Source organism: Actinomadura soli, from assembly GCF_005889715.1.
Lineage (GTDB): Bacteria > Actinomycetota > Actinomycetes > Streptosporangiales > Streptosporangiaceae > Spirillospora > Spirillospora soli.
The window spans coordinates 1-54,933 of sequence record NZ_VCKW01000018.1; the positions used below are offsets into that span (position 1 = coordinate 1).

Sequence of the window (54,933 nt, forward strand, 5' to 3'; positions counted from 1 at the left end):
ACCCGTCCCCAGGCGACCCGCTGGACCCGTTGCCAGACTGTCGTGGACCCCCTCACCGTCCAGCACCGGCGCGACGGCGTACCTGACACCCTGCGCGCCGAGGGGCAGCGATGAAAGCCACTTTCCAGCAGTTCGCATCGTTCAACGGGTGCATCAGGCTGCTGCTGATCAACCAGCTCGGCATCAATCTCGGCTTCTACATGCTGATGCCGTACCTGGCCAACCACCTGTCGTCCGGGCTGGGCATGGCCGCGTGGACGGTGGGCCTGGTGCTGGGCGTCCGCACCCTCAGCCAGCAGGGCATGTTCCTGGTCGGCGGCACCCTGGCCGACCGGCTCGGCTGCAAGCCGATGATCATCGCCGGCTGCGCGCTGCGCTTCGTTGGTTTCGCGATGCTGGGCCTGGTGGACGACCTGCCCGGCCTGCTCATCGCCTCGATTGCGACCGGGCTGGCCGGGGCGTTCTTCAACCCGGCCGTCCGCGCCTATGTCGCCGACCAGGCGGGCGAACGGCGCGTGGAGGCGTTCGCGATCTTCAACGTCTTCTACCAGGCCGGGATCTTCGTCGGCCCACTGGTCGGCCTGCTGTTGCTGTCGATGGACTTCCGCGCGGTCTGCCTCGTCGCGGCCACGGTGTTCGCGGTTCTGACGATCGTCCAGTCCCTGTGGCTGCCCGCCGCGCCGCCCGATCCGGGACCCGAATCGGGGAAGCGGGCCGGAACGTTCGGCAGTGTCGCGGCGGACTGGCGGCAGGTGGTCGGCAACCGGAGCTTCATGCTGTTCTCGGTGGCGATGATCGGCTCCTACGTCCTGTCGTCGCAGATCTATCTGGCGCTGCCATTGCAGGCCGCACACGTCCTCGGCGACGAGGCGGGACAGGCCGGCAGCACCGCGCTGTTCGCCATCTCCGCGATCGTCGCCGTCATCGGACAGGTCCGCCTGACCGCCTGGGCGAAGAACCGGTGGAGTTCGCACCGGGCTATCGTCCTCGGCCTGGCAATGATGAGCGCGGCGTTCCTGCCCTTGATACTCACCGCGCACCTGCGCCCGGCCGGACCGGTCGGGATCGGCGACGGACTCGCCTGGATGCTGCCGACCCTGGTCTCCACGATCCTGCTGACCGGCGGCACCATCCTGACCTACCCCTTCGAGATGGACACCATCGTCACGCTCGCCCGCGACCGGCTCGTCGCGACCCACTACGGGCTCTACAACACCCTGTCCGGCATCGGCATCACGCTGGGCAACCTCGGCACCGGCGCGGTCTGGGACCTCGGGGAAGCATGGAACCTGCCCGCGCTCCCCTGGATCGCCCTGGCCGCGACCGGAGCCGCCTGCACCACGGCGCTGGCCGCCCTCGCCCCCACCCTCGCACCCCACGGCGAAGCGGACCGCGCCGTCCACCCGCCGGCGTCCACCCCCGCGGTCAAGGAGCAGCAACCCCGATGAGCATCCAACTACCGATCACCTTCGACGACGTCGCACGCGCGGCCAGCGGGCTGGCCGATGTGGCCCACCAGACGCCGGTCTTCACCTCCCGTGCCCTCGACGAGCGCACAGGCGCGACAGTGTGGTGCAAATGCGAGAACCTCCAGCGGGCCGGATCGTTCAAATTCCGCGGCGCCTACAACGCCATCAGCCGCCTCACCCCCGGTCAGCGCCGCAATGGCGTCGTGGCCTTCTCCTCCGGCAACCACGCGCAGGCTGTGGCACTGGCGGCCAGAATGCTCGACACCACTGCGCTGATCGTCATGCCCGAGGACGCCCCAGTGGCCAAGCGCATGGCCACCCTCGCCTACGGCGCGGAGATCGTGACCTTCGACCGCTACACCGACGACCGTTTCGCGATCACCGACGCGCTCGCGGCCGACCGCGGCCTGACCTTGATCCCGCCCTACGATCATCCGGATGTGATCGCCGGGCAGGGCAGCGTCGCGATCGAGTTCCTCGGCCGGGTCGGCGGGCTGGACGCGCTGGTCGTCCCGATCGGCGGCGGTGCGCAACTGGCCGGATGCGCCACCGTGCTGGCCTCCCTCAGCCCCGAAACCCGCGCCATCGGCGTCGAAACAGAGGCGGGCGACAAGAACCGTCGATCACTGCGCGCCGGCACGCGCATTCGCATCCCGGTCCCGCGCACCATCGCCGATGGAGTGACCGGCGAGGTTCCCGGTGAACTCACCTTCGCCATCAACAGCCGCCATGTGGACGAGGTCATCACGGTCACCGACGCGGAGATCCTCGACGCCATGGTGTTCCTGTTCGACCGGATGAAACTCGTCGCCGAACCCACCGGCGCACTCGCCGTCGCCGCACTGCTCTCCGGCCGCCTGCGACTGCCCGGCCGGCGCGTCGGCGTCATCATCTCCGGCGGCAACATCGACACCGGACAGTTCACCAGGCTGCTTTCCTCGTCTCCGGCACACGCGGAAAGCGTTGCTTAACGCGCCCGTATGTCACCACCACGATCTCTGCTCGGCTGAAGCCGATGCTCTGGCAGGCAACGAATTCATGTTCAACACGCCCGATCTCCAAGGCTTGACCCTGGCCCCGTTTCGCGGGGTGCGCTATTGCCCGACCGCGGTATCGGATCTGGGGGCGGTGACCTGCCCGCCCTTGGATCTGCTGGAGATCGGAGCCTCGGCACAACTCCTGACCGCTGAACCACGCAATGCCGCGCGGCTGCTTCTCCCCAACAACGAACTGGCCGCCGCCGACCGCTACCGGCACGCCGCGCTCACGCTGCGGCGCTGGCTGGCCGACCAGACGCTCATCACCGACACTGAACCCACCTTGTACGTCTATTGAGCAACAAATCGCGCAAGGCGTCCTGCAACGAGGGCTCATCGGCGCGCTCGCCCTCCACGACGACAGCACCCGGACCATTTGCCCCCACGAAGACGTCTTCCCCGGCTTAGTTCAAGACCGACTGGCCTTCGTGGAAGCCATACAGGCGAACCTGGAACCCATCCTGCTCCTCTATCAGGGTGGCGGCTGCGCCTCACATATCGTCGACGACATCGCCGACAACAACAGGCCATTGTTCACCGCCAAGACCGTGAACAACGCCGCCCACCGCATATGGCGCCTCACCGACCGGACGCGGCTCTCAGCCATCGCCGACGACCTCACCGGACGGCGAGCGCTCATCGCCGACGGCCACCACCGATACAGGGCCTACCAGGCCCTGCAAGCCCGCCAACCAGCCGAAACAGACGGACCCTGGAACCGCGCCCTCGCACTACTCGTGGACTCGTCACAGCACCCACCCCAACTGAGCGCGATCCACCGCGTCATCGCACATCTCGCCCCACACGATGCGATCAACGCGGCCAAGCCGATACTCCAGATTCGATCACGGCGGCCGGCGGTGTCAGGTGGCGCCGAGGCTTCGCAGGACGAATGTGGTCACGCGGTCGATGGTCTCGTCCAGGTCCCGGGTGCCCTGGCCGAGCGGGTATCGCTCGGCGCCGAGGCAGGCGTGGACGAGGTGGGCGGTGCCGGCGGGGTCGCAGGGAGCGAACTCGCCGGCGTCCACGCCCTCTTGGATGATCTCGGTGAGGAGGCGTCCGAGCGGGCCGACGTGGGCGTGCATCTCCTTGTAGCCGTCCGGGCCGAGCAGGGTGGCGAGCTCTGGTCCGGCGGGCTGGGGGTGGGCGGCGAAGTCGGCGAGCTGCCGCCGGACGTAGACGGTGATCCGTTCGGTCGGCGCGGTCGCGTTCTCCAGGGCGCGGTGCAGTTCCTCGGTGAAGCGGGCCGTCTCGTGCTCGGCGTGCGCGATGAGGAGCGCGCGGACGTCGGCGAAGTAGTTGTAGACGACGCTGCGGTTGACCCCCGACCGTCCGGCGACCTCGGCCATGGACAGCTTGTCCACGCCGTCGGCGGTCATGATCTCCCGGACGGCGACGAGGATGCGCTCCCGCATGGCGGCACGGTGCTGATCGAGGGATCCGGTGATGCGGGGCACGCTGTGCATGCTAGGCGATTCCTTTCGTGCACACCTTTGACCAGGCAAGAGGCCATCCATTCAAAGGAACGTCTTGATACTACGTGACGTAGTACCAAGGTGTCTGTATGGTGGCGTCCGTGCCGACCGAGATCACGACGGACCCCGCAGAACCGGCCCCTGGCGTCGCGGCGGCGTGCGCGGCGCACGGCCTCACCCGCGGCTACCGGAACGCCGGACGCCTCGCCGTGGACGGCGTCTCGTTCAGCGCCCGGCACGGCGAGGTGTTCGGCGTTCTGGGCCGCAACGGCGCCGGAAAGACGACGCTCCTGCGGATGCTGGTCGGACTGCTGCGTCCGGCTGGCGGGACGGTGCGCATCCGTGGCGCCGAGGTGACCGGGCAGGCGGCCCGCGCCGCAGCCCATGTGGCGTACCTGCCGCAGAGCGAATCCGCACTGACGGACATGAGCGTGCGCACCGCGGTGGAGGCCACCGCCCGGCTGCGCGGCCTGTCTCGCGCCCACGCGCGCCGGCAGTCGGGGGCATTGCTCGCCGAACTGGGCCTGGAAGACCTCGCCGACGCCCGGATGGAACGGCTCTCGGGCGGCCAGCGCAGGCTCGCGGGGGTCGCCACCGCACTGGCCGGGCAGCGTCCCCTCCTGGTGCTGGACGAGCCCACCACCGGCCTGGACCTCGACTCCCGCCGCACGGTCTGGCGGGCACTGGACCGGCGGCGAGCCGACGGGACGGCCATCGTGCTGGTCACGCACAACGTCCTGGAGGCCGAGAGCGTCCTGGACCGTGTTCTCGTCCTCCACCAGGGGCGAACCGTCGCCTGTGACACCCCGGCACGGCTCAAGGAACGGTTCGGCGGCCTCGTCCGGCTCCAGCTGTCCTGGCGCCACACCCCGCCACTCACCCCCGCCGACCTCGGCGGAGATGTCCGCGACCACGAGAACCGGTGGTCGGTACGGCTCCCGGTGGAAGACGCGCGACGCACCCTGACAGAGATCCTTTCCGGGCCCGCCTACACGGCGCTCGACGACTTCAGCCTGACCCCGCCGAGCCTGGAGGACGTCCTCCTCTCCTGCGACACCGGCGAGGAGGCCCGATGACGTCCACGTCACGCTCCTTCACACCGGTGACCGCGACCATCGCCACCGTCCACACCGCCCAGCTCGGACGCGCCCGCGCGGGCGGCGGCGCCGTCGTCATCGTCGCGACCCTGCAGTCGCTGGCGATCCTCGCGCTGCTGCGCGGCATCGGCGGAACGGCCGGACAGGAGGCCCGCGCCGCAGTGGTGTCGGGGGCGACCCTGACGGTCGTCGCGTTCATCGCCTGGAACCTGCTCGCCCAGCGCCTCGCGGCCCTCAAGGCGGGCGGCGGACTGGACTACTACGGGACGCTGCCCGTCCGTCCCGCCGCGGTCGTCCTCGGATTCTGCACCTGCTACGCCACCTTCGCCGTCCCCGGCGTCGTCCTGACCGCGGCCGCCGGGATCGCCCTGTTCGGCCTCCCCGTCACCCACCTGTGGGTGCTGGTCCCGGCCGCGCTGTCCTCCGCCGTCGCGTTCGGCGGGCTCGGCGCGCTCAGCGGTCTGGCCCCGACCCGCCCGGAGACCGCCGCGCTCGCCGGCCAGCTCGGCCTGACCGCCGTGATGTTCGTCGGCCTGATCCCGCCCGGGCCGCTCCCGGACTGGCTGGCGGCGGTCCGCGCGGCCATGCCGCTCGCCTACGACATCGACGCCCTCGCGTCCGCGCTCACTCCCCACCCCGACTGGACGGGGATCACGCTGCGCCTCACCGGCTCGGCCGCGTTCGGCGCCTGCTGCCTCGCCGTCGCCGCCCGCTCGTACCGCACCGCCCTGAACCACTGAAACGCCTTGAACCACTGACAGGAGGACCCATGCCGCCCGACGCCACCCTGGCCACGCTGAGCAACAGCCTCACCGACGCCGCGACCGCCCTCTACCTGTTCGCCGCCCTGGCCTTCACGGCGATCTCCGCCTACCGCCGCACCACCGCTCCCGAGCCCGCCGCAGCCGAGCCCGCCCAGGTCCGCGAACGCGTCCTGGTCGGGGTGGGGGCCCGCACCGCAGATGGAGCACAGCCCTGGTCGGAGGGAGTGGAACCGCAGGACGGCGCGCTCGATCAGCACGCCGCCCCGCGCGGCTACTTTCTCCTGGCGACTGGCTACTCTCGGCCCTGCCGGTCCATTACGACGCCTCGACCGAAGTACCGGGGGCGGCGGCTGCACCGTGGCGACGGTGCTCCTCAGCTTTGGCACCCGAACTGGTTGAACCGCGAGGGCGGTCATGTTTGGCGCCCAGTGGCGTTTCCACCGGGCTGCCGGGGTGGGTGAGGGACCGCATTGAGGACGATGGCGGCGGCGTCTTCGGCGGATTGGCGGGCGAGTTGGGGCAGGACGCTGGTGTAGATGTCAGAGGCGATGGCGATCGAAGAGAGCCGCAGCGTCTCCTGCACGACTTTCATGTCGTATCCGGCGGCGAGGAGGAAGGTGGCGGCTCCGTGCCGCAGGTCGTGCAGCCGGACCGGTGGTAGTCCGGCTTCCATGGACAGCTGCTCGAACTGTTCGGTGACGTCGTTGGGGTCGACGGGTTCGCCGGTAGGTGTGGTGAACACGTATCCGGTCTCGGTCCAGGCGTCCCCTGCGGCGAGGCGTTCGGTGTTCTGCCGGGCCTTGTGCGCGCGCAGTTCCTTGATGGTGGCCGAGTCCAGGCTGATGGTGGCTTCACCGGCCGCGGTTTTGGGTTTGTCTTCGAAGGTGTCGGTGCCGATCTGGGTGATCTGCCACCAGATCGCCGCCGTCCCCTGGGTGAGGTCGAGGTCGGCCCATCGCAGCCCGCAGGACTCGCCGCGCCGTAGGCCGCGAAAGGCGATCAGGTGGTACTGGGCGTACAGCCGGTGGCGGCGTGCCCGGTCCAGGAACCGTTTGGTGAGAGCCGGGGTCCAGACCATCACGCGGGACGGGCGCGGGGCCCCGATGTAGGCGTCCTGCTTTGGGCGCCTTGCCGGAGGGCAGCTCGACCAGGGAGGCGACGTTGATGTCGATGAGGCGCTGCTTGACGGCCTTGTTCAACGCCGCCCGCAGCGTGGCACGGACCCGTTGCTTGGTGCCGGGCCGACCACGCGGCGTCCTTTGACTTTGGCGCGCAGCTTGGGGTCGGCGGATTCGCGGGCTTGGGTGATGACCTCGTTGAGCTCGTCGATGGCATCGAAGACGCCATCGACGTGGGAAGTCCCCTCGGGGCCCGGGACGGGCGTGACGGGCGGTGCGATGAACTGGGACCGCCCCGGCGGCCGCATCCCCGCCTGCTCGGCCAGCTCCCCCGCCGGCACTTCGCCGCCGCGATGGAGCCTCGCCATCCCCGTCTGAGGAGCGCCGAACAGGTACCTGGACAGGTAGTCCCCCGGGTGTTGTGAGGGCTCGTGAAAGCGAGAGTGAGTGAAGTGACGGCCAACGACCGTGCGGAACGGAGACTGATGACGTTGAACGGCTCGACGATCGCCATCCAGGCCGCGCACGAGATGCGCACCCCGCTTGCCGCGCTGCGACTGGAGTTGGAAGAAGCGCTGACCCATAGGGACGCTGCCGACCCCTTCATGGCACTGAAGGAAGCATTGCACAGCGCTGAGCGCTTGGAGAACACAATGGTTGCTCTGCTCCGGTTGCTCCAGCGTGATGCTTCCAGCCAAGCATGTGGGGAGCACCGTTGGCCAGAGCACGGGGAATCGGGCCCGACGGGCCCCTGACCGGCAGGGAAAGAACCCGGCGCTGTACCGACTTTCCGCCTTGCGGCCCGGCCGTTTGGCCGATGTGGCCAGCGACTGCAACAGCGTGACGTTGCACAATTCCTGCCGCACCGGCGCTGTTCTCCCGCCGCCTCAACGGCTGAACGACTCGCACGTACACTGGACGGCCAACTGAATCCGGGGCCAGCCGTGCAGTCTGGATGAAAGCGAAGATGAACTCACACACGGCAACCAGGCCAGGCAATCGCTCTGAACAGCCCGCTTTCAGTGCTGTTCCGGGGACGGTCACGGGAACTGTTCTATTCCGCCTGTGTTTCCCGCGGACGACAGTGCTCGGTTCTCATCCACCGCAATCCCGCACCCGTGCCCGGAAACCGGTCTCATTCCAGGCAAACACGTCAGCTCGCTCTCGCCCGACGCCTCCTCGGCCGAAGAAGAAGGCAGATGATCCCCATCACCGTGCAGGCGAATCCGCGCGAACAAAGGCGACCCGCCTTCGCCGCCCCCGACACCTCCGCCGAGCCCAGCGGCGGCAGGACCGACCACACCGACCCCCTCACGGCGCTGACCCAGGAGTTCGCCCCGCTCATCAGGTCGTGGCCGCTTACCACCTTCCGGCACGCCCGCCCTGGGCATGTGGTGGTTCGCGCACCCGTGACTACCGGAGGTATGGCGGTGAGAGTCACACGGCACGGCCGGCGGAGGGTGACCGGAGACTGTTTGAGCTTGACGTCAGTTTCAAGCGTTGCGTCCAGGCCATTGCCGCGTGGCCGGATCCGCTTCGTGTTCGCGATGACCGAACCCGCGGCGACCAGCTCCGACGCCATCAGCAGGAGGACGCCGGACGTCCAGGGACGGATCGCGTGATCGCCGCCGGGCTGATCGGCCTCGCCGCGGAGGAGGTCGCGGAGTGGATCGCCTCGCTGGGCATCGAGGCCGCCGGGCCGCTCAGGTTCGAACGGATCGGCTTCGGCCAGTCGAACCTGACGTTCCTGATCACCGATGCCGAGGGGCGCCGCTGGGTGCTGCGGCGCCCACCGCTCGGTCACCTTCTGGCCTCCGCGCACGATGTCGCCCGGGAGGCGCGCATCCTGTCCGCCCTCCAGGCCACAGACCTGCCGACGCCGAGGGTGTACGGGGTGCGTGACGTCGAGGACGCCCCGCTGGTCCTGATCGAGTTCGTCGACGGCCAGGTCGTCGACCGGCTGCCGGTCGCCGAGGGCCTGAGCCTCGAGCGGCGGCGTGAGATCGGCCTGTCGCTGGCCGGGACGCTGGCGCTGATCCATGCCGTCGACCTCGACGAGACCGGCCTGAGGGGGTTGTCCAGCCACAAGCCGTACGCGCAGCGTCAGCTCAAGCGATGGTCGCTGCAATGGGAGCGATCGAAGACCGGCGAGCTGCCACTGCTGGACGAGCTGACCACGCGGTTGACGGCGGCCGTCCCGGTCCAGCGGGAGCTGACCCTCGTGCACGGTGATTTCCACCTCGGCAATGTGATCATCTCTCGCCGGACGGGTTCGGTGACGGCCGTTCTGGACTGGGAACTGTGCACGCTCGGGGATCCGCTGGCGGACGTGGGCACCCTGCTGGCGTACTGGCCCGCGAACGGGGAGGCGTCCCTGGGCGGCCCGTCTCCGTGCATCCTGCCGGGCTTCCCGACCCGCGACGAGCTGGTCCAGGAGTACCTGGACCGCAGCGGACGGGACCCGGCGGCGCTCGGTTTCTGGCACGCGCTCGGCCTCTGGAAGACCGCGATCATTGGCGCCGGGGTGCTACGGCGTGCGCTCGAGGAGCCCCAGAACCGGGCCCAGGCAGGTTGCCCGAGTCAGGAGGAGATCGCGTCGCTGGTGGTCAGGGCCCACGACGTGGCGGCGGCGGCCGGGATATGACCCGAGGGGACCCGCTGGATCGACCCGGCGAGACGAAAGGAGAACGCCATGAACAACAGGGTCCGACTGGAGATCACGAGGCCTGGACCACGGCTGTCCCCGCCGGCGGAACGGCCGGGCCGATGCTGAAGCCGCGATTCACCGACATCGGCGACTGGGAACGTCTCGGCTCCCGGCGGGTCGCGACCAACGGGATCGAACTGCGGGTCGTGGAGCACGGAGATGGGCCCCTCATCGTCTTGTGCCACGGCTTCCCCGAGCTGGGTTTCTCGTGGCGGCACCAGGTCTTCGCGCTCGCGGGCGAGGGATACCGGACGATGACTCCCGACATGCGGGGGTACGGGGGCAGTTCCCGTCCGCCGCGCATCGAAGACTATGACGTGCCAACGGTCTGTGCGGACCTGGTCGGCCTACTGGACGACGTCGGCGCGGCAGACGCGATCTTCATTGGGCACGACTGGGGAGCCTCCGTCGTCTGGCACCTGGCCCTGGCCTACCCCGAGCGCGTGCGCGCCGTCGCCGGGCTGAGCGTGCCGGCCGTCGCCCGGGCTCCGGCCCCGCCCCTGTCGATCCTGCGCAGGCGTCACGGTGACGACTTCTATATGTGCTGGTTCCAGGAGCCGGGCGTCGCCGATCAGATCCTCGCCCGGAACGCACGCGGCGCCGTCTTCGCGGAGTACACGCGTGCGGCCGACTGGGCGGCGCTTCCAGACGCCCGGTCGGCGCGCCCCTCATGGTTGAGCGAGCCGGAGCTCCAGGTGTACCTCGACGCCTTCCGCATGACGGGCTTCGGCGGCGGCCTGAACTATTACCGGAACATCGACCGCAACTGGGCCAAGACCGAGCACCTGGACGGCCGTACGATCGACCGGCCCTCCTTCTTCCTCACCGGCTCCAAGGACCCGGTCGGGGCGTTCATGACCCCGCAGAAACTGGCCCGGGTGTTGACCGACCTGCGCGAGCACGTCGTCGTTGAGGGCGGCGGTCACTGGATCCAGCAGGAGCGTCCTGAAGAGGTCAACGCGGGGCTGATCCGCTTCCTTGCCTCGCTGCGGACCTGACCAGCCGGGTCGGCCGCGCGGCTGACCCAGATCCGGTTGAGGGCCTTCACCAGCCGCTCGAACGGGCCGGGCTACCCGGCGACGTGGGCCTCGTGCACCATCCCGCTGACCATCGAGGAGAGCGCGTGAGCCGTCACCAGCGGATCGACCCCGGCACCGGCTGCGCCGGTCTCCTGCAGAGGGCGGATCATCGAAGGTCACACCGTGGGAGGCCAAGGCGGTCCATCCGCTGGATCACATCCCCGCCGTGCCCGGAGGACATCAGCCCATGCCGTGCACGCGGCCTCGCGGCGGGCGCACGCGGCCGATGGTCTAGGACGTTCCGGACGTCCAGAGCAGGACCGTCCGGTTGTAGCGGCGGACGTCGATCTCCAGTTCCAGGCCCTCCACCGGCGGAGCGGTGTCGTGCCACATGAGGCCCTGCGACGGCGTGATCCCCTGCGCCGCCAGAACCTCTCGCTGGACCGCGTAGGCGACGTCGTGCGCGGAATAGAGGTGGATCGCGGCACCGGCCCAGTCCACATCAAGGGAGCGGATGTGGGTGTCGACGACGTCGACCACGCAGCGCGCCTTCTCAAGCAGGGCATCGGGGCCGGTCTCGCCGAGCCGTACGACGCCGGAGGGGAACTGCGCCGAGATCGGGAGCTCAGCGATGCCGGAGATGACGTACGAGACGAACGGCGACATCGCCGACACAGTGTAGGAGAACGCCCCGACCATCGGCTCCCGTGGCGCACCGGCAGACGGCGACACGTTCGTCCGGGTCAGCGGGGACAAACCGTCCCTGACCAGCTCCCAGTCGTCGAGCTTGGCCAGATAGGTGTCGTTGAAGGCGACGAACCTGTCGAGCGACAGCGTCTTCGGCAGCCGGAGCTCGACACCGCACAGGGCCGCGAGCGGACGGCACACGTCGTCGAGATGCCGACGGATGATCTCGAACCCCTCGGTGAGGGGCAGCGGCTCGGACAGCACCGCCTGTTCGATCGCCATACCCGGAAGGGCCTTGACCCCGCTGCTCGCAAACCTGAGGCCGGGCAGATAGGCGTACTGACCCGCTTCATTGCGCAACACCATGAGAGCACGCTATCCATCGGAGATCGACATTGCAAGCAAAAATCGATTTTCACGCCTTCAACCGAGCTACTTCGTGGGCGGGCGCCGCCGCACCCTGCCGGTCCGCCATGATCGACTCGATGATCGCTAGTCGATTTTATATTGAAAAATCGATAGCTGTGGGTTAGCTTCATCGCTCACCGGTTCGATGACTCGAAGAGCCCTGGCTGCCACGCGGCGGTCCGATCTTCATGAAGGGACGGCCATGGACACCAAGATCGGGCGCGCGAGCAGGGGGCGCCGGGCGACGACCATCCTCGCCATTGTGGCGATGACGGCGACCGCCGCCGGCTGTGGGGGAAAGGACGGCGTGGCCTCCGGAGAGGAAACCGCGTCGACGCCAGGCACCGTGAGCATCGGTGTCCTGGTCAATGCGAGCGGCCCCACCACGACCGGTGAGGAGAGCGCCCCCGTGATACTCAGGGCGTGGGCCGACGCCGTCAACGCCGCCGGCGGGGTGGCCGGACACCGCGTCCGGATGTCGATCGTGGACACGAAGGGCGACGCCCCGACCGCGACCGCGGCGGTCCAGCGGATGGCGCACGACAAGAGCGTCGTGGCGATGGCTCTCTACGATGCCTCGACCGAGGGCGTCGTCGCCGGAGCGATCACCAAGGTGGGGATTCCGGTGATCGGGGGCATGGGCTACGCCCCCACGGTGTGGGGCAAGTCGCCCGACTGGCTTCCGCTGACGACGTCGTTCCCGTCGGTGATCAACATGGGCATGATGCTGGCCAAGGAGATCGGCAGCACCAAGACGGTCTTCCCGGTCTGCGCGGAGAACTCCTCCTGCGCCGCGGCTGGACCGGTGGCGGAGAAGGCGAGCAAGGCGCTCGGCATGGGCTATGTGGGGACGCTGCCCCTGTCGGTGTCGGCGCCCGACTACACCGCCGCCTGTCTGAAGATCAAGGAGCGTGGCGTCGACTACGTCATGCTCGGCCTGACGACGACGGCGTCGATGCGGCTGGTGGCCAACTGCCGGACCCAGGGCTACAACGGCAAGTGGGGCCTCTTCGACGGTTCGGTCTGGCCGAAGGTCATGAAGGCCAACGACCCCGGGGTGCCGATCCAGATCGCGCTCAGCGCGTTTCCGTGGTTCGTCGACGACGCTCCCGTCACGGCCTACCGGCAGATGATGACCAACAGGCACGTCACCGAGAACGCATGGGGCACGCCGCACGGCACGTCCGCCTACGCGACCATGCAGCTCTTCAAGAAGGCCCTGGAGGCCGCGCGCCCGTCGCTGTCCGCGCAGGTCACCCGCAAGGGCGTCGCCACGGCGTACGGGACGATCCAGAACGAGACTCTGGACGGCCTCCTCCCGCAGCCGGTGACCTTCCGCCCCGGCCGGCCGCAGCAGCCGGTCAACTGCTACTGGCTGGCGACGTACGAACACGGGACCTTCTCCGGCGCCGAGCTCGGCAAGCCCGTCTGCGACCCGCCGGCGCTCACCGGCACCCACTAAGGCGGCGCGACGCGGATGTTCGTGCCACCGACCCCGGCTGAGGTCCAGAAGATCGCCCGGCGATTCGGGCTCCACCTCGACGACCAGGACGCCCTCGCCTACGCCGGCACCCTCACCGACCAGCTCGCGGCGCTGGAGGACTTCGCACAGGAGCGGATGGAGGAAGAGACTCCTCCGCTGCTGTTCCCCGAGCGCGGTCCCGGACACCGTCCATCACGGCGGGAGGACCGTTACAACGCCTGGCTGTGGCGGTGCGAGATCGGCGGCGGCGACGGACTCCTGGCCGGTAAGACCGTCTCGTTCAAGGACCACGTCGCCGTCGCCGGGATCCCCCTCACCTTCGGCACCGCCACGCTCGAGGGCTTCCGGCCGGACTTCGACGCCACCGTCGTCACCCGCGTGCTGGCGGCGGGCGGCGTCGTCGCCGGCAAGAACACCCACCACGGCTTCGCCGGACTACGGTCCGTCGGCGGCGGGCTGGGCGACTACTGGGACGCGGTCAACCCGCACGACCCGACTCGCCAGACAGGAGGCTCGTCCTCGGGGTCCGCGGTCGCGGTCGCGACCGGCGACGTCGACATCTCCTTCGGCGGAGACCAGGGCGGGTCGATCCGGCATCCGGCGGCTTACTGCGGCGTCGTGGGACACAAGCCCACTTTCGGGCTCGTGTCCCACATGGGCATCGCGTACGGCGGTGAGCCCAGCATCGATCACATCGGGCCGCTGGCGCGGACGGTCGAGGACGCGGCCCTCGCGCTGCAGGCGGTGGCCGGCTACGACGGCTACGACCCGCGGCAGGGCCGCGACGTGCCGGACACCCTCGACGTCCTCTCGGGACTGCGCGACGGCGTCTCGGGACTGCGCGTCGGCGTCCTGCGGGAGGGGTTCGCGGAACCGATCGACCCGCGGGTTCGCCACGGCGTCACGCGCGCGCTCGACCTCCTGCGCGCGGCAGGAGCCAAGGTCGTTGAGGTGTCGGCGCCCGAGCACGGGACCGTGCACGCGGCGGCCGGCGCCCTCCAGCTCGAGGGTTTCCGGATGATCCGCGAAACCGGGATCTTCGGCGGCGGCGCGCGCGGCTACTACCCGAGGTCGATCACCTCCGCCGTCGGCAGGATGTGGCAGGCGGACGGCGACCGGCTCGCCGCATACCTCAAGATGAGCTGGATCCTGGGCGAACTGTCGCGGCGCCGCTTCCACGGCGCCGTCTACGCCAAGGCGCAGAACGTGCGGCCGCGGTTCATCCGCGCGTACGACGCCGCCCTGCGCGAGGTCGACGTCCTCGCCATGCCGACCTGTATGACGCCGGCCCCGCCGCTGCCCGAGCCGCCGACGTTCGAGGAGGCCCGGCGGCGCGAGATCGACGTCCTCAAGCGGGTGGTGCCCGAATTCCGCAACCTCAGCCCCTTCAGCTACACGGGCCATCCAGCGCTCGCCGTCCCGGCGGGTGACATCGACGGCCTGCCGTATTCGGTGCAACTGGTGGGCCGCTGCTTCGACGACGCGCTGGTTCTGCGTGTAGGGCACTCGCTGGAGCAGCTCATCCGGTGGAAAGCGCGGCCCCTGACGCAGGGAAACGACCACCGGAAAGGAGACCGGGACGAATGACCCGATTCATGATCGTCAGGAGCTCTGAGGGCGCCGCCGTCGACGGCGTCTCATGGGCCTTCAAGGCCATCGGGAGCCAGACGCAGGGACGGTTCGACTTCATGGTGGGGCCGGTCGGCTACCTGACCGGCCCGCCGTTGCACGTCCATGCCGTCCAGGACGACACCTTCTTCGTCCTGGACGGCATGCTCACGATCCAGGTGGACGACGAGCTGTTCGAGCTCGGTCCCGGCGACTTCGCGAGCGTGCCGCCAGGAGTGGCGCACACGTTCGACAACGTGCACGCCGACCGGCCCACGGTCCGGGCGGTCAATCTGATGACCCCGGGGGGCCTGCACGACTTCTTCGCCGAGCGCGCGAGCCTGGGCGAGGCGGAGGAACCGGCCGCCCTGAAGCGCCTGGCGGAACGGTACGGAATGACGACGGTCGGGCCCCCGCTCCGCGCCAAACTGGGTCTGGGGTGACGATGTTCGTTCCCCCTACACCGGCCGCCGTCGCGGCCACTGCGGAACGCCTGGGCTTCAGGCTCGATGACAATGACGCCGCCGCCTTCCGCGACCTGCTGGTGGAACAGCTGGCCGCCCTCGACGCCTTCGTGCAGTCGAGGTCGGAGGAGCCACGGCCGCCGCTGCTGTTCCCCACCCGGTCCCCGGGCCGCAGACCCTCGGCCGGTGAGGACCCCCTCAACGTCTGGCTGTGGAAGTGCGACATCGGCGGGCTCACCGAGGGCCTGCTGGCCGGCCGGAGCGTGAGCTTCAAGGACCACATCGCGGTGGCCGGGATCCCCATGACCTCCGGCTCGTTCACGATGGAGGGATTCGTCCCCGACATCGACGCCACCGTGGTGACCCGCAGCCTCGCCGCGGGTGCCAAGGTCGTCGGCAAGAACGCCCTGGTCGGCGTCGGCTACCTCGGCGACTACTGGGAGGCGGTCAACCCGCACGACGCGGAGCGGATGACGGGCGGATCCTCCTCCGGCTCGGCCGCGGCGGTCGTCGCGGGCGAGGTCGACATCGCCTTCGGCGGCGACCAGCACGGGTCCGTGCGCATCCCGGCGGCCTACTGCGGGGCCGTCGGGCTCAAGCCCACCTTCGGCCTGATCTCCCATATGGGCGCCACCATGGCCGTCGCCAGCGGATCGGATCCGAGCATCGACCACCTCGGGCCGATCGCCCGGACGGTGCGCGACGTGGCGGTGGCGCTGCAGGTCGTCGCGGGTCATGACGGATACGACCCGCGGCAGGGGCGCGAGGTGCCCGACTCCGTCGACGTGCTGTCCGATCTGGACACCGGCGTCGAGGGATTGGCCGTCGGCATCCTGACGGAGGGCTTCGACGAGCCCATCGAGGCGGAGGTGCGCGACGGTGTGCGCAGCGCCGTCGAGGCCCTGACCCGCGCGGGCGCACGGGTCGTCGAGGTCTCGGTCCCCGAGCACCGCACGGTGCTCGGGGCGTCCTGGGCCCTGGACGCCGAAGGGATGCGCGCCCTCCGGGCAGCCGGTCCGTTCGGCGCCGGGACCCGTTCGTACTATCCACACGGGATGACGGTCGCGATCGACCAGGTCTGGCGGAACCAGGCCGACGCGCTGGCGGCGTACACCAAGTCGCTGCTGCTTCTCGGCGAGTTCGCGCGGGAAGAGTTCCACGGCGCGGTCTACGCGAAAGCGCACAACGTCCGGCCGGCGTTCGTCAGCGCCTACGACGCCGCGCTCGAACAGGTCGACGTGCTGGCGATGCCGACCTGCCTGGGAGTCGCGCCGCCGGTGTTCGAACGTCTCCCGTTCGCCGAGGGCTGGCGTCGGCAGGTCGGCGTCCTGCGGCAGGGGTTCGACGCCATGATCCGCAATACCGCGCCGTTCAACTACACCGGTCATCCGGCGATCGCGGTGCCCTGCGGCACGGTGGGGCGGCTTCCGATCAGCCTGCAGCTCGTCGGCCGCCGGTTCGACGAGTCCACCCTGCTTCGAGTGGCGCGGGCCTACGAAGTGCTCCATGGCTGATGGGCGCGCGAAGCCGGAGGCGCCTCCGGGCCCGGCCCCGGAGGCCGTCCGCGGGACCTGGCGGCTGGTGACGTACGTCGTGGAGAACGAACACGGCGAGCTCATCGACGAGCCGCTCGGCCCCGACCCGCACGGCCTCCTCGTGTACACGCCAGAGGGCCGGGTCGTCGTGCACCTGATGGCCGACGGCCGCGAGATGTGCGGATCGGCCCGTCCCGTCGACTGTCCGCCGGACCGCAAGCTCGCGGCGTACGACTCCCATCTCAGCTATGCCGGCTCCTACCGCCTCACCGGCGACCGGGTTTTCCATCACGTGTCGATCAGTTCGTTCCCCGACTATGTCGGCACCGAGCTGGAGCGCACGCTGAGGCTGGACGGCGACCGGCTGATGCTCAAGAGCACGCCGCAGGTGGTGCGCGGCCAGGTGCGGATCGCCGTACTGCGGTGGTCCCGTGAGAACGGAGACCGGTGATGCACGCCGCCCTGATCCCGGACCGGCGGGAACTGGAAGACCCCCGCGGGCGCTGCGTCGACGGCGCCGGCCTGCGCCTTGACAACGCGCAGTTCGCCGAGCGCGTGCGCGCGGCGAGCGCGCGGTTGGCCGGGCTCGGCGTCGGCCGTGGCACGGTCGTCGCCGTCATCCTGCCCAACCGTGTCGAGTTCGCCGTCGCCTTGTTCGCGGCGTGGCGGCTCGGGGCGGTCGTGACGCCGTTGAACCCCGCCCTAACCGCGGACGAATGCGCCTACCAACTCGCCGACTCGGGGACCGTGCTCGCGGTCGCCGACGCCGAGCGGGCCGACCGGATCCGCGCCGCGGTTCCGGTGGTCCTGGACCCGGCCGACCTCGACGGCGGTCCGGGCTCGGCACCGGAGCCGGTGGCCGACCTCGACGACCTGGCACTGCTGGTCTACACGAGCGGCACGACCGGGCGTCCCAAGGGGGTGATGCTCGGTCACGACAACATCGCCGCGATGGTGCGGATCTGGATCGACTGGCTCACGGTGACGACCGCCGACCGCTGCCTGCTGATCCTGCCGCTCTTCCACGTCAACGGCATCATGGTCAGCCTGGTCGGGCCGCTCGCCGCGGGCGCCTCCGTGGTCATCGGCGACCGGTTCGCAGCGGAACGGTTCTGGTCACAGGTCGAACGGGAGCGGCCGACCTACTTCTCGGCGGTGCCGACGATCCTGACCGCCCTCTGCGAGCTGCCGGACGCCACGACCCCCGACACCTCGTCCCTTCGTTTCGTCGCCTGCGGAGCGGCTCCGGCCACCGCGGCGCTGCTGCGCGCGTTCGAGGAGCGGTACCTGGCTCCGGTGATCGAGGGATACGGGCTCACGGAGTGCACGCTGGCGGCGACCATCAACCCGCTCGGCGACGGCCGGAAGGCCGGCACCGTCGGCCGGCCGCTCGACGGCGTCGAGGTGTCCGTGCTGGACGCGCGGGGAGCGATCCTCCCGGCGGGCGGCCGAGGCGAGGTCGCGATCCGCGGCGCCACGGTGATGCGGGGCTACCTCGGCCTCGATGAGGAGACGCGCCGCACCCTCGACGGCGGGTGGCTGCACACCGGCGACGTCGGGTACTTCGACGGCGACGGGTACCTCGTGCTGGCGGACCGTCTGAAGGACCTCATCATCTGGGGCGGGGAGAACATCTCTCCCAAGGAGGTCGAGAACGTCCTGCGGGCGCATCCGGCCGTGCTCGAGGCCGTCGTCGTGGGGCGTCCGCATTTCCGGTACGGGGAGGAGCCGGTCGCGTTCGTGGTGCTGCGCGGCGGCGCCCACTGCGGACCGGAGGAGCTGCTCGCCCACTGCGGCGAGCGGTTGGCCAGATTCAAGGTGCCGCGGGAGATCCGGATCGAGCGCCGACTGCCGACGAACGCCGTCGGCAAGCTCGTCAAGGGTCCACTTCGTGAACGGATGCGGTCGGAGAGCCGCACCCCTTCCCAATAAATCGATTTTCTTCTAGTCTATCGATACATCTTAGCGTCGCGAGTGTGTCGGCGTCCGCCGGGTCAGCGCTGACCGGACGGCCGTGCCGATCGCCTTGAGGGTCCGCGACGTCACGACCCCTGAGGAGGCGCGGTGTCTGTTCCGTCGTTGAGATCATCGGTGCCGCGACGTGTGTTCGGCCGGAGCGGCCGCGGGCTGGCCGCCATGGCCTGTATCGCCGCGCTGGCGTCCGGCGCCGTCGCCTGTGGGAGCGGCGGTGAGCAGAGCCCCAGCCCGTCCGGCCACAGCGCGGCGAAGCTGCGGATCGGTGTCCTGGCCAACGTCACGGGCCCGCTGCCCAGCGGCGAGGAGAACGCACCACCCGTCCTCAAGGCCTGGGCCAAGTACGTCAACGCCGACGGCGGCATCAGCGGTCACCAGGTCGAGATGGTGGTGGCCGACACCAAGGGAGACGCGCCGACGGCGACCACCGCGGCCCGCCGGATCGCCTCCGACAAGAGCATCGTCGCCGTGATCCTGTTCGACGCCGCTACCGAGGCCCTCATCGCCGACACCATCACGAAGGCCGGCCTGCCGGTGATCGGCGGGATGGGCTACGCGACCAACGCCTGGGGCAAGATGCCCAACTGGTTCCCGCTGACCACGTCGATCCCCTCCATCTTCAACATGGGCATGGTGCTGGGCAAGACGCTGGGCGCCCACACCACCGCCCTGACGATCTGCGCCGAGATCCCCGGCTGCGCGCAGGCCGGCCCGGTGGTGCAGAAGGCCAGCGAGAGCCAGGGGATGAAGTACGCCGGGACCCTGAAGATCTCCTCATCCGCGCCGAGCCACATGGCGGAGTGCCTGCGGATCAAGAAGGAGAACGTCGACTACGTCATGCTCGGAGCCGCCACCGCCACCGCGGCGCTGCGCGTGGCCAATGAGTGCGGGCAGCAGGGCTACACCGGACGATGGGGCCTGTTCGGCGGCGTGGTCGTGCCCAAGGCGATGCGCGAGAACGACCCGGGGGTCCGGCTCGACCTGGCGCTCAACTCCTTCCCGTGGTTCGCCGACGCGCCGCCGGTCCGGAGGTACCGGGACGTCATGTCCCAGCAGGGCGTCCCGGAGCCGGTCTGGGGCGACCCCCACAGCACCGCCGCCTACGCGACCGTGGAGCTCTTCCGCAAGGCGCTGCAGGACGCGGTGTCCGTGCTGCCCACCTCACCTGGCCGCCGGGACGTCATCGCCGCCTACGGCCGTGTGACGGACGAGAACCTGGGCGGCCTGCTCCCGCAGAAGGTCACCTTCCATGCCGGCCAGCCCGCGCAGCCGATTGCGTGCTACTGGTTCGGGAGCTTCAAGTCCGGCCAGTTCGGCGACGGAGACCTGGGCAAACCGGTGTGCGATCCCCCGCAGCTTCGCGCGGTGGCCAAGTGACGCCGCGCAACCGGGAGACATCGTGAACGCGGCTGACCTTCTGCCCTTCATCGTCAGCGGCATCGTGGTCGGTACCGTCTACGGCCTGGCCGCCGGCGGGCTGGTACTCACCTACAAGACCTCTGGCATCTTCAACTTCGGCCACGGCGCGCTGGCCACGGCCGCCGCCTACGCCTTCTACTCGCTGCACGTCGTTCACGGCGTCGCCTGGCCGGTGGCGCTGATCCTGTCCGTGCTCGTCCTGGGGCCTGGCCTCGGCCTGCTCATGGAGCGGTTCGCGGCGAAGCTGGCGCCGCAGCCGACCACTTTCAAGATCGTGGGCACCATCGGCCTGGTGCTGGTCGTGCAGGGCGTCGCCGTCCTCACGTACGGGACCACCACGATCCGGGTGAAGCAGTTCCTGCCAGGTGCCGGTCGCTCGTTCGCCGTGCTGGGCGTGGTCGTCAGCTACGACAAGGCGATGATCGCAGCGGTGGCGCTGGCCTCAGTCGCGGCGCTGTGGGCCTTCTTCCGCCGGTCGCGCACGGGGCTGGCGATGCGCGCCGTCGTTGACGACCCGGCGTTGCTCGCGATGCGGGGGACCGACGCGGTGCGCGTGCGGCGCGCCGCCTGGATCATCGGCTCGACGTTCGCCGCGCTGTCCGGAGTGCTGATCGCACCGCTCATCGGCCTCGATTCGATCCTGCTCACGTTCATGGTGGTCCAGGCGTTCGCCGCCGCGGTCATCGGGCGTTTCTCCAACATCCCGCTGACGCTGGTCGGCGGCATCGTGGTCGGCATCGCGGCGAGCGTGGCCGAGAAGTACGCGCTGGGCACGAGCTGGCTCTCCGGGCTGCCGGCTTCGGTGCCCTTCCTGATCCTTTTCGTCGTGCTGCTCATCCGCGGCCGTACGCTTGTGTCACCGCGGGTGCGCACACACGTCCGGCCGTCGAGCCCCTACCGCGCGCCGGGGTGGGTCCGCGCCATCGCCGGAGCGGTGGTCCTGGTACCGCTGCTGGTCGTGCCCGAACTCGTGGGAGACCGGCTGTCGTTCTTCACGACCGGGCTGGCGACAGCCCTCATGCTCCTGTCCCTCGGGCTCCTCGTACGCACATCGGGTCAGGTGTCACTGTGCCACTCGGTCTTCGCCGCAATCGGCGCGGTGGCCTTCTCCCAGCTCCATCTCGATCTGGGCCTGCCCTGGCTCGTCGCGGTCCTGCTGGGTGCCCTCGTCGCCGTCCCCATCGGAGCGCTGGTCGCGATCCCGGCGATCCGGCTCTCAGGCCTGTTCCTGGCGCTGGCGACCTTCGGGTTCGGAATCCTCGTCCAGCAGTTGCTCTATCCGCAGACCTGGATGTTCACAAGCTTCGCCCAGGGACGGGAGATGCCCCATCCGTCCTTCGCCGAAGAGCCCGAGCAGTTCTACTACGTGGTGCTCGCCGCGCTGTTTCTCACCGCGCTGACGGTCGTCCTCATCGAGCGGAGCCGGCTGGGGCGCATGCTGCGCGGCATGGCCGGCTCACCCGAGGGCGTGTCCGCCATGGGCTTGAGCACATCCGTCACGCGGGTCACGGTGTTCTGCGTCTCGGCTTTCCTCGCCGCCATCGCCGGGATCCTGCTCGGCGTCGAGCGCAACTTCGCGACGGGCGGCGACGCCTTCTTCGGGTCCTACAACTCGCTGATCCTGCTGGCCATGCTGGCCCTCGCGCCCTTCGCGGAGCCTTGGTACGCGCTGCTGCCCGCCATCGGGGCGGTCGTTCCGGGCTACTTCACGGGCGCCGACACCACCTCGTGGCTCAACATCATCTTCGGTGTGTCGGCCGTTCTCGTCTCCATGGCCGGGGGCAACCCGACGATGCCCACCCGGTGGCGGGCGAGGCTGGATCGCCTGGCATGGAGAAGGGGCGGCTCAAGTCGGCCTGCCCCCGCCGCGCTGCCGCGCGTCCGCGAGGAAGGGGACCGCGCCGCGGGCCTGGAGGTGCGCGAGCTTACCGTCAGGTACGGCGGGCTGATGGCCGTCCACGGGCTCAGCCTCGACGCGCCGATGGGGAAGATCACCGGCCTGATCGGCCCCAACGGCGCGGGCAAGACGTCGACCTTCGACGTGTGCAGCGGGTTCAACCGCCGCCACGGCGGCAGGGTCCTCCTGCACGGCTCGGATGTCACTGGGCGGTCGGCGGCCGCCCGCGCCCGTAACGGACTGGGCCGTACGTTCCAGTCCGTCGAGCTCTGCGACACGCTGACCGTGCTGGAGAACGTCCGCCTCGGTCATGAGGCCGGGCAGGCAGGTGCCAACCCGCTGGCCCAGATCGTGGCCGGGCCGGTCGCCTGGCGGACGAGCCGACAGCGGGCCGCCGCGGCGCTGGAGCGTTGCGGTCTGACCCACCTCGCCGGAACGCCGGCCGGGGAGCTGTCGACCGGCCAGCGGCGGCTCGCCGAGCTGGCGCGATGTCTGGCCGGAGGGTTCGACGTACTGCTTCTGGACGAGCCGTCGGCGGGCTTGGACCCGGACGAGACCGCCCGCTTCGGCGACCTCGTGCTGAGCGTCGTCCAGGAGACCGGTGTCGGCGTCCTGCTCATCGAGCACGACATGGCGCTGGTGATGCGCCTCTGCGGATACCTGTACGTCCTGGACTTCGGGGAGCTGATCTTCGAGGGGACGCCCGCGGCGGTGGCCGCGAGCCCGGTCGTCCAGGCTGCCTACCTCGGCTCGGACGTCGCCGTGGAACGCGTTGACGAGAACACGCGAAGGAGCTGAACAGCGTGACCGATACACCGGCGCTGGAGGTCCGTCGCCTGACGACCGGCTATGGCGAGTCGACGGTGCTGCGGGATCTGTCGCTCACGGTGCCGGCCGGCGGCGTGGTCGCGCTGCTCGGCCCGAACGGTGCCGGCAAGACGACGCTGCTGAGAGCCGTCTCGGGCCTCCTGCCCGCCCAGAGCGGCCAGGTTCTCATGGGCGGGCGCACGATCACGAACATCCGCGCGCACGAGCGGGCGCGGGCCGGGGTGTGCCACGTCCCGGAGGGCGGCGGGATCTTCCCGAGCCTGACCGTGCGGGAGAACCTGGTCATGCAAGCGATCCCGGGTGGGGAGGCGGAGGCCACGGAGCGCGCCGTCGCGGCCTTCCCCATCCTCGGCGATCGGCTGCGCCAGCGGGCGGGGACGCTCAGCGGCGGGCAGCGGCGAATGCTCGCCATCGCCGCCGCCCATGTGCGCAACCCCGCCCTGCTCCTGGTGGATGAGGCGTCCCTCGGGCTGGCGCCCATCGTCGTCGAGGAGATCTTCGACTTCCTGCGCAGGCTCGCGGCCGACCGTGCCGCGATCCTCATCGTCGACCAGTTCGCCGTTCGGGCGCTGGAGTTCGCCCAGTCCGCGTACGTCCTGCGGAAGGGCGAGATCGTCTTCGACGGCGGAGCGGAGGACCTGCTGGGCTCCGACCTGTTCTCCCACTATCTGGGGGCCCCGCCGATTCCCGGCGCCGACCTCGGTCGGCCGCGACCATGACGTGCGGTGCCGGCGCGGTCAGGCGTGATCGGGCTGCGCGTCGGCGGCGGGGGTCAGGACCGGCCGGGGCGCTCGGCAGGACGATCCTCCGGTTCACCGGTCTCCTGGAAGGCGGTCAGCAGATGGTTCGTCGTGCGCTGGATGTGCTCAGTGATCAGCTTGACGCCGAGCTCCGCGTCGTGGGCGATGGAGGCGTCCATCATTTGGCGGTGCTCCCGGGACGGTTCACGCTTGGACCGGCTCGCCCCCAGGCTGACCGACCAGTGCCGGTACAACTCGGCCGCGTCGAAGAGCTGCTGGCGCAGCTGCTTGAGCAGCGGGCTCGTGCATGCCGAGGCGAGCGCGGCGTGGAAGTCCGAGTGCGCCCGCATCCACGCGTAGTTGGGCTCGTCGGTCACAGTGCCGGGCGGGCGCACCGTGCCCTCCAGGCGATGGTGGGCGGCGACGACCTCCGACTCCCAGGCCAGGTCGCCCTTGGCGATCGACTCGCGCAGCGCCAGGGTTTCGATCTCGATACGGACGCGGGTGAGGTCGACGAGGTCGTCCACGGACAGCGGCCAGACGCTGAAACCCTGCTGCGGGCGGGACTTGACGAGGCGTTCCGCCGCCAGGCGCGTGACGGCCTCGCGCACGACGGACAGGCTCACGCCCTGCGCCTTGCAGATCTCGCCGAGGTGCAGGCGCTGCCCTGGGCGCAGCCGGCCCATGCAGATGTCGTCTTTGACCGCGCCATAGACGTTGTTGACCAACGTCGGGCCCTGTGTGTTTCGAGGCATCGTTGGATCATCGTATCACCCCCCCACTCATCGAGATATTAAAAGATATCGATTCTATTTAACTTATCGTTTCTCTGGTCTAAAATCGATCAAACGGTCAGGGTGACCGCCCGAGAGGCTGCGGAGGGTGAAGTGCGCGTTGCGAACCTGGCGGGACGTCTGGTGCTCCTGGCAGAACAGGGGGCGCTGGACGTCGCTACGGCCTCCGGCGGGCGCCTGCCGTCGGACCCGCAGAAGGCGTTTGACCGCTGGGCGGAGTTGCGGGCCTGGGCTGAGGTGGCCGAAGGCGACCCGATTCCCGTCGACGATCAGCGGCTGGGTCCCCCCGTGCCCCGCCCGCGGCAGGTGTTCGCGATCGGCCTGAACTACGCCGGCCACGCCGCCGAGTCCGGGGTGGCGACGCCGGAGTTCCCGTCGGTGTTCACCAAGTTCCCGACGAGCGTCGGGTCGCCACGCGGCACGATCGACCTACCCAGCGCTCATGTGGACTGGGAGGTCGAACTGGTCGCGGTGGTCGGGCGGACGGCGCGGCACGTCGGGGACGCCGACGGCTGGTCGTATGTGGCCGGTCTGACCGTCGGGCAGGACCTGTCGGAACGCCGGGTGCAGCTGCGCCCGCCCGTACCCCAGTTCTCGCTGGGAAAGTCCTTTCCGGGCTTCGGCCCGATCGGCCCCGAACTCGTGACACCCGACGAGTTCGACGACCCCGACACCCTCGCGATCGGCTGCGAGGTCAACGGCGAGAGCGTGCAGTACGGGACGACCGGGGACCTTGTCTTCTCGATACCGCGGTTGATCAGCTGCTTGTCGTCGGTCGTCACGCTTCTCCCCGGCGATCTGATCTTCACCGGGACGCCGGCGGGCATCGGGGCGACCCGCGAACCACCGCGCTATCTGCGTGACGGGGACGAGCTGACCTCCTGGATAGAGGGCATCGGCCGGATGCGGCACCGCTTCCGCGCGAGCGCTCCGTCCGGTCTCGCGCCCGCGGCGGGCGTACCGCCCCGCTGACCGCCGTCCCCGGTGTGTGCCGGCACGGGCCCGTGGCGATGGCCGGGGACCGCGGTCGGCTGAATCACCTTCCTGAGCAGTACACAAACCGAGAAACGGAGTTGTGGTGGCAGAGACACCTGAGCTGACGCTGGCCAAGCAGATGTTCCTGGACGCATTTCCCGGCTTGGAGGACGGCTCCCCCGTCACAGTGGAGGATCTGCGCCGTTACGACGACGACCTGTGGAACTCCTTCCTGCCGGATGACGCGATCACCGAGTCCGTGGACGCGGGCGGCGTCCCCGCGCTGTGGACCGGCACCGAGGGTGCGTCGCCGGACAAGGTGCTGATCTGGCTGCACGGCGGCGGTTACTCGATCGGTTCCGCGGCCGGACGGCGCGCGCTCGCCGCGGGCATCAGCCGGCAGGCCGGCTGCCGTGTCCTCCTGCCCGACTATCGCCTGGCACCGGAGAACCGGTTCCCCGCGGCGGTCGAGGACGCGGTCGCCGTCCTGCGATGGACCACCGAGCTGGTGGATCCGTCGTCGATCGTGATCGGCGGTGACTCGGCGGGAGGCGGGTTGGCGGTCGCGGCCCTGCTCTCCTCGCGGGACGAGGGGCTGGCGCCCCCGGCCGCCGCCGTGCTGCTCTCACCGCTCGCCGACTTCACCGCGTCCGGGGAGAGCCACCGGATCAACAAGGAACTCGATCCCTTCGTCACCGCGGAGATGCTCGCCGGCCTCGGCGAAGCGTACTTCGGTGACAGTGACCGGAGGAACCCGCTCATCTCCCCGGTGTTCGGGGACATCGCGGGTCTGCCTCCGCTGCAGATCCTGGTGGGCACCGCGGAGGCGCTGCTCGACGACTCGCGGGCCCTGGCCCGGTCGGCGGTCAACGCCGGCATCGACGTCGACGTCAGGTTCTTCGACGGCATGTTCCACCTATGGCCCATGTTCGCCTCCATCCTCCCGGAAGGGCAGCGGGCGATCGACGCCATGAGTGCCTTCGTCCGGGACCGCATCGAAACCTGATCGCGAATCTTCCCGGCGGCATGACGCCTGCCCCGTGCCGCCGGGCTCCCCGACCTTTCTCAGTTCCGCAGAGGAGGACCGATGACGGTCGTCAGAGAGATCCATCTCGCTTCACGCCCGGCACGGGTTCCCGAGGCGGCGAACTTCCGCTTCGTCGAACGTACTCTCGGGTCGCCGCGCGCCGGTGAGGTGCTGGTGAAGAACCTGTACCTCTCGGTCGACCCGTACATGCGCGGCCGCATGCGCGACGCCCCTTCGTACATCCCGCCCTTCGAACTCGACGCTCCCCTCGCCGGCGGAGCGGTGGGCGTGGTGGTCGAGTCCGGGAGCGAGTCCCTGTCGCCCGGCGACCATGTCGTGCACGATCTCGGCTGGCGGACCCATGCGCTCGCGGACGCTGAGGCGTTCCGGGCGGTCGAGCCGGTCGCCGGAGTGCCGCTCTCGGCCTTCCTCGGCGTGCTCGGGATGCCCGGCCTGACGGCCTACGTGGGGGTCAGCGACATCGCCCGGGTGTCCACCGGCGATACCGTCTTCGTCTCCGGCGCCGCCGGCGCGGTGGGCAGCCTCGCGGGCCAACTGGCCCGCCATCGCGGCGCCGCCCGGGTCATCGGCAGCGCCGGATCGTCCATGAAGGTCGAGCACCTCGTCGACGATCTCGGATTCGACACCGCGTTCGACTACCGCAAGGTGGACGTCGCGGACCGGCTGAAGGCGCTGGCGCCGGACGGCCTGAACGTCTACTTCGACAACGTGGGCGGGCAGCAGCTCGAGGCCGCGGTCGAGAACCTGGGCAACGGCGGTCGGGTCGCAATGTGCGGCTGGATATCCGACTTTCACGCGAGAGAGCCGGCCGGGCTCCGCAACGGCCGCCTGATGGTTGCGAAGAGGCTCACTCTGCAGGGTTTCATCGTCTCCGACCATCGCCATCGCGAGCCCGAGTTCCGGAAGGAGGTCGGCGCCCTGCTCGCCGGGGGAGGCATCACCTTCCGAGAAACCGTGATCACCGGGATCGATTACACGGTGGACGCCTTCATCGGCCTGTTCGAGGGTCACAACGTAGGAAAGATGATCGTGGATGTGGCCGGCGAGTGATCCTCGCCTGTCTTCATGGCCGGGCGGCCCGGCACGCTCCGGGCGCACCAAATTGTGACAAGGAGAGCAACATGGCTGGTGACAGGCCACTTCTTCAAGTGATCGTCGGTACCACGCGCCCCGGCCGCGTCGGCGAGCGCATCGGCCGCTGGATCACCGAACGTGCCCGGACCTTCGAGGTCTTCGAGGTGGAGCTGGTCGATCTGGCCGCCGTGGACCTGCCGTTCGTCGACGAGGCCGCACACCCGGCGGCGCAACGCTACGAGAACGGGCACACGAAGGAGTGGAGCGCCCGGGTCGCCGCCGCCGACGCCTTCGTGTTCGTCACGGCGGAGTACAACCACGGATTCTCCGCACCCCTCAAGAACGCCATCGACTACCTCATGTACGAGTGGATGTACAAGCCGGTCGGCTTCGTGAGCTACGGCGGCGGCGTCGCCGGCGGCACCCGGGCCGTGCAGATGCTCAAGCAGGTCGTCGTGTCGCTGAAGATGACGCCGGCCCTGGAGGCGGTGTCCATCCCGTTCGCCCACGAGGTGCTCGGTACCGCCGATCCCCTCGACCCGAACGAGGTCCTGGACCTCGCGGCCACCGACATGCTCACGGAACTGTCGCGGCTCGAGGCCGCTCTGCGCCCGCTTCGCGCGGGTGTGCCCGGGACGCCGGCGGGCGTCTAGCGGGACGCGCCGTGGCGGCCGGGAGGCATCCCGGCCGCCACGAGGGTTCATGACTTCTCGTCGTCGCTGCCGCGGCCCGACCCGGCAACCCACGCGGCGATCTGGGCACGGCGATTGAACCCGAGCTTGGTCAGGATGCGCTCGACGTGGCCTTCCGCCGTCCGCAGGGCGATCACCAGTTCGGCGGCGATCTCCCGATTGCTCTTGCCCTCCGCGACGAGCCCGGCGATCTCCCGTTCTCGCCGCGTCAGGACCTGCTCCTGCGCGCGCGTGCCGCCCCGGCCCTCGGCGAGGGGCCTGCGACCGCCGAAGGCCTCGGTCAGCACCTCGTCGTAGCCGAGTCCGGCGCCCCGGCGGTGCGCCTCGTCAAAGGCCGATGCGCCGAGCGCCTCGCGGGCCTCCGATTCACATTCGTCGCGATAGCCGGCGAGATGCCCATATCCGGACAGCCGCGGCGCGCCGACCGTGCGCCAGATGACCTCCGCCATGCCGAGCAGCCGCACCGCCTCCTTATGGCGCCCCTCGGCCGCGGCAGTCCAGGCCAGCACCTCAAGGCCCAGTCCGACGCCCAGGGGGTCGTCGAGGGAGCGGTGCAGGCGCATGCTCTCCTTGACAAGCCGGGTGGCGCGCTCGCGGTCGCCCTGGCGGAAGGCCGCGATGCCGAGTGCCGTCCTCGCGTACGCGATGGCCCAGTGATCGCCGTGAGTGTCGCAGACGGCGACGCACTCCTCCCCAACGGCGACGGCCGTAGCCGAGTCGCCCAGGTGCGAGTGGGCGAGGGAGAGCCGGATGAGCGCCAGGGCCAGCCCGCGCGGGTCGCCGGCGGTGCGGTGAAGGTCCGCCGCCCTTTCAAGCAGAGCGATGGCGCGGTCCGCCCTGCTCCGGTACAGGGCGACCACGCCGGCATACAGCGCTGTGTAAGCCAGGGTGGAGTCCTGCCCGGGCTGCGGACTCCCGAGCTCCGACTGCTCGCCGATGGCGCGGCTCTCGGCCAGCATCGCCTCGGCCGCGGGAATGTCGGCCTGCAGGATCGCCAGCCAACTACAGACCCACAGCGCTCTGGCCCGGACGCCGTCCTCCTCTGTATGCACAGCAAGCCCGGTGTCCAACCAGCGACGCCCCTCCGCGAGATGGTAGCCGGTGCTCCAGTGGAAGATCAGGTCGGCGGCCATGTCCAGGCCGGCGCGGGCATCGGCCGGCTCGGCGAAGCAGAACTCCAGGGCACTCCGCAGGTTGGCGTGCTCGCAGCGGAAGCGGCTCATCAGGTCCGTCTGCGACGGGCCGAACGCCTGTACATAGCCCTCGGCCACCACCCGCCGGTAGTGGTCGCGGTGGCGGCGGCGCAGCGCGGTTCGCTGCCCGAACTCGGCTAGCCGTTCCCGGCCGTACTGGCAGATCGTGTCCAGCAGGCGGTACCTCATCTCCGCGGGGTATTCGTCTCGGAGCAGGATCGACTTGTCCACGAGCTCGGCGATCAGGTCGATGATCTCCTCGGTCTCGATCACGCCGCCGGCGCAGACCGCTTCGGCCGCCTCCAGGTTCAGCGAGCCGGAGAACACCGAGACGCGCGCCCACAGCGCCCGCTCCTTTGGCGAACACAGGGAATGGCTCCAGTCGATCAGCGCGCGCAACGTCCGATGCCGGGGCATGACTCCTCGCGGCCCCTTGTTGAGCAGCCGAAACCGGTCGTCGAGGCGTTCCAGCAACTGCTGGGCGGTCAACGAGCGGATCCGCGCCGCGGCCAGCTCGATCGCCAGGGGGAGGCCGTCCAGCCGACGGCAGATCCGCTCCACCGCCTCCTGGTTGGAACCGGTCAGCGCAAAGTCCGGCACGCTGGCCTTCGCGCGGTCAACGAAAAGCCGCACGGCCTCGTACTGCTCGGACGCGCCGGCCAAGCGCGGAGAACCGCCCTCGGCCGGAAGCGACAGGGGAGGCACATCCAGGAGACGCTCACCGGCGATGCCCAGAGGCTGCCTGCTGGTGGTGAGGACGCGGACCCCCGGTGCCGCGCGCAGCACCTCCTGGACGACGGCGGCGCACGGCTGTAGTAGATGTTCGCAGTTGTCCAGGATCAGCAGCGCCCGCCTGTGGCACAGGTAGTCGACGAGCACGTCCAGCGGGGACCGCGACGACAGGTCGCGGATCTCCAGTGCCCCGATTACCTCCGGTACGAGCAGCTGCGGGTTCTCCAGTCCCGCGAGCTCCACGAGCCACACGCCGTCCGGGAACGCTCTCCGCACGTCGACGGCGATTCTCGAGGCAAGCCGTGTCTTGCCCACCCCCCCGACGCCGGTCAGCGTCACGATGCGGGACGCCGACAACAGCCGCCTGGCCTCGGCGAGCTCATGCCGACGCCCCACGAAGCTCGTCACGTCGACCGGCAGCCCGTGTTCGAGCCGCCGGGTCGAGACCTTCGATGTCACAATGCTCATCGTGGATGTGGCGTTGACCAGCAGGTCGACACGTTGCGTAACTACCAGGACAAGCCCACTCTATGTCAGAGTCAGGCCTTGGAGTTCCCAGGGCTCAGGGCCCTCTCCGCGGCCGGTCTTGCCGGACTTCCGGTCGGCTGGCCGCCAGCAGACGCCGCAGCATCCTGCCCGGCATCGGGCCAGCTCGCTCGCCCATGACCTGGCACGATTCGCGGCACTATCCAACATGGCTGACCAGGTGCCAATCCGCCACAGGGAGGGCTCTTCCTCCCCCTGCCATCACGAGGAAGCGAACAGGCGCTCGGCGCGCAGGTAGGACAGTCCGCCGCCGCGGCTTGCGTTCGATCACCTCGGTGACTCAGCGGTGCGCGGTCGCGGCACCGACGTGCCGCCAAGCCGGCGAAGGTCACGTTGCGGCGCAGGTGCACCAGGACCAGCAGCTCAACGGTCGAGACAGCGATCACCGCTTGTACGAGGCGGCGAGGCGGCGAGGCGGCGAGGCGGAGCATTAGACCAGCCAGGGCGCCATCGCCGGTGCCTGGACCCAGTTGCCAGTGACCTTGCCGTTCGGGCGGGTCACCTGGCGGCGGTCGGAATCGATGGTGAAGTCCTCGCGGGCGAAGCCGGCCTTGTCCTTGCGCTGCCAGGAGCCTCGGTGAGCGAGCGGTCCGACCATCTCGAGGTCGTGGTCGCGGGCGGCGGCGTCCATCAGCACGACGGAGGTGTAGCCGCCGTCGACCAGGTGCTGGGCGGGCAGCAGTCGGCTTCGCTGCAGCCTGGCGTGGATGCCGGGTAGTGCCTGGGTGTCGTTGCTGGAGACGATCGTGGCCACGTCGATGACCACGTTCACCGCGTAGGGGTGTAGCCGGCCGCGGGCGTCGGTGACAAAGTGCTGCACCATGATCTGCCGCAGCGCCTGGACCTGCGGCCCCGCGACAAGGCGGGGACGCTCGTCGTGGATCCGGGTCAGCAGTGCGGCCGCGTTCGGCCCCGGTCTGGGTGAGGCAGGTGACCGGGTGGCTGGGCTGGCTGCACATCCGCACCGGGCGCCCGTACCGCTCGCCCCACTCGGCGGTGACCAGGCCGTCCAGGAGCTGGTCGGCGCGGCCGTGCACGGTCAGGCGGTCGCGGGAAGTCGGTCAACACGCTGTGGTGGAACCCCGGGTCGTCCAGCTCCATCGCCATGCACGGTTCGTACACCAACCTGTGCTAGATCCGTCGCCAGCTTCCTGTGATGCGCACTCACCAGAGCGGCCCCACCGGGAGAAGCCGCCGCGATGCTCCCCCGTTTCACTGCCATGCCCACGCTGGCTTGGACGGCTCCCTCCAGTCCGCTGGACGCCACGGGCGAGGACTTTCTGGTTACCGGTGTGGCGGTTCACACCGGGCCAGAAAGCCCTCACCCAGGTCACGGTCCCTTACCGGGATCCGTGTCAGCGCCAGAAGCGTTTGCCGTACAGTGCCGGCTGACGGGCTCCCCTTAGCCGGTCGGCGCGGCTCCTTGCTGCCTCATCGCCGCCTCAAGCTGTTGCTGCAGTTCCCTCATCCGGGCCTCCCGTAGCTCCCCGGCGGGCCCACCCGGTTTCCCGGGCGGCGGCGGTTGTACGTTGCTGGGGACGACCTCAAAGTTGCGTGCCGCGTCAGCGACGTATCGGGCGAAGTCGCGGATGGCTTCCCCGGTCGTGCGGACGAGAGCCGACCACTGCTCGCCAAGCCAGTTGGCCATCGAGCGCGAGAGGTTCACCACCGCGTTGCCGATCGCCTGGAGGATGCCGGGCAGTGTGTCGCGTGCCCACACGTTGACGCCCGCTTCCCAGGCAGCCGCGCCGACCGCTAGGGCCAGCGAGCTGATCAGGGTGTTCGCCCAGGCCTTCCCGTCCTTGAGCGTGCCGTCGAAGCCCTGCAGGATCGTGCCGCGCACCATGCCGCCCGTGAACGCGCCGATGGCCGCGCAGGCGATGACCCATTCCGGTTGAAGGCCGATGCACAGTGTGCGGACGACCAGGTTGGTGGCGACGCCCGCCACGGTCGCGACGATGGACTGCCACCAAGATGCCTCGGCCCGTACGTCGGCGCTTGGGATGGTGATGCTGATGCCGGTGGGCGTCGCGGTCAGCGTGCCGTCGAAGTCCACCCATTGATCGGTCCCGTTGTGCGGGATGTCCAGCTTGTGGGCTTCGAAGTCCTGCTTGAAGGTGTCGCTCAGGCGGTCGTTCTTCGCCTGGGTCTCTCCGACCAGCCTGCCCAGCTCCGCCTGGTCGAGGGCGACGCCCGTATCGAAGGTGATGGTGACGTCGCCGGTCTTTGGATTCTGCTCACGAGTGAGCGAGCCGGCGTCAGCCGGTATCGCCGCCGACTCCTGGGTCTGCTGGTGCACCAACGCGCTCGGATCATCCGCCAGAACAGGCGAGCCGATGGTGCCCAGCAGCACCGCGGCCACTGTCACCGCCGCCACCTGGTGCCTACCTACCTTGAACATTTTTCTCCTCTCACATCCGGACACGGAACGCGGACGCAGGAGAAGGAAAGCACCCCACTTTATTAAGAGAACATAAAGGTGACAATAATGGTTGTTAGGATATATTTCGCCGGGTAACGGCAGGAAAAGCGGCCACGGCCATATGGTCCTGTTGCTCAGGGGGCGGACTTGGTGACCTGCACGCTGTCGGCCTCGCGGCAGCCGGCAGGGAGCGTCCGGAACCCGATGTTGTTCTGCGCGTCACGAGGGGTCGCGCTGATCACCGCCTGGCACGTCCGGTCAGCGACCACGACGGTGAGCACGAAGGGCCGGCCCACGTCCCGCTGCCCGTCGCCGATCGTTCCGTTTCGGAACGACCACTTCCCGCCGGATACGGAGATCGGTCCCTCGTCGGAGAGGTAGTAGACCCCGTTGGGGGCGAAGTCGAAGATCCGCAGTTGCCGGTCCCCCAGGTTGGCGGCGGTTCCGCGCATCAGCACACCGATCACGCCCGCCACCGTGGCGCCCTGTGACGGTGCGGTGATCCGCGCGGTGGGCGGCCCGGCCGGTCTCCTGCGTGAGCTCTGGGGCGTGGCCTCCGCTGGAGGACGGCGCTGCGGTTTCGTTGTCGTGGTCTTGGACGGCGACGGTGATGACGGCGTGGGCGAGGGCGATCCGCCGAGCCAGGTCGGGCTGGGAAACGCCCCCGGCGGCGGGCCGGCCCATTTGCTGGAGTTCCTGGCGGGACGGTCAAGGATGCCGGAGGCGACCCACTCGCCGGCCACGGCGATCAGCGCCACCGCGACAACGACCCACGCCGCGAGATGCCGTCGCTTTAATCGCAAGGCTTTCAGCCGCGGGGGGCGCATGCGGCGGTGGGCCGGGCCCGAGATGCGCACGGGCGGACGGCTCCCTTCGGACGAGGCGGGGGTCTCATCGTTCACCGGGCGAGCTTGACACGTTGGGCCGAATAGACGGTGGCGGGCAAGTAAACGCCTGTGCCTCACATGCCCGCCGGGTCGCGGGCTCAGGAGCCCGACAGCCTCCAGCGCTGGTCCGCACCGCCCGCATCCCGTCTGACCAGCACGAGCGGCGGGACGCCCCGGTCGAACTCGGTCGGGTCGATGTTCGTGCTCAGGGCATGGCCGGGCTTGGTCATCGGCTCGATCAGCGCCCGCCCATCGTCGCGCTTCTTGACGTTCCACTTCTGGCGTGGTTCGCCCAGACCGCAGAAGCCCTTCAGTTCCTGCGGGCCCATGGCCGAGGTGCGCCCCACCCACACGTCCTGTGTCTCGGGGTCGGGCGTGCTCACCTCGACGTTCTCGAGGCGGTACCCGGACTCGCTCAGGCTCGCCTTCTTCGGGTACGTGAAGCGGGCCGCGATGTTCACCATGACCTTGTTCCTCCCGCCGGCCCATTTCCTGTTCACCTCGCCCCAGGCCGGCCCGAGGTCCTCCACAGTCTCCACTTTGCAAGAGGGGGTCTTCGATTTTACGGAGCCTGCGAGCTCCCCATTTGCGAGATGATGTTCTTTCGGATGGCCAAAGCCCCTGATGATCTTTTCTTTCTCTTCGCGACTCGGCCCGGCGGACGCGGAGCCCATCGGCAGACCCACCAGCGAAACCGCAGTGGCCAGCGCCGCGACCGCCAGCGCGCCGACGGCCGCCAGCCGCCTGCCTACCTTGATCATCGGCTCTCCTCCGCATCCGGGCATGGGACACGAACACAGGAGAAGGAAAGCACCCCGCTTGATTAAGGGAACATAAAAGTGACCACAACAATCGTTAGGATTCACTTCGCCCGATGAACGGCGGGAGATCAGCTGGGAATGTCGAAACGCACGCCGACGCCCCGCACGGTGCGCAGGAAACGGGGCGCGGCAGCGGTCTCACCGAGTTTGCGGCGCAGCCACGACAGGTGCACGTCGACGGTCTGGTCGGTGCCGTACGGCTGCCGCCACACCTCCCGGCGCAGCTCGGCCCGCGAGACCACCTCGCCGGGACGGGACGCCAGATAGGCGAGAAGCTCGAACTCGCGCGGAGTGAGACCCAGGGCGGCGCCGTCCAGCCACGCCTCGTGCCGGCGGAGGTCCAGCCGCAGCCCGCCCATCTCCATGACCTCGATCGGCCTACCGGCCATCCGGCGCAGCACCGCGCCGATCCGCGCGTCCAGCTCACCCGCCCGGAACGGCTTGACCATGTAGTCGTCGGCGCCGCCGCGCAAGAGCGTGACGACCTCCTCCTCCGCGTCCCGGGCGGTGATCACCACGATCGCCGCGTCCGACACCGCGCGGATCAGCTTCAGCAACTCACGGCCGTCCATGTCCGGCAGGCCCAGGTCGAGCAGCACGACCCGCGGGGAGCCGTCGGCCACCTCCCGCAGCGCCGCCCACGCCTCCCCGGTCGCGCGCACCGAGTACCCGCGGTCCGTCAGTTCCTCGACCAGCGCCGAACGCACGTCGGCGTCATCCTCCACCACCAGCACCCGGATCATGAGCCGTCATCCGGGACATCGTCGATGCGGGCCCATAACACGATCCTGGCGCCGCCGAGCGCGGACCGGCCGATCCGCAGCCCGCCACCGCCGGACTCGGCGATCCGGCGGGCGATGTCCAGGCCCAGCCCGGTGGAGCCGCCGTCGCTGCCGCCGCGCCGGACCGCCGCGTCCGGGTCGGCGATGCCGGGCCCGGCGTCGGAGATCACGATCACCGCGCCGTCCGCGCCCGGCTCGAGTGCGACCTCGAACGCGGTGCCGTCGGGCGTGTGGTGGAACACGTTGCCGATCAGCGCGTCCAGCGCGGTCGCGAGCCGGTCGCGGTCCATCCGCACGGGGACCGGATGCTCCGGGCACGACAGCCGCCACCGCCTGTCTTGGTCCTCGGCCAGCACGGACCAGAACCTGCCCCGCTCCGCCACCACCTCCGCCGCGTCACAGCCGGCCCGCATATCCTCCAGCAACCCGCCGCCGGGCACCCTGGCCACCCGGATCAGCAAGTCGACCTCCTGCTCCAGCCGGACCAGTGCCGCTCGCGCCGCGTCCTCCCGTGACCCATCGGCCAGCCGGTCCAGGCGCAGCCGCAGCGCGGCCAGCGGCGTCCGCAGCCGGTGGGGCAGGTCCCCCGCCAGACGGCGCTCGGCCCTCAACCGCTCGGCCACCCGCTCCGACATCGCGTTGAACGCCGTCGCGGCCTCACGAAACTCCCTCGGCCCGTCCGGCTCGATCCGCACCACCACATCCCCGGCGCGAACCGCGGCGGCGGCGCGCCCGAACCGTCCGGCCAGCCGGGCGCCACGGGCACCGAAACGGTGACCGGCCAGCGCCGCGACCGCAACGGCGGCCAGCGCGAACAGAGCGAGCCACGACCAGAGCGCTCGCGTACCCGGCGGGACGCTGCTCGCCGACGTCCAGTGCTGGATCACCGCCGTGCCGCCGCCCGCCGCCGGGGCCGGCTGCAAGACGATCTCCGTGCCGCCGCCCTCGGTCTCCACGGCCGCGGTCTGCGCCCGGGCTCGCGCCAGATCACTTTCCCGGACGGGCGGCGCGGACAGCAACGCCCACCGGTGCCCCAACCTGCGCCCGTCCGGCATGATCACGATGATCCGGCGGCCGCTCGCGCTCTCGGCCAGCCCGCCGCCGGGCGCGAACGCCGCCGCCACCGCGGCCGGGTCCGGAGCCCGCGCCACCACGAACGCCACCGCGGCCATCTCCCGCTGCGCGGTGACCAGCTCACCATCGGCGGCCAGATCACGCTCGGCCATCGCGACCGGCACGCAGATCACCAGCGCCACCACGGCCGCGACCACCAGCGCCGCCAACGCGCACGTACCCCTCATGACCGAGCCGGTGCCGAGAGACGCATCGCCGCCGTCCACGTGAGGTAGGGCAGTCCCGTTGAGGTAGGGCAGTCCCGGCACGCCGGGTCGGGCCGTCCGGCCCTTGTCTACGCCACCACCGCCGAACCGGTCAACAGCCGGACGACGAGCGAGCGGTCCCGCACCGGCGCCATAGAGCGCTCTTGAGGCGAGTCCGCCCTGGAACGGCCAGGGGGCGAACGGCAATGGGCGCGAACGTCGCCCAGGAGACCGCCGCCAAGGCGTGGGGTGCACGCCCGGCCCCGGGAGAGAGGAACAGCCCGGTGGCCGGGGCGACGGTCGCATATCGGCGACCGCCGGTCGTCTCCGCCGCAGCACCGATTCGAGTCCGTGACCGTGTCGGCCCCGCACGCGCGGGGATAGTTCCCAGTTGTCGCTGTACCAGTAGGTGCAGTAATGATCAGCCCCGCGCGGTACCAGGGCGGCAGAACTCTGCTCACCGGTCGCGTGACCATTGCCGTTCCTGCAGACGATGACTCGACACCCACCCACGAACACACCGACTAGCGTGGTGAGCACAGCGCCGACGGTAGTGATGAAGAGCTCATGTCTAGGGTGTGGGCTCCGCCCGTGGTTCGTTCTGCCGACCAGGTCACAGAGTGGGAGGCCGGGCAAATCTCGCGACAGCAGCACCCGCTCGCCCGGGCCTCTGGCGCGCCATCGCTGGCCGGGCATGGCGCGATGCTCGCGGACACCGCCTGCAGATGCGCGACCGACAGCTCGGCCAGCACTACCGTGCCCAGATAGGGGGCCAGGTAAAGACGGACGTGGCTCGCGTACCCGCTGATGGTGGACGCCGCACCGGTACGGGTGGCCAGCCAGTGCGTGAGCCACTCGCCCACCGTGACCAGCCCACCACCCGAACCGGACGGTGCCCGGACCTGGGCCAGCGCCTCCTCGGCCGCCTTGCGTGTGGTGAAGCCGCCACGGCGGATCCGCCGACGCCGACCATCAGAACCGACCGGCAGTTCCAATCGCAGATACCAGCTCCCGTGCCGTCGGCCGGCCGCCAACTTCGGGCAGTGGTCTCCCCACGCCTTCCCCGTCCGCGGATCCACGCACCCGCATCGCCGGTAGATCCCACCAGCACTCTTGGTAACGCCATGCACGGTTCGTCCACCAGCCCGAACCGCACAGTGGCGAGCGTCCTGCTGTGCACCAAATCAGAACGGTCCTACCAGGAGCAACCACCGTGATGCTCTGCCCTCGTCTTGACCAAGCTGGTTTAAAGCCGCTTCACCCAACCTGGTACGGCTCAAAGAGAGCTGAGATCCGACGATTCGGTCAGGCGCAAAATAGGCGTTAAATCACCTGTCGAAGGGATGTGTGGCCCAATCCGGTAGTTGCGTTACTCGGCACCTCGCCGTGACTTATGGTTCACCTTGACGTACGACGCGTAACTGGCAACCGGGGCGGCAGGATGCGTAAGCGAGAGTTCTACTATCCAGCGGGGGCCGCGGGGGCGAAGCCGATGCCGCGCTCGGTGCCGCACCTGCTGGTGTTCGTTCCGGGCATCGGCGGCAGCGCGCTCAGGGCCGCCGACGGCACCCTGATCTGGGGGTTGTCCGGCGACATGCTCAACAGACCGGTACGCCTCGCCGAACGGCTGGCCGGTCCGTCCAACGGGCTGTTCGACCCCGACTACGACGACGGCGTGCGACCCGGCGGATTGATGGCGGTTTCGATCCCGGGCCTGACCCGCAAACTCGGGGCCTACCAGAGCGTCCGGGCCATGCTCGCGGCGAACTTCGTGCTCCGCGAGCACAACTACGCCGAGTTCTGCTACGACTGGCGGCGGTCGGTCGAGTTCAGCGCCGAACTACTGGCAAAGGAGATCAGAGAGCGGCTCTCCGCGCTAAGGCTGCGGCGTCCCGGCGCGAAGGTCGTCATCATCGCGCACAGCATGGGCGGCCTGGTCGCACGCCAGTACCTCCAGGCCCTGGACGGCACGGAGGACTGCGCACGGGTGATCACGCATGGCACGCCGTTCCGCGGCTCGGTCAAAGCGCTCGACTACCTGGTCAACGGGCCCAAGCTGGGACCGTTGCGCTTCGGCTTCATCGCCGCGACGATGCGGCGTGTCCCGGCCCTGTACGAGTTACTGCCCATCTACCGGACGGTCGTCGACCGCAGGAACCCGATGCCGGTTCCGGCGCAGCGAGTAGTCGACATCGTGGAAGCGCTTGGGCTGGAGCGGGAGCAGGTCGGGCAGGTGCACCGGTCCCGAGAGTTCCTGCGCGCCCTGAACGAGCCGCACGAGCGCGCCCAGCGGTTACAGCCGCTGGTGGGCTACGGCGTCGGGACCGCGCAACAGGCCGAGCTCTATGACGGACGCCTGGTCGTCTCCGAGCGGGCCGACCTGCTTCCCGGCGAGTACTCGGTCAGCGGGGGCGACGGCACCGTTCCGGCGCTGTCGGCACGGCCGGGCGGGGCGAAGAACGTGACCGTCCGGTATGACAACCAGAGCCACATGGGCATGATGACGGGCAGGGCGCCACTCAGGAAGCTCTGGTTCGCGGTGCACGAGGTCCTCGACGACCTGCTGACCCATGATCCCGCGCTGGGCCCGCGTACCTCGTCCGGCCAGGACCGGGGGGTGCCCGAGCACGAGACCGCCGTGTACGCGACGGTGGCGGACCACTACCGGGCCGACCGGCCGGTGGTGATCGCCGGCCGGGTGCGGGAGTGGGCGAAGGGCCGCCCGCTGTTCGCCCGGCTCGAAACGACCGGCCGCGTCCAGGAGGTCCGCATCGCCGCGGACGGAGCGTTCGCCGCCGACCTGGGCGTCCTGGAGGAGGGCCTCTACGATCTGGCCTTCGCGGACGCACCCGGCGAGCCCGCGTTGCTCAGCGACGTCATCGAGGTCGCATGAGCAGTTGGGAATGGCGGATGGACAATCCGAAGCAGCTCGCCCGGTTCGTCGTACCGCACCTGTTCATCTCTCACCGGCTACTGCCCCCGGACATCAGGGCTTTGCGCAATGACCACCCCTTCAAGCTGGCGGGCCGACTCTATGAGCTGCTGCGGGACGAGGGCATCGGCTATGACCGCGAGCCGCTGAACCTGCGCGGCCGCCAGACCGTGCGGCAGCCGGTCGGAATCCTGGAGAACCAGGGGGTCGCCAACTGCCTCGACCTTTCCCTGCTCTACGCCGGCCAGTGCGCGGCCGCGCTCCTGCGCCCGTTGATCGTGCTGCTCCGAACCGGGGAAGGCGAGTTCCACGCTCTCGTCCTGGTCTCGCATCTCCTCGCCGAGGCGAGCGAGGACGACGTGTGGGACACCCTGCCGTTCGAGGGTGGACAGGCCGAACCCACACCCGCCCAGTTGGCGCGTGCGCTCGCAGACGAGCGGATGGTGGCGGTCGAACTGACGGTGATCACCGACCTGCTCGGAAGGCTGCCGTTCCGGAACGCCTGTGCTCACGCCGCCGAGACGATACGCCGGGCGTCCGCGGTGACCGCGGTCATCGATCCCCTCCATCTGCACGCGATCGAGGACTGGCCTCCGGACGAGGACGCGATCAGCCTGTTCGGTCAGTTTCCGGGCAATCCGCGTTTCCATCGGGATGTCGCCGAGCGGTTCGGCGCGGACCTTCGCATCGGCCTCGGATACGAGCCGCCCGTCTGGGACCTCCTGCACATCAGCAAGCTCCCGACCCGGCCCGGAACCCGCGCCCACGACACCCGCCTCGCCCTTGAGGAGGCGTTGCAGGCACTCGGGCCCTTCGAGGCCGCCGGCGGCAGGAGACCGGGCGTCAGCAGGCTCCAGACCATCTACCACCGCGCGACCCGCAACGACACGGGAGCGGAGTCTCCCGAGGTCATGCTGGTCCAGGCCGCGTCGATCAAAGGACGCCAGGACCACCTTCCACGTCTGGTGAGGTTCGTTCTCGGGGTGGCGGCGTCCCAGCGGGACCAACTCGACGCCGAGGGGAAGGCGACGCTGAAGCGTTGGCTGAGGGGACAGGACGTCCAGAAGGAGGACGTGCGCGACTACGCGCGCTCCTGCCGGGCCGTCACGTACTGGGCGCTGATCTACCTGGGAGACGAGATCCAGGAGGGGGCCCAGCCGCGCAAGCTGAAGCTGCGGATCGTCGTCGATCCGCCATTGTCCGTCACCGACCCGCTTGAGGCGGAATGGGATCCCGCCGACGAGGAGGAGCTGCGCGCTTCCCTCAGCGGTCTGCTCGACCGCCTGCTCAACAGGCTTCCCGACGACGGTTCGCGGCTCGTCGTCGACCTGGTCGCTCCGTACCACCTCCTCACCAGGGGGATCGAACGTTGGGACGTCGTGCCGAACGGACGCAGGCTGCAACCGCTCAGCCCGCAGTACAAGCCCAGGGTGCGCTGGCTGCACCACCTGGAGGACAGGCGCGGCCGCGACCGGCAGCGGTACCGCGATGACGTCGCCGACTGGGACCGCCTGCCGCCCACCCTGGTGCCGACGACGGCGACCCGTGACCTGGCCAGGCTTCAGAAATGGCTGGGAACCACCGACGCGCGTCGCGGTCCCTTCCTCATCGCGGGCAAGACCAGGAGTTCGTGCGACCCGCTGTTGTGCATCCTGGACGAGGGACACGGCTTCATCCTCTGGTACGACTCGAACCACGAGCGCGAGGCCGAGTCCGTCCAGGACCTCTGGAACAGCCTGGAGGGCGGCGAGAGGTACCGGCGCGCGAACCTGCCCGACCGGGTGTTCGAGCGGCTCTCCGCCCCCTTTCCCGTCATGATCTGGAACGATCTGGCGGGCCGGGGCGACTCTAGACTGGTGGCAGGGCGACTGCAGGCCCCACACGAGGGCCCGCCGGGAGGGACCTCATCATGAGCTTCGACCTCTTCGAGGGAACCGGACGGCCCAGGCGACCAGTTCCCAGCCCCGAACATCCGGACCCCCGGCCGTGGGACCTCCCCGATCTCCCGGAATGGCGGAGGCGGGGCAGGTCCGCCCCCAAGTTCGCCATGCCCAACGGGCTGATCGCCGCGGTCAACACCGCGCTCAACCTGCGCCGGCCGCTGCTGCTGACCGGCGCCGCCGGCTCCGGGAAGTCCACCGTCGTCGAGCTGATCGCCGCCGAGCTGGGCGTCGCGCCCGTGCTGCGCTGGCACATCACGTCCAAGACCACCCTTCAGGCCGGGCTCTACGAATACGACGCCCTCGAACGCCTCCGCGCGACGCAGAACAACGACCCCGACACCTCGATCGAGAGGTTCGTCAAGCTCGGGCCGCTGGGCACCGCCTTAGCCGACCGCGAGAAGCCGCGCGCGGTCCTGATCGACGAGATCGACAAGAGCGACCTCGACCTGCCGGGCGACATGCTGAACGTCCTGGAGGCCGGAGAGTTCGAGATCACCCCGCTGTGGCGCACCGTGCGCGCCGACGCGGACCGCGACCACCTCGTGCGCGGCGCGGACGGCCGGGAGGACTACCTGGTCAGCGGCGGCACGGTGCGCACCGAGCACTATCCGGTCATCGTGTTCACCAGCAACCAGGAGCGAACGTTCCCGGCCCCGTTCCTGCGCCGCTGCGTGCGGTACAAGATGGACCCGCCCGACGAGGCGTTCCTGACCAGGATCGTGACCGAGCACCTCGGCGGCGTCGACGAGCGGCAACGCGAGATCATCGGTGACTTCGCCCGGCGGCTGCGGGAAGGCCAGGAGATGGCCATCAGCCAGCTCATCGAGCTGGTCGAGCTGGTGACCAGCCATCGGCTCGGGCCGGATCAGGTCAACGAAGTGAGGGAGATCCTGCTCGAACCGCTGGCCGGAAAATGATCGGCGAGTTGGCACGGGCGCTCGCCCGGCTCCGGCCGGGCGCCGGGGAGCCGCTCACCGCCGACCAGATCACCGACGTCCTCCGGCTGGCCCCTGCCTGGCTCGCGTCCCAGCCGGACGGGGCGCCGCGACCGGCCTCCCGCCCGGAACCGCCCGGTCATCGAAGGGACCCGCCGGCCCCGGGCCCGGACGGCGACGACTCCCTCTCGATTCCCCTCTACCGCTTCTCCGACACAGCGGCCGACGCCACCCGTTCCGAGAACGGAGCCTCAGGCGACGCGTCGCCGCCGGACACGTCGCCGGACCGGCCGTCCGCGTCTCCCCTTGAACCGCCGCAGACGAGGCAGACGCCCGCGGACGCCGCGACGAAGACGCCGGCGAGCGGCATCGGGATCCGGCCACCGCCGGCCCTTCCCCACTCCCTCGAACTGACCCGCGCGCTGCGCCGCTTCAAACAGGTCACCCATCCGGGCCGCCCCCAGGTGGACATCGACGCCAGCGTCCAGGCCACCGCCCATGCCGCCGGACGGTTCGTCGTGGTCATGACCCGGCCCCCCGAACGGGCCCTCGACCTCGCCCTGGTGGTGGACTCCGGGCCGTCCATGCAGGTCTGGGACCGGACGTTCGACGAGCTGGAACTCGTCCTCGCCCAGGTGGGAGCCTTCCGCACGATCTCCCGGTGGTCCCTGGACAGCCGGGGAGACCGCGTCCGGCTGGAGGACACGGGAGGGCGCAAACATCCGGTCAGCCGCCTGGTCGACCCGTCCGGCTCCCGGCTGGTGCTCATCGCCACCGACGGGGTCGGCGACGGCTGGTACGGAGCGAAGATCTGGCGGGCCCTGGACAGGCTCGCGAGCTCGATGCCCACGGCGATCCTCCAGATCCTCGCGCGCGACTACTGGGCGCACACCGCGATCGGCCGGCCGTACGTGATCACCCGCGCGCCCCACCGCGGCGCGCCGAACAGCCAGTACGAGACACGCCGCGCGGTCTGGGCGGGCCGGACCCGCGGGCACCCTCTCCCGATCGTCGCCCTGTCGCCGGAGGGGCTGGAGCACTGGGCGCAGGCGGCGGTCAGCGGCACAGCGTGGACCGAGGGGATCACCACTGCCCCGCCGCTGCCGGACCGTCCGCCCACCGCGGAGAACCGCGAGCTGGGGCACGGCGAGCTCGTGCGCACCTTTCTCTCCCGCGCGTCCTCGGGGGGCATCAGGCTCGCCAAGGCGCTGGCGGCCGCACCCGTGCTCGACGACGTCATCATGGACGTGATCCAGGCGGAGGTCGTACCGGGCACCGGCATCGGCGAACGCGCCGAGCTGGCCGTCAGCGGGCTCCTGGAAAGGACTTCCGCGGGCCTCAGGTTCACTCCCGAGGCGGCCGAGGCGCTCCAGGACGGCGCCACGGTCTTCGAGCAATGGGACATCTACGAAGCCATCACCCGCTACCTGGAAGAACACGGCGAGCTGGGCCGCGGCCTGTCCGTGCTGGCCCCTCATCCGCAAGGCCGCCACCAACTGGACGCCCGGCACGCGCCGCTCGCGGCCATGCGGGAACGCCTCGCCGGCCGGCTCGGTTTCCCGCCGGACGGTGCGCTCCCCGCAACACAGCCGACCCGCACGCCGGCGTCGAAGCCGCTGCCAGCGTCCAAGCCGGTACCGGAGCCGCCACCGGACGGGGTCCAGCGTCCGGAAGCACCGGAGATACCGGAGAAGCCGAAGGTGTCCAAGCCGCCGGGATACCTGACCCCCCCGGCCGTCAAGGCGCACGCCTCCGCCGACCTGCTCCCGGCCGCCGCCGGTGGCCCCCCGCCGCCCGCGCGGCCCGCCCGCGACGTCCTCGCCGACGCCATCGCCGAGACCGACGGATCGCCGCTCAACGTGGTGGACGTCGGCGAGATCGGCATCGCCGCGACCGACGTACGGCGCGACGCCCGAGGCGCCCCCTTCTCCCGTCCCTTCCGGCCGGTGCCCTGGGCGGATCTGGGTGGCGTCACGCCGTCCCGCGAGCTGGTGTTGCGGGCCGCGCGGCTCCGGCCGGAGGCGTCGAATCTGTTCGTCTGCTCCGACCCCGGACACCTGCCCGCGAGCCGGGCGATGGGCCTGCTCCGCGAGGCGGTCCCCGACGCCCCCGCCGTGGCGGAGCCGGGCATCCAGGTCGACGAACTGCTGCGCGCCGCCATCATCGAGGACCCCATCCAGCACCGCTACGACCTCGTGGTGCTGAGGCGGGACGCCCGGACGGGGGCGCTGCGGCTCGGGACGGTCGCGCTGTTCAGGGCGGGCGCGCGGCGCGGCGACACCGCCACGGTGATCGTGAACCTCCAGCCGAGCGGAGGGGAGGACACCATCCTGACCATCGTCACGACGCGCGACGGCGAGACGAGGCTCGTCGAGCAGGTCCGGGCACCGCTCGAACCGGGACGTCACACGCTGGTCGCCCTACTCGACGGCCCGGGCCGGGTCTCGTTCCGTGGCCTGAACGCCGCTCCGGACCTGCGGTCATGGTCGGAGCTGGTCGCCCAACTGCCGCACGGCCCGATCCCGGCGTCCCGCCGGGCCCACGTGATCTGCGCGGTGGAGGTGGCCGGGCCGGCCGAACGCGTCGCCGAACGGCTCGGCAGGGTGCGGCAGATCGTCACGACGCTCGGCCGGGACGCGCCTCCGGGAATCTTCCGGTTCTCGCTGATCGGGTACGGGGAGCACTCCTTCGACGGGAACCCCCCGCGACGGCAGATCAAGCCCCTGCCGTTCTCCGTCTGGCAGGGTTCGCCGCAGACAGTGCTCGCCGAGCTGGCGAGGTTCGAGCAGGAGCCCGGGGGTCGTCGCGCCGGTGCCGGCTACCCGCTCGCGGCGATGGTCGAGGACATGCTGGACGCCGTGGTCACGAAGCTCCGGCAGGCGCCCGCCGACATCCGGACGGTGCTGCTCACGATCGGCGAGCGGCGGCCGCACCCGCCCACCCGGCACCGTTCGCAGGTCCTGCCGTGCCCGCGGCGGCTCGACTACGAGGCGCTGCTGCAGGAGCTGCGAGCAAGTCCCGGGATGACGCTGGCGGCGATCTGCGACCTTCCGGCCGACCGCGCCGACCGCGCCTGGCGCTCGCTGAGCGACGGGCGCCCGGCTCATCTTGAGGCGGTGGACGTCCGGGAGTTCCTGCGGGAGCTGGAGCTGTCCTTCGCCATGCCCGCGCACCCGTCGTTCCCGATGGCCGAGGACGCGTGAGGAACTCATTTCCACAGCATCCACAGCAGGAGACCCCCGGCCACCACGGGGAGCGCGATCAGCAGCAGCCTGACGAGGGCGATGGGCGGGCCGGCGGAGGCTTCGTCCTCGTCTGCGGGCCGGCCGGAGGCTCCGGGAGGTTCCGGCTCGGACCAGGGCCTCTCCCCGGGCGGTGCTGTGCACAGGCGGACGGCGGCGCGCAGGGCGGGGTGCTCGGCCGAGCGGGGCAGGTCGAGGATGCGATCGCGCGCCACCTCGTCGATCTCGCCGCCGTAGGCCGCGGTCAGCAGCCGCGTCAGGCGGCTCACCTGGTCAGCGTGTCGGTGTCGGAACACCTGCGCGAGCACGGGCGCCAGGTAGCCGCATTCATGCAGTGCCCCGGCGACCTCGGCGTCTCCCCCTGAGCCGCCGCGCCGGGCGAGCTCCTCGCAGACCAGCTCGACCAGCTCACGGTCGGGCGGAGTGAAGCAGGCCCAGCCGACAAGGTCCTCCGGGGACGCCTTGTCGAGGACCCGGGCGGTGCCGCCGGGCGCCCCATGGCGGCCGATCTCCAGGACGACCCGCGGATCGTCGTGCGGCATCCGGAGGAGGGCTTCGGTCAGCGAGGTCGACGGGCTCCACTGCGTGCCGAGGATGTCCCGCGCCGTCGCGAGGGTGAGCGCGGGCCCGTACGCCGGCCGCAGCACGGCCTGGTAGAGCCGGACGGCGATCTCGTCGGGAAGCGCCGGGCGGGGGCTGAGCATGCGCCGCTCGGCGATCGTCCGTTGGTGGCGCGCCCGGCGGCCCATGTCGAGTTCCGTGGCGGGGACCGCCTCCAGCCGTTCCACCAGCAGCTCCAGCAGTCCCCCTTGCCCGTGGTCCAGCGCGTCCGCGGTTTCCGTCAGCAGCGCGTCCACCTCCGCCGACACCCGCTGGCGGGCGGCCGCGTCCCCGCGGAGCGCGGACTGGGCGGCCTCCAGCACGAGGGCCGGGTCATCGAACGACAGCGGCTCGACGGCGGCGGCCAGCCTCGCGACCACCGTCTCGGGCTCCGCGGCCTGTCGCAGCAACTCCAGGTAGGCGGCGGCACCCTCGGGCAGTTCCGCCTCGGCGAGCTCCCGATCACAGTGCAGGTTGTGCGCGTCACCGCGCGGACCGTCGCTGAACGACAGCCGGATGCCGTGATCGGCGGTGCTGCCCGCCCAGGTCGCCGCGCTGAACCTGGTCCGCATCCCGAAGGGCAGCAGCGCGGCGACCGTGTCGAGGAACCGGAGCCGTTCGGCGAGAGCGGCCGGTTCGGCGCCGATCAGGCAGACGCGCGTGCCGGTCGTCAACAGCGCGGCCGTGAACCTGGCCCGTTCGGTCACGTGTCCCGCGAGGTCGGCCGGTCGCAGCACCGGCAGGCGGACGTCACGGGGTCCGCCCTCGGCCGGCCCCAGCCCGCGCAGCGCGCGGTAGAGGCCCTCGTAGCCGACCGGGCCGAGGGCGACCTGGTCGTAGGGCACGCAGAAGATGTGGGTGTCGATGGACGGGCGGCCCAGCCAGTCCGGCACGTTCGAGCGTTCCTGGAAGGCCATCACGATCCGGGTCCGTTCGGCCGATCCCACCCGTCCGATGATCACCTGGGGAAGTTCTCGGGGAGTGCCCGCCTGGCACCGCTCCAGGAGCTTCAAGAGCCCGGCACCGGTGAGGGCGCCGCCGCTCGACCTCAGGGTCCGCTCATCAGTGTCGCCACGGGGTTCGCGGCTCTGCCGGGCCCATTCGACGGGGACGATCACGTCGCGACGGGCGGAGGTCTCAGCCACGGCCACACCCTCCCCTGCTCCCCGTCATCCGATGCCGAACAGCCGCATCACGGCGTAGAGAGCCGTCAGGCCAAGGACGCTGATGATCAGGAAAGTGAGGATCACCGAGGCGTGCTGGTCCGGCTGGGACCGCCCGTTCCCCCCGAACGACTTCGGCGGCTCCCCCGGCTGTTGCTGAGGCGAAGGGAACTCCTCGGTCTTCGCCGAGGCGTTCGCATCGTCGGCACGCCATCGGCCCAGGCTTCGTCTGACCAGCTCCCACCATCCGTTTCGGCGATGGCGTCCACCGGGCCGCTTCTGCACCGGCTCTGGGACAGCGGGCAGCGCGGGGAGCCCGGGGCCCGCGGGAGGCACGGGGATCGTGGGAGCCGCGGGAACCGGTTCCCTGAGCGCGGCGAGTTCGTCCTTGGTCTTCCGCTTGAGCTTGGACTCCTCGATCGGGTCTGACACGACGAGCTCGGAAAGCACGTCGAAGGTCCCGGGCCGCCCGTAGAACTTCGCCGCGGCGGCTTGGAGGACACCCCATAGGGGGATGTGCCGAGACCAGTGTTTGAGGATCTCCGTGAGGGCCTCCGGGGTGGGGTCACCTCCGTACGCAGCCATGAGGAGCTGGTAGAGCACGTCGTACTGCTGCTGCTCATCGTCGAAAGTCTGGGCCAGCACGGGTATGAGCAATCCCTCGGCCCGCAGGCAGCCGGCGAGTTCCGATCCCCAGCGGTGGGTGCACAGGAAGTCGCAGACGATGACCAATGTGTCCGCGGGCAAGAGACCCCGGCCCGCCAGCTCGACCAGCTCCGGGGTCGAAAGGTTCGTGGCCGTCCGGTGAACGATGTCGGCCCGCTGCCCTTCGCTGAACACCAGAAGGAAGGCCCGGGAGCGAGACCGCAGCACCTCTCGCAGAGGTGGATGAAGGTCGCCGGCCAGGTCCCTGATCTGTTCGAGTTGCGTCGGCTCGACCCGTGGACCGAACGCGCAATGGAGCAGGACCTGGAACAACCTGAACTGATGTTCCCGAGCGACGCGGTCGGCGGCGAGAAGGCGATTGTCCCTGATGATGGCCTGGAGGGCGGGACGCTCCTCCGCGGCCGGGTCGAAGGTCTCCAGGCGCTGCACGAGATCGTCGACGCGCCCGCCCTCCCGGCGCTCAAGGGCGCCTCCCAGTTCGACGAGCAGATCCGCCGCGCTCCGCTCCGGCCGGTCGGCGTCGAGCGCACGCGTCGGATCTCCGCCCTTCGGGCCTTTCAGGGCGGGAGGCCCCGCTTCCAGGATGGCGGCGAACCTCGGAAGGTCCAGTTCCCTGAACCTCATCTCGCGGGTCTCCAGGGAGAGCCGCAAGATGAGGTCCGCCAAGTGCCCCCGGTGGCCGCTGAGCAGCTCGAAGTAATGGCGGGCGCGGGAGGCGGCGGGATCGGTCGGAAACTCGGTTCGCTGCTTCCAGACGACGCTGAACACCTCCGGGGGCGCCGCCTCGGCGAAGTAGAGCCGGAACTTGTGGTCGGCCGTGCTGCTCGTCCAGGTCGCCGCCGCGAAATTCCGGCGCATGCCGTACGGCAGCAGCGCGGCCACCGCGTCGAGGTAGCGCAGCCGTGCGAGCATGGGGACGTCTGCCGCCCTGACCACGCAGACCGGCTTGTTGGTCAGCACCAGGGCGCAGGTGCGCATGGTGTGGTCGTCGACCTGCTCGGCGAGGAACGCCGGATCGAGCGCCGGCAACTTCGCGCTGATCACCTCGTCGGACGGCGGATGCTCGTACTCGGCGAAGTAGCCGCAGATCCCTTCGTACGAGACGGGAACCCGCGTGAGAGGTTCGAAGGGGATGGCGTAGAAACGCGTCTCGACGGAGGGACGGCCGGCCCAGTCGACCACCCCGGGGCCCTGGATGGCCAGCCCGAGATAGGTGTCCGGGCCGTCGCGGAACCGGCTGATCACTACTTCGCAGGGCGAATCCGGCCGTGCCGCCATCGCGTATCCGGTCACGACCGCCTCGAAGTCCTCGACGCCCAGCCGCCCGTCGCTGCACCGGAGGATCTTGTACTTCTCGCCGCCCGGCTCCTTGCCCCACACCGCCCACTCGACGGCGACGTTCACCACCGCGGCCTTCGCCCTTCTCATCGCCGGCTCCGATCCTGTGCCGCCAGTTCCTGGGCGAGCCAGGTCACCGGTTCGGTGACGTTGATGGGGTACACCGGGCCCCGGATCTTCATTTGCGTGGGATTGTCGGGGTCCGGAATCAGGTTCTGCACGTCGTCCGGGTCGAAGAGGCGGAATTCCGGATCGACGTAGAAACCGATCGAGGAGGTGACGTAGTAGCGCACCCGATCCTCGTGGAAGAACTGCTTGATCATGTTGAGGACGAGTTCGGCGTTCCCCGACCGGGAGACCTCGCACAACCACCGGAACAAGGCTCGCGCGTCGTCATCGCCGACCCGCGGGAAGCCCAGGAGCCCCTCGGTGTCGGGTGTCACCAGCCTTAGTTTCTCGGCCGTCTCCAGGACGCGCACATCGTCGAACTTGGTGATGCAGACCGCGAGATAGTGGGGCAGGCTGCCGTCCGAGAACTCGCCGGCGTCGACCATGCGATGGGCGATCCGGAGGAGCACGCCGTAGAGATAGTCGAACGAGTTGCCCTTGACGAACTCCCACACCGGGTCGAAGAGGTAGATGATGCCGCGGCTCTTCACCAGGCGCTCGACGAGATCCTCGCTGGCCGCGTTCAGTGCGTAGACCTCCCCGGTCGGATCGCGGAGGTCGAGCCCGATCTGCACGGCCTCTGGACCAGGGCCGCCCCAAGGCCGTCGCCGTCTGCGGCCGGGCGCCGCCCCGACCAGGTTCCAGCGGTAACGCTCGATGCCCTGAGTCGGCTGGGGGAACTTCCGCTGCCCGGCCAGGTCGGTGGCCAGTTTGATCAGCGCGTCGGTCGACGGGACGTCGCTGCCCACCAGCTTCCATCCCTGGTCCTGGCGGCTGAGGGCGATGCTGAGGGCGCCGAGGAACGTCGTCTTCCCGCTGCCCGGTGTTCCCCACATCGCTATGTTGTGCCCGAGCTGCTGCCGGGCCGTCTCCTGGGGGTTCATCGTGCGCTCTCCGCTCGGCGAATCCGGGGCCGCGGCTCCGGCGCTCCCGTCCCGTTCACCGGGGTTCCAGCAACGGAAGGGGCACGTGCCGCCCCTTCATCGGGAGGAGTTCGAGGGCGGCGCCGAGTTCGGCGACGTCCAGGTCGTCCAGGTCGTCCAGGTCGGCTGGTGGGCCGCCGCCGAGTTCGTGCCAGGCGGAGTCGTCCGCGTGCGCCGTCTGAACGGCGCGGTCGTGGACCGCCGCCAGGACGATGTCGCCCCTGCGGCGCAGCCTCCGCAGCTCGACCCGCCAGTCCCTGCGGCGGGGACACGGCAGCACTTGGGAGACGTCCGAACGCGGCGGGCAGGGCGGCCGGGCGCCCACGAGGAGCAGGGCCGAACGTCCGGGCACGGGGGACGCCTCCAGCCGGTCGGCGACCTCCGCCAGCACGCATTCGATCCGGGCGGCGCTCGGATACCCCTCGGACGCGGGCCCTCCCCCGGCGAGCCCGCGCAGCGCGGCCAGCACCCGGCTCGGCTCTTCCGCCCAGGCGTCGAACCTGATCGGAACGTCCTTCCCGTTTCGGTGATGGGCGTGCGGCCCGTAAGAGAGCAAGGTGACCTTCAGCCCTCCGACGAGTTCGGCGGCGGTCTTCTCGACCATCCGCGCGGCGGTCGCCAGCCGCCGCTCGACGCGGTCGGCCGGGCCGCTGATCTCCACGGCGCAGATCAGATGGCCGACGATGGTGGCACGGTCGAGCCGTTCCGGGATCGCGGACACGATCGCCGACCAGGCGCGTCGCTCCGGCCCGAAGGCCGCCCCCTCGGGAAGCCCGCCGAAGTGGACCAGGCCGGGTCGGCGCAGTTCGGCGGTGAGGTCGTACACCCCGGGAGGAAGCTTGATCGCCTGCGCGGAGACGAGTTGGAACCGGGTGTCCCGGGAGTAGGCGGCCACCGCGAACACAGTGCCCCGGGCGTCGCTCGGCAGGCAGCGCACCCTGACGTGGCCGGTGTCGCCGCGCCGCGCCCCGATCGGGAAGAGCTGGCAGCCGACGAGTTCCAGCCGGCCCGCGGCGCGACGGCGCAGCGCGACCAGCTCGTAGAAGCGCGTCAGCGGCTGCCGTGCGATGACCTTGAGCAGCATGCGGTCGACCGGGTGCTCGCCGGTGAACGCCGCTGCTCGCGGGTAGCGGCGGCCGAGCCGCTCCAGCACCTTGTCTCCGCGATCTCCCCGCGAGTTGGTGCTGACCAGCAGCGGAGGAATCCGCGTGGCGGGTCCGACGGCGTCGACGATGGCCTGGTCGGCGGCGGCGTCGTCGGACGGCAGCGCGCTCCAAGGCGTGGTCCAGCGCAGCTCGCCGCGCGGGGTGCCGGCCTCGTCCCGGTAGAGCTCCCACACCCCGACGCCGTCCTGGCCGAGGTCGACGACGGTGAGCCAGCGGCTCCCGCCGAGCTCGGTCACCGCGGCGGAGAGGACTTCGCGTAGCTCGCGGGAATCCCTCGACACCCCCGGCCCTCCCTCAACCTCAAGATCGCGGCCGCGAGCGACCAGAAGTGTGCGCCTCCCGAATTCGATCTACATTGCACCGAAGATCGAATTCCGCTGATCCGAGCTCCGGATCAACTCGCCAACTCTGTACCATTATCATCGATCTTTCTGTGTCACCTGACACTACCGACCCGGATAGGCCACATGGGGTCACATAACCGGATCAGTTTGGGTTTGGGAGCCGATCTTCCCCTATGCTGGCCCCACTTGTGCCCTTCGGACGCCGGCAGCCGCGGGGCAGCACTTACATTTCTGAGAGGGGAGCGCATGAGGGACTTTCTGGTTTCCCTGTCGGGAGCCAGGCCGGACGTCCTCAAGCAGTGCCCCTCCGATCGAGTCAAATTCGAGGGCGTCGGCGGTGCCGTGCTCACCACGAGCGTGCTGGCGACGCTCTCCATGTGGTTCGCGCTGAACTCCGCCGTCGGGGTCCACCCGCTCCTGGCCGTCCCGGTCGCACTCGTCTGGGGCCTCATCATCATGAGCCTGGACCGCTGGCTGGTCAGCACGATCCCGGCGGAGGGCGCCCGGCGCTGGAAGCTGGCCGCGCCGCGGCTGGTGATGGCGCTGCTGCTCGGCGCCGTGATCTCGACCCCGCTGGTGTTACAGATATTCCATGCCGAGATCGACGCGCAGATCGTCGAGATCAGACAACGCCGCGCCGACACCTTTCTGCGCGGCCAGGAGCGCAGCTCCGTGGGCCAGCAGGTGGCCGCATGGCGAAAGACCGTCACGGACCTGCAACGGGTGGTCTCCTCCAACGGGGACGTGCCCCTCGACCCGTCCGCCGATCCGCGGATCAGGGGTCTTACCGGTCAGCGGGACGCCGCGCAGCGGCAGGCCGACACGAGCTACCGCAAATGGCAATGCCAGCTCTACGGCGGCGAAGGCTGCACCCGCAAAGGCGACGGGCCGCTCGCCCGCGCGAGCCAGGAGGACTACCGCAAGGCCCGGGCGCAGGTCGACGCCCTCAATTCCCAGATCGAGCAGCGCAAGCGGCAGCTCACCCGCGACGACGACGGCGCGAAACGGGCCCGGCTCGACCAGGCCCGTACGGAGCTGCCGAAGGCACAGGCGCAGTTGGACGCGGCGAACCGCCGGCAGAACGACCTGCAGCAGAGCTTCGACGCGCGGAACGAGGCCAACAAGGGCCTGCTCCTCAGACTGCAGGCGCTCAACGAGGTCTCCGGCCGTGACTCCACGTTGCAGACGGCCCAGTTCCTGCTGTTCCTGCTGTTCCTGATGATCGAATGCCTGCCCGTCGCGGTGAAGCTGATGATGCGGCCGGGCAACTACGAGAAGATCCTCAAGCTCGTCGCCGACCAGGAGATATGGGAGGCGCGCGGCGCCTACGGAGCCAGGTACCCGCGGTCCGGGCCCGCTCCCGACCAGGCCGCCGCCCCCGACCAGGCCACGGCCCCTGACTCCGGCATCCGCGACATCTGGTACAACCAGGAGTCGCTGTCGGCGCAGGACCCGTTCGCCTCCCGCGCCCCCGCTCCCCGCTCGGAGCCGGCCGAGGCGATGGCCGACCCGGCATCCGGGCTCGAAGCCGCCGCCTTCAACGGCGAATCCCACTCGATCGACGACGCGGCGCTGCGCGGAATGAAGGACACGCGCACTTCGCAGATCCCGGAACCGCCGGAACGGCAGAACAAGATCCAGTTGTACGACGAAGACGACGACTTCTTCTGAGGCGCACGTGCGTGACCGGGTGCTGAGCGAGCGTTATCGGCTGCTGGCGTCGCTGGGGCGCGGCGGCATGGGCAGCGTCTGGCTGGCCGAGGACCTCGTCCTGCGTCGCCGTGTCGCGCTGAAGGAGCTGATCAACGACCGCGGCGCCCAGCACCTCGACCAGGGCCGGAAGCGCGTCGTCCGGGAGGCTCGCGCGCTGGCCCGGCTGGACCATCCCTCGATCGTCAGCGTCTACGACGTCTTCGTGGAGGAGGGCGACCCGTGGATCGTGATGGAGTACGTCCGCGGCCGATCCCTCGCCGAGCTCATCGACGACGGCCCGCTGGACGAGCGCAGCACCGCCCGGATCGGGCTCCGGGTCCTCAGCGCCCTCGAAGCGGCCCACCGCGCCGACGTGCTGCACCGTGACGTCAAGCCGGCCAACATCATCGTGACCGACGCCGGCAAGGTCTTCCTCGTGGACTTCGGCGTCGCGCATGTCAGTGGAGCGACCTCGGTCACGGCCGGTCACGCCGTGCTGGGCACCCTTGAGTTCCTCGCGCCGGAGCGGCTCGTCGGCGACGACGCCGGTCCCCCCGCCGACCTGTGGTCGCTCGGCGTGACCCTCTACTGCGCCCTGGAGGGGCACACCCCGTTCAAGCGATCCGGCGACCGGCATGTCGCGGCCACGATGTGGGCGATCATGAATGTCACGCCCGCACCGCCGCACGCCGCCCCGGAACTGGCCGATGCCATCATGGGCCTCCTCAACCGCGACCCGGCCGGCCGTCTGCGCGCCGGCGCCCTGGCCTCGATCCTGCGTTCCGTCGCCGCGCCCACCCCCGCCCG

General features: G+C 70.1%; 45 protein-coding genes and 1 pseudogene. 29 read left to right on the forward strand and 17 right to left on the reverse strand.

Translation table 11 applies throughout. The annotated features are described in order from the left end of the window. Positions 1-110 precede the first annotated feature (110 nt). The 4 genes and pseudogenes from ETD83_RS05430 to ETD83_RS45855 all read left to right on the forward strand — a co-directional run. The gene (locus ETD83_RS05430) at positions 111-1,448 is read left to right on the forward strand and encodes an MDR family MFS transporter (RefSeq protein ID WP_138643936.1); all 1,338 of its coding nucleotides are present in this window, start codon (positions 111-113) and stop codon (positions 1,446-1,448) included. Continuing rightward, on the forward strand, positions 1,445-2,440 hold the full coding sequence (locus ETD83_RS05435) for a pyridoxal-phosphate dependent enzyme (RefSeq protein ID WP_138643937.1): 996 nt from the start codon (positions 1,445-1,447) through the stop codon (positions 2,438-2,440). The genes ETD83_RS05430 and ETD83_RS05435 overlap by 4 nt, the downstream gene beginning before the upstream one ends. Further along, complete coding sequence (locus ETD83_RS05440; RefSeq protein WP_171064028.1) at positions 2,433-2,804, forward strand: DUF1015 family protein; 372 nt, start codon at positions 2,433-2,435, stop codon at positions 2,802-2,804. The genes ETD83_RS05435 and ETD83_RS05440 overlap by 8 nt, the downstream gene beginning before the upstream one ends. A 37-nt stretch (positions 2,805-2,841) precedes the next feature. Further along, positions 2,842-3,276, forward strand: a pseudogene (locus ETD83_RS45855) (DUF1015 family protein); the annotation flags it as partial. A 93-nt stretch (positions 3,277-3,369) separates the two neighbouring features. On the opposite strand, the gene ETD83_RS05450 reads toward ETD83_RS45855, so the two are convergent. Continuing rightward, a complete protein-coding gene (locus ETD83_RS05450; RefSeq protein WP_171064029.1) occupies positions 3,370-3,972 on the reverse strand; it encodes a TetR/AcrR family transcriptional regulator in 603 nt (200 codons plus the stop codon). Between the two features lie 110 nt (positions 3,973-4,082). Here ETD83_RS05450 and ETD83_RS05455 point away from each other — a divergent pair, with 110 nt between their 5' ends. Genes ETD83_RS05455 through ETD83_RS05465 form a run of 3 tightly spaced genes read left to right on the forward strand, consistent with a single transcriptional unit; the run spans position 4,083 to position 6,303 of the window. Next, positions 4,083-5,057 carry an ABC transporter ATP-binding protein gene (locus ETD83_RS05455; protein ID WP_205717506.1) on the forward strand — a complete coding sequence of 325 codons (975 nt, stop codon included), beginning with the start codon at positions 4,083-4,085 and terminating at the stop codon, positions 5,055-5,057. Then, entirely contained in the window at positions 5,054-5,818 is a 765-nt protein-coding gene (locus ETD83_RS05460) for an ABC transporter permease (RefSeq protein WP_138643941.1), read from the forward strand. Before ETD83_RS05455 ends, ETD83_RS05460 begins: the two co-directional genes overlap by 4 nt. Before the next feature lie 29 nt (positions 5,819-5,847). Further along, entirely contained in the window at positions 5,848-6,303 is a 456-nt protein-coding gene (locus tag ETD83_RS05465; RefSeq protein WP_138643942.1) for a hypothetical protein, read from the forward strand. Here ETD83_RS05465 and ETD83_RS05470 read toward each other — a convergent pair. Then, a complete protein-coding gene (locus tag ETD83_RS05470) occupies positions 6,255-6,920 on the reverse strand; it encodes a site-specific integrase (protein WP_138643943.1) in 666 nt (221 codons plus the stop codon). The two genes, ETD83_RS05465 and ETD83_RS05470, sit on opposite strands and share 49 nt — an antisense overlap. A 117-nt stretch (positions 6,921-7,037) precedes the next feature. Further along, positions 7,038-7,328, reverse strand: a complete 291-nt coding sequence (locus ETD83_RS05475; RefSeq protein WP_138643944.1) for a hypothetical protein — start codon at positions 7,326-7,328, stop codon at positions 7,038-7,040. 84 nt (positions 7,329-7,412) lie between these two features. Between ETD83_RS05475 and ETD83_RS05480 the strand changes: the two genes are divergently transcribed. The 3 genes from ETD83_RS05480 (at position 7,413) to ETD83_RS05490 (ending at position 10,665) form a co-directional block, all read left to right on the forward strand. Continuing rightward, positions 7,413-7,715: a histidine kinase dimerization/phospho-acceptor domain-containing protein gene (locus ETD83_RS05480; protein WP_138643945.1), complete on the forward strand. Its 303-nt coding sequence runs from the start codon at positions 7,413-7,415 to the stop codon at positions 7,713-7,715. A gap of 863 nt (positions 7,716-8,578) precedes the next feature. Further along, positions 8,579-9,604 (forward strand): phosphotransferase family protein, encoded by a 1,026-nt coding sequence (locus ETD83_RS43520; protein WP_205717507.1) that lies wholly within the window; start codon positions 8,579-8,581, stop codon positions 9,602-9,604. 122 nt (positions 9,605-9,726) lie between these two features. Next, a complete protein-coding gene (locus ETD83_RS05490) occupies positions 9,727-10,665 on the forward strand; it encodes an alpha/beta fold hydrolase (RefSeq protein WP_138643946.1) in 939 nt (312 codons plus the stop codon). A 312-nt stretch (positions 10,666-10,977) separates the two neighbouring features. Here the strand turns inward: ETD83_RS05490 and cnbZ are convergent, their stop codons facing one another. After that, positions 10,978-11,739, reverse strand: a complete 762-nt coding sequence (gene cnbZ, locus ETD83_RS05495; protein WP_138643947.1) for a 2-amino-5-chloromuconate deaminase CnbZ — start codon at positions 11,737-11,739, stop codon at positions 10,978-10,980. A gap of 244 nt (positions 11,740-11,983) precedes the next feature. Between cnbZ and ETD83_RS05500 the strand changes: the two genes are divergently transcribed. The 9 genes from ETD83_RS05500 to ETD83_RS05540 all read left to right on the forward strand — a co-directional run bounded on the left by ETD83_RS05500 (position 11,984) and on the right by ETD83_RS05540 (position 23,708). Continuing rightward, entirely contained in the window at positions 11,984-13,243 is a 1,260-nt protein-coding gene (locus tag ETD83_RS05500; protein WP_171064030.1) for an ABC transporter substrate-binding protein, read from the forward strand. 15 nt (positions 13,244-13,258) lie between these two features. Further along, positions 13,259-14,851, forward strand: coding sequence for an amidase family protein (locus ETD83_RS05505; RefSeq protein WP_138643949.1), 1,593 nt, complete (start codon positions 13,259-13,261; stop codon positions 14,849-14,851). Further along, the gene (locus ETD83_RS05510) at positions 14,848-15,315 is read left to right on the forward strand and encodes a cupin domain-containing protein (protein WP_138643950.1); all 468 of its coding nucleotides are present in this window, start codon (positions 14,848-14,850) and stop codon (positions 15,313-15,315) included. Before ETD83_RS05505 ends, ETD83_RS05510 begins: the two co-directional genes overlap by 4 nt. A 2-nt stretch (positions 15,316-15,317) precedes the next feature. After that, entirely contained in the window at positions 15,318-16,850 is a 1,533-nt protein-coding gene (locus tag ETD83_RS05515; RefSeq protein WP_138643951.1) for an amidase family protein, read from the forward strand. After that, positions 16,843-17,322 (forward strand): lipocalin-like domain-containing protein, encoded by a 480-nt coding sequence (locus tag ETD83_RS05520; RefSeq protein WP_138643952.1) that lies wholly within the window; start codon positions 16,843-16,845, stop codon positions 17,320-17,322. The genes ETD83_RS05515 and ETD83_RS05520 overlap by 8 nt, the downstream gene beginning before the upstream one ends. Next, positions 17,322-18,803, forward strand: coding sequence for a class I adenylate-forming enzyme family protein (locus ETD83_RS05525; protein ID WP_138643953.1), 1,482 nt, complete (start codon positions 17,322-17,324; stop codon positions 18,801-18,803). Before ETD83_RS05520 ends, ETD83_RS05525 begins: the two co-directional genes overlap by 1 nt. A 159-nt stretch (positions 18,804-18,962) precedes the next feature. Next, a complete protein-coding gene (locus ETD83_RS43525) occupies positions 18,963-20,222 on the forward strand; it encodes an ABC transporter substrate-binding protein (RefSeq protein WP_138643954.1) in 1,260 nt (419 codons plus the stop codon). A gap of 22 nt (positions 20,223-20,244) precedes the next feature. Beyond that, complete coding sequence (locus ETD83_RS05535) at positions 20,245-22,959, forward strand: ABC transporter permease subunit (protein ID WP_205717508.1); 2,715 nt, start codon at positions 20,245-20,247, stop codon at positions 22,957-22,959. Between the two features lie 5 nt (positions 22,960-22,964). Beyond that, complete coding sequence (locus tag ETD83_RS05540; protein WP_205717509.1) at positions 22,965-23,708, forward strand: ABC transporter ATP-binding protein; 744 nt, start codon at positions 22,965-22,967, stop codon at positions 23,706-23,708. 53 nt (positions 23,709-23,761) lie between these two features. Here the strand turns inward: ETD83_RS05540 and ETD83_RS05545 are convergent, their stop codons facing one another. Continuing rightward, positions 23,762-24,484 carry a GntR family transcriptional regulator gene (locus tag ETD83_RS05545; RefSeq protein WP_138643957.1) on the reverse strand — a complete coding sequence of 241 codons (723 nt, stop codon included), beginning with the start codon at positions 24,482-24,484 and terminating at the stop codon, positions 23,762-23,764. Between the two features lie 132 nt (positions 24,485-24,616). Here ETD83_RS05545 and ETD83_RS05550 point away from each other — a divergent pair, with 132 nt between their 5' ends. The 4 genes from ETD83_RS05550 to ETD83_RS05565 all read left to right on the forward strand — a co-directional run bounded on the left by ETD83_RS05550 (position 24,617) and on the right by ETD83_RS05565 (position 28,273). Then, a complete protein-coding gene (locus tag ETD83_RS05550) occupies positions 24,617-25,495 on the forward strand; it encodes a fumarylacetoacetate hydrolase family protein (RefSeq protein ID WP_138643958.1) in 879 nt (292 codons plus the stop codon). A gap of 106 nt (positions 25,496-25,601) precedes the next feature. Then, entirely contained in the window at positions 25,602-26,504 is a 903-nt protein-coding gene (locus ETD83_RS05555) for an alpha/beta hydrolase (RefSeq protein WP_205717510.1), read from the forward strand. An 81-nt stretch (positions 26,505-26,585) separates the two neighbouring features. Continuing rightward, positions 26,586-27,596 carry an NADP-dependent oxidoreductase gene (locus ETD83_RS05560; protein ID WP_138643959.1) on the forward strand — a complete coding sequence of 337 codons (1,011 nt, stop codon included), beginning with the start codon at positions 26,586-26,588 and terminating at the stop codon, positions 27,594-27,596. A 71-nt stretch (positions 27,597-27,667) separates the two neighbouring features. After that, positions 27,668-28,273: an NADPH-dependent FMN reductase gene (locus tag ETD83_RS05565; RefSeq protein ID WP_138643960.1), complete on the forward strand. Its 606-nt coding sequence runs from the start codon at positions 27,668-27,670 to the stop codon at positions 28,271-28,273. Positions 28,274-28,320: 47 nt separating this feature from the next. Here the strand turns inward: ETD83_RS05565 and ETD83_RS05570 are convergent, their stop codons facing one another. The 8 genes from ETD83_RS05570 to ETD83_RS45860 all read right to left on the reverse strand — a co-directional run bounded on the left by ETD83_RS05570 (position 28,321) and on the right by ETD83_RS45860 (position 38,144). After that, positions 28,321-30,705 carry an ATP-binding protein gene (locus tag ETD83_RS05570; protein ID WP_138643961.1) on the reverse strand — a complete coding sequence of 795 codons (2,385 nt, stop codon included), beginning with the start codon at positions 30,703-30,705 and terminating at the stop codon, positions 28,321-28,323. A 508-nt stretch (positions 30,706-31,213) separates the two neighbouring features. Beyond that, positions 31,214-31,606: a hypothetical protein gene (locus tag ETD83_RS05575; RefSeq protein WP_138643962.1), complete on the reverse strand. Its 393-nt coding sequence runs from the start codon at positions 31,604-31,606 to the stop codon at positions 31,214-31,216. A 579-nt stretch (positions 31,607-32,185) separates the two neighbouring features. Then, a complete protein-coding gene (locus ETD83_RS05580) occupies positions 32,186-33,136 on the reverse strand; it encodes a hypothetical protein (protein ID WP_138643963.1) in 951 nt (316 codons plus the stop codon). Positions 33,137-33,339: 203 nt separating this feature from the next. Beyond that, positions 33,340-34,107: a hypothetical protein gene (locus tag ETD83_RS05585; RefSeq protein ID WP_138643964.1), complete on the reverse strand. Its 768-nt coding sequence runs from the start codon at positions 34,105-34,107 to the stop codon at positions 33,340-33,342. A gap of 83 nt (positions 34,108-34,190) precedes the next feature. Further along, positions 34,191-34,853 carry a hypothetical protein gene (locus ETD83_RS05590; protein WP_138643965.1) on the reverse strand — a complete coding sequence of 221 codons (663 nt, stop codon included), beginning with the start codon at positions 34,851-34,853 and terminating at the stop codon, positions 34,191-34,193. Between the two features lie 128 nt (positions 34,854-34,981). Then, complete coding sequence (locus ETD83_RS05595; RefSeq protein ID WP_171064031.1) at positions 34,982-35,656, reverse strand: response regulator transcription factor; 675 nt, start codon at positions 35,654-35,656, stop codon at positions 34,982-34,984. Continuing rightward, the gene (locus ETD83_RS05600; RefSeq protein WP_171064032.1) at positions 35,653-36,996 is read right to left on the reverse strand and encodes a sensor histidine kinase; all 1,344 of its coding nucleotides are present in this window, start codon (positions 36,994-36,996) and stop codon (positions 35,653-35,655) included. The genes ETD83_RS05595 and ETD83_RS05600 overlap by 4 nt, the downstream gene beginning before the upstream one ends. Positions 36,997-37,538: 542 nt before the next feature. Next, positions 37,539-38,144 (reverse strand): Arm DNA-binding domain-containing protein, encoded by a 606-nt coding sequence (locus tag ETD83_RS45860; protein WP_138643967.1) that lies wholly within the window; start codon positions 38,142-38,144, stop codon positions 37,539-37,541. A gap of 311 nt (positions 38,145-38,455) precedes the next feature. Here ETD83_RS45860 and ETD83_RS05610 point away from each other — a divergent pair, with 311 nt between their 5' ends. The 4 genes from ETD83_RS05610 to ETD83_RS05625 are packed head-to-tail and all read left to right on the forward strand — an operon-like array spanning position 38,456 to position 46,027. Next, a complete protein-coding gene (locus tag ETD83_RS05610) occupies positions 38,456-39,907 on the forward strand; it encodes a lipase/acyltransferase domain-containing protein (RefSeq protein WP_171064034.1) in 1,452 nt (483 codons plus the stop codon). Continuing rightward, positions 39,904-41,859 carry a hypothetical protein gene (locus ETD83_RS05615; protein WP_138643969.1) on the forward strand — a complete coding sequence of 652 codons (1,956 nt, stop codon included), beginning with the start codon at positions 39,904-39,906 and terminating at the stop codon, positions 41,857-41,859. The genes ETD83_RS05610 and ETD83_RS05615 overlap by 4 nt, the downstream gene beginning before the upstream one ends. After that, positions 41,856-42,806, forward strand: coding sequence for an AAA family ATPase (locus tag ETD83_RS05620; RefSeq protein WP_138643970.1), 951 nt, complete (start codon positions 41,856-41,858; stop codon positions 42,804-42,806). The genes ETD83_RS05615 and ETD83_RS05620 overlap by 4 nt, the downstream gene beginning before the upstream one ends. After that, positions 42,803-46,027: an SAV_2336 N-terminal domain-related protein gene (locus ETD83_RS05625; protein WP_138643971.1), complete on the forward strand. Its 3,225-nt coding sequence runs from the start codon at positions 42,803-42,805 to the stop codon at positions 46,025-46,027. The genes ETD83_RS05620 and ETD83_RS05625 overlap by 4 nt, the downstream gene beginning before the upstream one ends. Before the next feature lie 5 nt (positions 46,028-46,032). On the opposite strand, the gene ETD83_RS05630 is transcribed toward ETD83_RS05625, so the two are convergent. The 4 genes from ETD83_RS05630 to ETD83_RS05645 are packed head-to-tail and all read right to left on the reverse strand — an operon-like array spanning position 46,033 to position 52,371. Next, positions 46,033-47,811 carry a hypothetical protein gene (locus tag ETD83_RS05630; protein ID WP_138643972.1) on the reverse strand — a complete coding sequence of 593 codons (1,779 nt, stop codon included), beginning with the start codon at positions 47,809-47,811 and terminating at the stop codon, positions 46,033-46,035. A 24-nt stretch (positions 47,812-47,835) separates the two neighbouring features. Beyond that, positions 47,836-49,923, reverse strand: coding sequence for a hypothetical protein (locus tag ETD83_RS05635; RefSeq protein ID WP_138643973.1), 2,088 nt, complete (start codon positions 49,921-49,923; stop codon positions 47,836-47,838). Continuing rightward, positions 49,920-50,885, reverse strand: a complete 966-nt coding sequence (locus ETD83_RS05640; protein WP_138643974.1) for a hypothetical protein — start codon at positions 50,883-50,885, stop codon at positions 49,920-49,922. Before ETD83_RS05640 ends, ETD83_RS05635 begins: the two co-directional genes overlap by 4 nt. Before the next feature lie 55 nt (positions 50,886-50,940). Further along, positions 50,941-52,371, reverse strand: a complete 1,431-nt coding sequence (locus ETD83_RS05645) for a hypothetical protein (RefSeq protein ID WP_138643975.1) — start codon at positions 52,369-52,371, stop codon at positions 50,941-50,943. A 309-nt stretch (positions 52,372-52,680) separates the two neighbouring features. Between ETD83_RS05645 and ETD83_RS05650 the strand changes: the two genes are divergently transcribed. Then, positions 52,681-54,105: a DUF4407 domain-containing protein gene (locus tag ETD83_RS05650; protein ID WP_171064035.1), complete on the forward strand. Its 1,425-nt coding sequence runs from the start codon at positions 52,681-52,683 to the stop codon at positions 54,103-54,105. Positions 54,106-54,112: 7 nt separating this feature from the next. After that, positions 54,113-54,933: serine/threonine-protein kinase (locus tag ETD83_RS05655; RefSeq protein ID WP_138643977.1), on the forward strand; the 821-nt coding region annotated here is incomplete at its 3' end.

Bases quoted from the DNA above. Each gene is read 5' to 3' on its own strand.
- ETD83_RS05635 (WP_138643973.1), bottom strand. From the start codon at position 49,923: ATGAGAAGGGCGAAGGCCGCGGTGGTGAACGTCGCCGTCGAGTGGGCG.
- ETD83_RS05470 (WP_138643943.1), bottom strand. From the start codon at position 6,920: ATGGTCTGGACCCCGGCTCTCACCAAACGGTTCCTGGACCGGGCACGC.
- ETD83_RS05450 (WP_171064029.1), bottom strand. From the start codon at position 3,972: ATGCACAGCGTGCCCCGCATCACCGGATCCCTCGATCAGCACCGTGCC.
- ETD83_RS05430 (WP_138643936.1), top strand. From the start codon at position 111: ATGAAAGCCACTTTCCAGCAGTTCGCATCGTTCAACGGGTGCATCAGG.
- ETD83_RS05610 (WP_171064034.1), top strand. From the start codon at position 38,456: ATGCGTAAGCGAGAGTTCTACTATCCAGCGGGGGCCGCGGGGGCGAAG.
- ETD83_RS05560 (WP_138643959.1), top strand. From the start codon at position 26,586: ATGACGGTCGTCAGAGAGATCCATCTCGCTTCACGCCCGGCACGGGTT.
- ETD83_RS05460 (WP_138643941.1), top strand. From the start codon at position 5,054: ATGACGTCCACGTCACGCTCCTTCACACCGGTGACCGCGACCATCGCC.
- ETD83_RS05640 (WP_138643974.1), bottom strand. From the start codon at position 50,885: ATGAACCCCCAGGAGACGGCCCGGCAGCAGCTCGGGCACAACATAGCG.
- ETD83_RS05465 (WP_138643942.1), top strand. From the start codon at position 5,848: ATGCCGCCCGACGCCACCCTGGCCACGCTGAGCAACAGCCTCACCGAC.
- ETD83_RS05515 (WP_138643951.1), top strand. From the start codon at position 15,318: ATGTTCGTTCCCCCTACACCGGCCGCCGTCGCGGCCACTGCGGAACGC.
- ETD83_RS05650 (WP_171064035.1), top strand. From the start codon at position 52,681: ATGAGGGACTTTCTGGTTTCCCTGTCGGGAGCCAGGCCGGACGTCCTC.
- ETD83_RS05490 (WP_138643946.1), top strand. From the start codon at position 9,727: ATGCTGAAGCCGCGATTCACCGACATCGGCGACTGGGAACGTCTCGGC.
- ETD83_RS05520 (WP_138643952.1), top strand. From the start codon at position 16,843: ATGGCTGATGGGCGCGCGAAGCCGGAGGCGCCTCCGGGCCCGGCCCCG.
- ETD83_RS05565 (WP_138643960.1), top strand. From the start codon at position 27,668: ATGGCTGGTGACAGGCCACTTCTTCAAGTGATCGTCGGTACCACGCGC.
- ETD83_RS05575 (WP_138643962.1), bottom strand. From the start codon at position 31,606: ATGGTGCAGCACTTTGTCACCGACGCCCGCGGCCGGCTACACCCCTAC.
- ETD83_RS05500 (WP_171064030.1), top strand. From the start codon at position 11,984: ATGGACACCAAGATCGGGCGCGCGAGCAGGGGGCGCCGGGCGACGACC.
- ETD83_RS05600 (WP_171064032.1), bottom strand. From the start codon at position 36,996: ATGAGGGGTACGTGCGCGTTGGCGGCGCTGGTGGTCGCGGCCGTGGTG.
- ETD83_RS05435 (WP_138643937.1), top strand. From the start codon at position 1,445: ATGAGCATCCAACTACCGATCACCTTCGACGACGTCGCACGCGCGGCC.
- ETD83_RS05620 (WP_138643970.1), top strand. From the start codon at position 41,856: ATGAGCTTCGACCTCTTCGAGGGAACCGGACGGCCCAGGCGACCAGTT.
- ETD83_RS05625 (WP_138643971.1), top strand. From the start codon at position 42,803: ATGATCGGCGAGTTGGCACGGGCGCTCGCCCGGCTCCGGCCGGGCGCC.
- ETD83_RS05590 (WP_138643965.1), bottom strand. From the start codon at position 34,853: ATGATCAAGGTAGGCAGGCGGCTGGCGGCCGTCGGCGCGCTGGCGGTC.
- ETD83_RS05475 (WP_138643944.1), bottom strand. From the start codon at position 7,328: ATGGCGAGGCTCCATCGCGGCGGCGAAGTGCCGGCGGGGGAGCTGGCC.
- ETD83_RS05615 (WP_138643969.1), top strand. From the start codon at position 39,904: ATGAGCAGTTGGGAATGGCGGATGGACAATCCGAAGCAGCTCGCCCGG.
- ETD83_RS05525 (WP_138643953.1), top strand. From the start codon at position 17,322: ATGCACGCCGCCCTGATCCCGGACCGGCGGGAACTGGAAGACCCCCGC.
- ETD83_RS05570 (WP_138643961.1), bottom strand. From the start codon at position 30,705: ATGAGCATTGTGACATCGAAGGTCTCGACCCGGCGGCTCGAACACGGG.
- ETD83_RS05595 (WP_171064031.1), bottom strand. From the start codon at position 35,656: ATGATCCGGGTGCTGGTGGTGGAGGATGACGCCGACGTGCGTTCGGCG.
- ETD83_RS05505 (WP_138643949.1), top strand. From the start codon at position 13,259: ATGTTCGTGCCACCGACCCCGGCTGAGGTCCAGAAGATCGCCCGGCGA.
- cnbZ (WP_138643947.1), bottom strand. From the start codon at position 11,739: ATGGTGTTGCGCAATGAAGCGGGTCAGTACGCCTATCTGCCCGGCCTC.
- ETD83_RS05545 (WP_138643957.1), bottom strand. From the start codon at position 24,484: ATGCCTCGAAACACACAGGGCCCGACGTTGGTCAACAACGTCTATGGC.
- ETD83_RS05510 (WP_138643950.1), top strand. From the start codon at position 14,848: ATGACCCGATTCATGATCGTCAGGAGCTCTGAGGGCGCCGCCGTCGAC.